At 36.8% G+C, this 41,778-nt stretch carries 45 protein-coding genes; 44 read left to right on the top strand and 1 reads right to left on the bottom strand.

Going from position 1 to position 41,778, the window contains the following annotated elements:
- Positions 1-643 precede the first annotated feature (643 nt).
- The 31 genes from COA65_08795 (at position 644) to COA65_08645 (ending at position 33,235) form a co-directional block, all read left to right on the top strand.
- Positions 644-1,054 carry a hypothetical protein gene (locus COA65_08795; protein PCJ57948.1) on the top strand — a complete coding sequence of 137 codons (411 nt, stop codon included), beginning with the start codon at positions 644-646 and terminating at the stop codon, positions 1,052-1,054.
- Positions 1,055-1,836: 782 nt separating this feature from the next.
- On the top strand, positions 1,837-2,061 hold the full coding sequence (locus tag COA65_08790) for a hypothetical protein (GenBank protein PCJ57947.1): 225 nt from the start codon (positions 1,837-1,839) through the stop codon (positions 2,059-2,061).
- Positions 2,062-2,870: 809 nt separating this feature from the next.
- Positions 2,871-4,181 carry a PBSX family phage terminase large subunit gene (locus COA65_08785; protein PCJ57946.1) on the top strand — a complete coding sequence of 437 codons (1,311 nt, stop codon included), beginning with the start codon at positions 2,871-2,873 and terminating at the stop codon, positions 4,179-4,181.
- A gap of 707 nt (positions 4,182-4,888) precedes the next feature.
- On the top strand, positions 4,889-5,071 hold the full coding sequence (locus COA65_08780) for a hypothetical protein (GenBank protein PCJ57945.1): 183 nt from the start codon (positions 4,889-4,891) through the stop codon (positions 5,069-5,071).
- Entirely contained in the window at positions 5,068-5,688 is a 621-nt protein-coding gene (locus COA65_08775) for a hypothetical protein (GenBank protein ID PCJ57944.1), read from the top strand. The genes COA65_08780 and COA65_08775 overlap by 4 nt, the downstream gene beginning before the upstream one ends.
- Positions 5,689-5,792: 104 nt before the next feature.
- Complete coding sequence (locus COA65_08770) at positions 5,793-7,856, top strand: hypothetical protein (protein PCJ57943.1); 2,064 nt, start codon at positions 5,793-5,795, stop codon at positions 7,854-7,856.
- A complete protein-coding gene (locus COA65_08765) occupies positions 7,856-9,829 on the top strand; it encodes a hypothetical protein (GenBank protein PCJ57942.1) in 1,974 nt (657 codons plus the stop codon). Before COA65_08770 ends, COA65_08765 begins: the two co-directional genes overlap by 1 nt.
- 1 nt (position 9,830) lies before the next feature.
- The gene (locus COA65_08760) at positions 9,831-10,274 is read left to right on the top strand and encodes a hypothetical protein (GenBank protein PCJ57941.1); all 444 of its coding nucleotides are present in this window, start codon (positions 9,831-9,833) and stop codon (positions 10,272-10,274) included.
- 704 nt (positions 10,275-10,978) lie between these two features.
- Positions 10,979-11,866 (top strand): hypothetical protein, encoded by an 888-nt coding sequence (locus COA65_08755; protein PCJ57940.1) that lies wholly within the window; start codon positions 10,979-10,981, stop codon positions 11,864-11,866.
- 1,978 nt (positions 11,867-13,844) lie between these two features.
- The gene (locus tag COA65_08750; protein ID PCJ57939.1) at positions 13,845-14,738 is read left to right on the top strand and encodes a hypothetical protein; all 894 of its coding nucleotides are present in this window, start codon (positions 13,845-13,847) and stop codon (positions 14,736-14,738) included.
- On the top strand, positions 14,735-16,570 hold the full coding sequence (locus COA65_08745; protein ID PCJ57938.1) for a hypothetical protein: 1,836 nt from the start codon (positions 14,735-14,737) through the stop codon (positions 16,568-16,570). Before COA65_08750 ends, COA65_08745 begins: the two co-directional genes overlap by 4 nt.
- Positions 16,527-17,414 carry a hypothetical protein gene (locus COA65_08740; protein PCJ57937.1) on the top strand — a complete coding sequence of 296 codons (888 nt, stop codon included), beginning with the start codon at positions 16,527-16,529 and terminating at the stop codon, positions 17,412-17,414. Before COA65_08745 ends, COA65_08740 begins: the two co-directional genes overlap by 44 nt.
- 218 nt (positions 17,415-17,632) lie before the next feature.
- On the top strand, positions 17,633-17,935 hold the full coding sequence (locus COA65_08735; GenBank protein ID PCJ57936.1) for a hypothetical protein: 303 nt from the start codon (positions 17,633-17,635) through the stop codon (positions 17,933-17,935).
- Positions 17,936-18,075: 140 nt separating this feature from the next.
- Entirely contained in the window at positions 18,076-18,603 is a 528-nt protein-coding gene (locus COA65_08730) for a hypothetical protein (GenBank protein ID PCJ57935.1), read from the top strand.
- 198 nt (positions 18,604-18,801) lie between these two features.
- Positions 18,802-19,479: a hypothetical protein gene (locus tag COA65_08725; GenBank protein ID PCJ57934.1), complete on the top strand. Its 678-nt coding sequence runs from the start codon at positions 18,802-18,804 to the stop codon at positions 19,477-19,479.
- Complete coding sequence (locus tag COA65_08720; protein PCJ57933.1) at positions 19,476-20,063, top strand: hypothetical protein; 588 nt, start codon at positions 19,476-19,478, stop codon at positions 20,061-20,063. Before COA65_08725 ends, COA65_08720 begins: the two co-directional genes overlap by 4 nt.
- A gap of 360 nt (positions 20,064-20,423) precedes the next feature.
- Complete coding sequence (locus tag COA65_08715) at positions 20,424-21,152, top strand: hypothetical protein (GenBank protein ID PCJ57932.1); 729 nt, start codon at positions 20,424-20,426, stop codon at positions 21,150-21,152.
- A 44-nt stretch (positions 21,153-21,196) separates the two neighbouring features.
- A complete protein-coding gene (locus tag COA65_08710) occupies positions 21,197-21,691 on the top strand; it encodes a hypothetical protein (protein ID PCJ57931.1) in 495 nt (164 codons plus the stop codon).
- Positions 21,684-22,265, top strand: coding sequence for a hypothetical protein (locus COA65_08705; protein ID PCJ57930.1), 582 nt, complete (start codon positions 21,684-21,686; stop codon positions 22,263-22,265). The genes COA65_08710 and COA65_08705 overlap by 8 nt, the downstream gene beginning before the upstream one ends.
- Complete coding sequence (locus tag COA65_08700) at positions 22,256-22,813, top strand: hypothetical protein (protein PCJ57929.1); 558 nt, start codon at positions 22,256-22,258, stop codon at positions 22,811-22,813. Before COA65_08705 ends, COA65_08700 begins: the two co-directional genes overlap by 10 nt.
- The gene (locus COA65_08695) at positions 22,810-23,358 is read left to right on the top strand and encodes a hypothetical protein (protein ID PCJ57928.1); all 549 of its coding nucleotides are present in this window, start codon (positions 22,810-22,812) and stop codon (positions 23,356-23,358) included. Before COA65_08700 ends, COA65_08695 begins: the two co-directional genes overlap by 4 nt.
- A gap of 396 nt (positions 23,359-23,754) precedes the next feature.
- Positions 23,755-24,117, top strand: coding sequence for a hypothetical protein (locus COA65_08690; protein PCJ57927.1), 363 nt, complete (start codon positions 23,755-23,757; stop codon positions 24,115-24,117).
- 217 nt (positions 24,118-24,334) lie between these two features.
- Complete coding sequence (locus COA65_08685) at positions 24,335-25,264, top strand: hypothetical protein (GenBank protein PCJ57926.1); 930 nt, start codon at positions 24,335-24,337, stop codon at positions 25,262-25,264.
- A gap of 291 nt (positions 25,265-25,555) precedes the next feature.
- The gene (locus COA65_08680) at positions 25,556-26,383 is read left to right on the top strand and encodes a hypothetical protein (GenBank protein ID PCJ57925.1); all 828 of its coding nucleotides are present in this window, start codon (positions 25,556-25,558) and stop codon (positions 26,381-26,383) included.
- A gap of 79 nt (positions 26,384-26,462) precedes the next feature.
- Entirely contained in the window at positions 26,463-27,536 is a 1,074-nt protein-coding gene (locus tag COA65_08675; protein ID PCJ57924.1) for a hypothetical protein, read from the top strand.
- A complete protein-coding gene (locus tag COA65_08670) occupies positions 27,533-27,970 on the top strand; it encodes a hypothetical protein (protein PCJ57923.1) in 438 nt (145 codons plus the stop codon). The genes COA65_08675 and COA65_08670 overlap by 4 nt, the downstream gene beginning before the upstream one ends.
- Before the next feature lie 110 nt (positions 27,971-28,080).
- Complete coding sequence (locus COA65_08665; GenBank protein PCJ57922.1) at positions 28,081-28,662, top strand: hypothetical protein; 582 nt, start codon at positions 28,081-28,083, stop codon at positions 28,660-28,662.
- Between the two features lie 2,770 nt (positions 28,663-31,432).
- Positions 31,433-31,678 carry a hypothetical protein gene (locus COA65_08660; GenBank protein ID PCJ57921.1) on the top strand — a complete coding sequence of 82 codons (246 nt, stop codon included), beginning with the start codon at positions 31,433-31,435 and terminating at the stop codon, positions 31,676-31,678.
- Positions 31,675-32,028: a peptidase M15 gene (locus tag COA65_08655; GenBank protein PCJ57920.1), complete on the top strand. Its 354-nt coding sequence runs from the start codon at positions 31,675-31,677 to the stop codon at positions 32,026-32,028. The genes COA65_08660 and COA65_08655 overlap by 4 nt, the downstream gene beginning before the upstream one ends.
- Positions 32,029-32,042: 14 nt before the next feature.
- Positions 32,043-32,303: a hypothetical protein gene (locus tag COA65_08650; GenBank protein ID PCJ57919.1), complete on the top strand. Its 261-nt coding sequence runs from the start codon at positions 32,043-32,045 to the stop codon at positions 32,301-32,303.
- A gap of 392 nt (positions 32,304-32,695) precedes the next feature.
- The gene (locus COA65_08645) at positions 32,696-33,235 is read left to right on the top strand and encodes a hypothetical protein (GenBank protein ID PCJ57918.1); all 540 of its coding nucleotides are present in this window, start codon (positions 32,696-32,698) and stop codon (positions 33,233-33,235) included.
- Between the two features lies 1 nt (position 33,236).
- Here the strand turns inward: COA65_08645 and COA65_08640 are convergent, their stop codons facing one another.
- Positions 33,237-34,487 (bottom strand): hypothetical protein, encoded by a 1,251-nt coding sequence (locus tag COA65_08640; GenBank protein PCJ57917.1) that lies wholly within the window; start codon positions 34,485-34,487, stop codon positions 33,237-33,239.
- 345 nt (positions 34,488-34,832) lie between these two features.
- On the opposite strand from COA65_08640, the gene COA65_08635 reads away from it, so the two are divergent.
- The 13 genes from COA65_08635 (at position 34,833) to COA65_08575 (ending at position 41,453) form a co-directional block, all read left to right on the top strand.
- Complete coding sequence (locus COA65_08635) at positions 34,833-35,036, top strand: hypothetical protein (protein PCJ57916.1); 204 nt, start codon at positions 34,833-34,835, stop codon at positions 35,034-35,036.
- A 94-nt stretch (positions 35,037-35,130) separates the two neighbouring features.
- Entirely contained in the window at positions 35,131-35,412 is a 282-nt protein-coding gene (locus COA65_08630; GenBank protein ID PCJ57915.1) for a hypothetical protein, read from the top strand.
- Between the two features lie 617 nt (positions 35,413-36,029).
- Positions 36,030-36,368, top strand: coding sequence for a hypothetical protein (locus tag COA65_08625; protein PCJ57914.1), 339 nt, complete (start codon positions 36,030-36,032; stop codon positions 36,366-36,368).
- A 191-nt stretch (positions 36,369-36,559) separates the two neighbouring features.
- Positions 36,560-36,895 carry a hypothetical protein gene (locus COA65_08620; GenBank protein ID PCJ57913.1) on the top strand — a complete coding sequence of 112 codons (336 nt, stop codon included), beginning with the start codon at positions 36,560-36,562 and terminating at the stop codon, positions 36,893-36,895.
- Complete coding sequence (locus COA65_08615; protein PCJ57912.1) at positions 36,892-37,140, top strand: hypothetical protein; 249 nt, start codon at positions 36,892-36,894, stop codon at positions 37,138-37,140. Before COA65_08620 ends, COA65_08615 begins: the two co-directional genes overlap by 4 nt.
- A 13-nt stretch (positions 37,141-37,153) precedes the next feature.
- Positions 37,154-37,345: a hypothetical protein gene (locus COA65_08610; GenBank protein ID PCJ57911.1), complete on the top strand. Its 192-nt coding sequence runs from the start codon at positions 37,154-37,156 to the stop codon at positions 37,343-37,345.
- A gap of 11 nt (positions 37,346-37,356) precedes the next feature.
- Entirely contained in the window at positions 37,357-37,761 is a 405-nt protein-coding gene (locus COA65_08605) for a hypothetical protein (protein ID PCJ57910.1), read from the top strand.
- Complete coding sequence (locus COA65_08600) at positions 37,758-38,363, top strand: exonuclease (GenBank protein PCJ57909.1); 606 nt, start codon at positions 37,758-37,760, stop codon at positions 38,361-38,363. The genes COA65_08605 and COA65_08600 overlap by 4 nt, the downstream gene beginning before the upstream one ends.
- A gap of 265 nt (positions 38,364-38,628) precedes the next feature.
- Positions 38,629-38,901, top strand: a complete 273-nt coding sequence (locus COA65_08595; GenBank protein ID PCJ57908.1) for a hypothetical protein — start codon at positions 38,629-38,631, stop codon at positions 38,899-38,901.
- A gap of 492 nt (positions 38,902-39,393) precedes the next feature.
- Entirely contained in the window at positions 39,394-39,579 is a 186-nt protein-coding gene (locus COA65_08590) for a transcriptional regulator (GenBank protein PCJ57907.1), read from the top strand.
- A 38-nt stretch (positions 39,580-39,617) separates the two neighbouring features.
- Entirely contained in the window at positions 39,618-40,325 is a 708-nt protein-coding gene (locus COA65_08585) for a hypothetical protein (protein ID PCJ57906.1), read from the top strand.
- A gap of 170 nt (positions 40,326-40,495) precedes the next feature.
- Complete coding sequence (locus COA65_08580; GenBank protein ID PCJ57905.1) at positions 40,496-41,227, top strand: hypothetical protein; 732 nt, start codon at positions 40,496-40,498, stop codon at positions 41,225-41,227.
- Positions 41,214-41,453 (top strand): hypothetical protein, encoded by a 240-nt coding sequence (locus tag COA65_08575; protein ID PCJ57904.1) that lies wholly within the window; start codon positions 41,214-41,216, stop codon positions 41,451-41,453. Before COA65_08580 ends, COA65_08575 begins: the two co-directional genes overlap by 14 nt.
- The last annotated feature ends 325 nt before the right edge of the window (positions 41,454-41,778 follow it).

Raw genomic sequence — 41,778 nt, 5'->3', positions numbered from 1 at the left:
AAAATGACTAAAGTTTACGCCACTAAAAAGAACAAAGAAGGCGCAATAGTATTTAAATCAGACCTACCCGAAAAGAGGCTATAGAAAGTGCTAAAAACTGGGTAAGAAATTTCATAAAAAAGCGATTAACTAATTGGAAATTTAAAATCAAATGACAGCCCGACAAACAGCCGTAAAAGCAATTCACGAAGATAAATTGGACGTTAGAAATCCGTCTATATTAGCTAAGTTGCTTGAAAATTACGCAAACGAGGGGTGTAAATGCAACCCCGATATATATACTGCAACAAGAAAATGGATTTGTGATAATTGCGGCAAAATCTTTAAACCATGACAGCTAACACAAAGACAATTTTAATACATTACGGATTGTTATTAATCTATGGATTGTTTATATTTGTAAGATAGTTCTTTGAATAGGCAGATGGCGGAATAGGTAGACGCTAATTCTATTTGAGATGTCGCAAGATGCTCTTTTGAAATTTAATAGAAGTGGACTCATGTTTAGGGCTTATGTTTGCGAATCATGCAGGGTGACTATACGAGTATGTAAATAGCGGGACTAACATGATGGTTAGCAGCTACTCGTCAAATCCCTGCCCTGCCTTTTTATCGAACTAATTAACACCGACACTAATTTAATATGGAAGCAAACGAATTAAGAATTGGAAACTGGTATAACTCAATAAGGTTTAATACACCAATAAGATTACATCTTGAAGACTTTGCAGAGGCAAGCATACACGCAGATGGGGCAGATAGTTTAGAATGGTTTGACACGCATATAGAACCCATCCCATTAACCAATGAATGGCTAAAGGATTTTGGGATTGAAAAATTACATGTTTCTGGGCTTGTTGTCTCTGGAGTAACATATTGGAGAAAAGGTGGAATTGTATTTTATAAAAATAGAGGTAAATATTATGTCCCCATTGGTGAAAAAATGGACAAACCCGGACATACTGTAATTGAATTTGACAAAGTTCACGAACTACAAAACATATTCGCCCTAACCGGCAAAGAGCTAACCCTAAAATACAATGAAAACCATTAGATATATTTTTCTTACACTTGCTATTATTGGAACAATTACCGTTACTGTAATAATATTAAGTTGTATGCTGGGGGGCTGCCAATCAAAATCATGGAGCGATAGATACAACTGTCCTTGTACTATAACAAACAAAAGAGAGACTCCCAGAGGGAAGACAGTAACCTTAACCGAGAAGGACGGCAAAGAACATAACATCTTATCTAAGGAATTATATCTCAGGATAGATACGATAATTGAATAATAATGACAGTAAATCAAATAGAAGAGATTGTGATGAAGCATTATTCTCAATTAGGTCATACACCTATTACAACAAGATTTACTGGTATGGGCATTGGTGAGGCAGATGTTATTTCAATTACAAAAGCAGGCTTCATTTCCGAATTTGAGATTAAATGTTCACGTAATGATTATTTAGCAGATTTTCGTAACAAGGGTTATAAGCATAAAGCTATGTTGAAACGAGCAGGCGTAAAGGTATATCCATCAGGTGAAGTCTGGTATAAATCAGCAAATAAATTTTGGTTTGTTGTTCCTGAGAATTTAATAATGTTACATGAAATTCCTGAATATGCAGGATTGATTTACATAAGCGAAAATCATTTATCAATTATAAAAAACGCTCCAAGATTACATAAACACAAAGCAACAGAGAGCTTGTATAAGAAAATTGCTCACAATTTAATGAATAAACTTATCTATGGATGTTCTTATATGAATTATCGAAGAAAAGAAAACCAAAAAATATTAGAAGTAATTGAACCACCCAACACCAACTAACTATGACTGAAAAAGAAAAGGCAAAAGAACTTTACTTTGCATTCGATAAATATACGTATCATGGAAGAGTTTCTTTAGAAGAAAATAAAGAATCAGCCAAGCAATGCGCCCTTATAGCAGTTGAAGAGATAATAAAAGTAGTACCTATGTACACCGGAAACCTTAACCCTAATTGGAAATATTGGGAAAAAGTAAAAGACGAAATCAACAAATACGAAAAACAATGATTATGGCTGAATACACAGAATTTCAAAAAGAACTTGAACACTTAATTAATAAGCATAGTAAGGAAAATGAATCGGATACTCCTGATTTTATCTTGGCGCAATATATTCAAAATTGCCTTTATGCCTTTACTACAGCAATTACACAAAGAGAACAATGGTATAATAAAGGGAAATCAACCCCCAAACCCTAAAGTAATTAAATAACTATGAAAAAAGTAATAAAATATATCTATCCTTTAGCCATTGTAATACTTATTGGATTTACAGTTTATTGGACAAACAGTGCATGGTCATTGTGGGCGTTATTAATATTGGGACATTTAGATTTTGATTAAATAACACTATCTTTGCAATATGGAAGAAGAACTAATATGTAATAACTGTGGATGGACAGGCGGTTCAACTATGTTGGAATGTTCGGAAGAGGATTTTGAAAATCCTGAAATATCAGGACAAGATGCTAAATTTAATCTTTGCCCTGATTGTCAAAGCGATGATATTGAAGATATAGATGATGATTAATAACTTTTCCAACAAAGGAGACGTATAAAAATCTAAAGTAGAAAAAACAGAAAATTTGACACGGAAAAAAACAGGAGGAAGGGGAAAGGGCACTCCAAACAAAGATAAGCAAGAATTAATTGAGATGATACAAGAAGATTATCCCGATTATCATCCTTTATTAGCTTTGGCAGAGATAGCAAATGGAAAGGGCAAAGAAGACCTTAAACTACAAGCCCATAAAGAAATATGTAAATATATCGTACCTCAATTAAAATCAATAGATATTTCAGGAACATTAAAACAAGATGTTATCATCGACTACCCAACAACCGAAGATTGATTTAAAAACCAATAAAAAAAGGCTATTTAATCCTTTATTTTACAAATTACAACACGCAAAAACCCGCTTTATAGTTAATTATGGTGGAGCTGCAAGCGGGAAAAGTGTTGCCCAGCATCAATTAGAATTATTAAGGTTACCTTCGGCAGACTATGATGTCCTTTTCCTTAGAAAATATGCAGCAGACCTCTATGATTCATGTTATTCCCTTTTTAAAAATCTTGCTTTAAATTATGAGATGTATGATTTGTTTAATTGGGCTTTTGGTGGATCAAAACGGCAAATCTTATATAGTAAAACGCAACATCGTATAATATTCAGGGGATTAGATGACCCGGAAAAGATAAAATCAATAGTTGGTGTTAAAAGAATAGTCATGGAGGAAGCCCACCAATTTGAATGGGAAGATTTTTTAGAGCTAAATAGACGTGTAAGGGGAATGAATGATATACAGATTATTTTGTTGCTTAATCCCGTAAGTAAATTACATTGGATTAAAACAAAGTTAATAGATGGTAAGGCTTTTGAAGGAAACGTAACAGTCATAAAAACAACCGTTGATGATAATCAGTTTGCTACAAAAGAAGATATAGAAAATTTAGACCTTCTCAAAGACATCGGAGAAGAAAATCAATGGAGAATATATCGACACGCAGAATGGGGAGTCGAAGAAGTTGTAAGCCCTTTTGCATTTGCTTTTAATAATAACCATATTGGAGAAACAACGTATGATGTTAATTTAGAGACATATCTTAGTTTTGATTTCAATAACGAACCTTTGACTTGCTTAATTGCCCAAAAGCCTGAATTTAATAAATTGCGATTAATTGAAAATATATTTGTAAATAAATTAGATATTGACGAACTTTGTGAGCGAATATTAACTAAATATCCAAGTGCTTTGTTTATTATAACAGGAGATCAAACAGGAGAGCAAGCAACGGCATTAAAGGTGGGATTAACTTATTACCGAAAGATAAAAGAGAAATTAGAATTAACAGATGGGCAAATAAGATTACCCGGCAAAAACCCACGACATAGAATTTCACGCATTGAGACAAATTTAATATTAAATAAATGCGATGTATTGTTTGATGAAAAAAATTGTGATGAAACGATCTATGACATGAGGCACGTTGAATACGACCCAGAGAAACTTAAAATAATAAAGGAAGATCGTGGTAAATTAGAACAAAAGGCAGATTTCTTAGATTGTTTTCGTTATCTTTGCCATGCATTTATGAGAGATGAACTTAAATATTTGGGGATTAATTAAAGGGCTGTTTAAGGACAAGCCTATTGTTCAAAAAGAAATTGTTAAATCAACTGAAACATGGCAAGCAGTTGTATATAAGCATATCAGAGTTAAGAAAGGCAAACGAAGATATGTGCTTAAATTCGCCCAAACTACCAAGAAAGTACCTGAATGGGTGAGACGTAATAACTTAGGACGACTAACAACTAAAGAAATGTCATGCTTGAACTAATTACCCTACTCATAGCCAACTCCCTGTTTATCATAGGTATTTACAATGTTGTCGATTATGAATTAGATGTAAACCTAAAACCAACAAACAAGAAGATACTTTGGTGGGCAGCGTGGTACACTCGTAAGCTACCTTCATGGTTTACCAACCCTGTCTATGGGTGTATTGCCTGTATGGCATCTGTTCATGGGTTTTATATATTCTGGTCATTCAATGCAGCAACTTTTGACAACATTCCTATTTATATTTTTTATACATTTGCATTGTCAGGTCTTAATAGTTTAATTTATGGCAGCTTTTTTAAGTGAACCGCCACAGGTATTAGCAGAGAAAGGATTTTGGAGGTATAAGAGATGCGATTGTGATGGCGGAACAGACAAGTACAAGAACGGAACAGGACTGGAGGTATGGATAGTAAAAGCAAACACCGTAGCTTTAAAACGCGCAGGCATGACGATAGTAAGAACTCATATAGATAACCTAACACATCAACTCAATGAAATACTCAATAACGGTACTGAAAGCTGAGATAAAACGGTTTGAAAATCATAATGACTTAATTCATACAATACTTAAAGAATGTAAAAACGACAAAAAAGAAATCAAACAATATAAGGAGCAATTAATAACCAATGATAAGCAAATCAAAGAACTCAAAGCAGATATAGCGAAACTATGAACCCATTGGCATTTCTTCATAAACGCAACGGTAGTATTAAGTCAGAGCATCCGGTAGACTTTCTGTTTAGCCTACAAGGCATTAAACACTACCGCTATAAAGACATCTCTAAAACTAACTGCCAAAGAATGTTCGCTGCTAATGATTACTACAATGAACTCTCAATGAGATGTTCGAGAGAATACCTAAAGGAGCACACTAAAGCGATGGACGCTATACTAAGCTCAAAGGGTATCAACATACAGGAAGTATCACAACTCAATCTCCAGTTAAAGGAGAGAATAGACATGATACATGAAAGTGACATGATCTACAAGATAGCTTCTGTGATAATCTTTGACACCACCGAAAACCCCCACGACTATGACTATAAATACGGACAAGAGAAGATAGCAAGATTCAAGAAGGCAAGCGAAAAGAACGCTTTTTTTTTGATAAAGCTATTCAAGATTACAGTTGGCTTACCGGGTATATCAGACAGCGATTTGCTAATGTATATGGAGGTGGGGAGCAAGATAAATCAGGAGCATTTGGATGTCATTTCTACCATAATATCCAAGAATACAAAGACAACCGACTCCAGCAAAACGTCAGAATCGCAGAGTCCAACGGTATAAGTTTAAAAGAGTTACATTTACTTAGTTATTATGATTATCATGTACTTTTCGAGAACTATTTACGGGCTAACAGCCATCAGCCAACCTTCAATGAATTTGGTTAGATGGCACTGGAAACCGTAGTAATAAAGATTAAGGGCGACACTAAGGAACTTGACCCTACTATTAAGAAACTTCAAAAGATAGGTGTTGTCGATAAGGACAATGCCAAGACCTTCAAGAAAACTTCACAACAGTTTAGAAAATCCAATAAAGAGTCTGAAAAATCTGTAGGTAAGTTAGAAAAATCTATTGGCAGGATAGGCGTTGCTATTGCTGCTTCATTTACAATAGGTGCATTAATTTCTTTTGGTAAGGAATTAGCACGGACAGCAGTACAAATGGAGGCGTTTAGAAAAAGGGCAGAGGTTGTATTTGGAGATAGTATTAAGTTCGTAGAGGAGTTTGCCCGAAAGAATGCCATATCATTAGGATTAACACAAAATCAATTTCTCGGAGCAGCAGCAGCCATTGGAGACCTTTTAGTTCCTTTGGGGCTTTCCCGTAAACGGGCAGCCGAAATGAGTACACAATTAGTAAAATTAGGTGGAGTATTAAAAGAGTTTACAGGAGATCAAAGAGACGCATCCGAAATATCGGGTATTGTTGCAAGGGCATTGACAGGAGAGACAGAAGGACTAAAAGCATTAGGTGTTACAATTTCACAATCAAGCAAAGAGTTTCAAAATGCCGTTAAAGTCAAGATTCGAGACGAAGGATTGACCCAAGACCAAGCAAAGGCAGTAGTTATCTATGAAACAGCATTAGCACGCTCTACAGATGCGTTAACTGCATTTGAGACCAACACAGAGAGCGTGGCGCGTCAAACAGCAGAACTAAATGCTCAAACGCAAGAAGTTACAGAGACAATGGCAACTCTTTTTACTCCTGTATTGTTGGCAGTTACCACTTCACTCAACAAAGTCACAAAAGCACAAAAACTGTTAACTGAAGCGGATGTAAGCTATTTCACAAAACTGAAGGCATCATTTGGAATTAAATCAGCACAAATAGAAATAGGACGCGCAACGGCTAAAGCTAATCTTGAAGCTGCCGAAGCATTAGAAAAGATTCAAGAAGAAATAACAAAAACCGAAGGTATAGAAAAGAAAAGAGCCACTACAATAGGTGATTTACAAGAAAAAATAACAAAACTTAAAAAAGAACAAAAGGAATTATCAGCAAGCGGTGTGGGGTTGGCTGGAAATTTAATAAAGATAAGGGATATTGAAGAGAAGCTAAAAAAGATATTTGACGAAGCTACAGAATCTATAAAAAGGCAGGGGTTTGAATTTAAAAGATTAGAGCCTATCCTTGCAGAGAACTTAGAATTAATGAAAGAACTTGACCCCGAACTTGTAGTCTTTGATGATGACGACCTGAACAGAGTACAGAAGTTTTGGAAGGATTACGGTGATGGGATACAAGCTGCCGGAGATATAGCTATTAGCGTTGCTGAGATAAGAACAGGGCTTTTAGAAAGAGAATTACAGGAGGAACAAGTTGTGCTTGATAAAGGCTTAGAGAGATTAGAAACACAACTGGATAAGCGGATAATCAACGAGGAGAAGTTCAACGATGAAAAAAAGAAATTAGAAGATTCCTTTGACAAAAAAAGAGCAGAGTTCCAAACAAAACAAGCCAAAGCCGATAAGGCAGCGGCTATATTTAGCTCTTTAATCAACACTGCTGCTGCTGTGATCGCAGCACTTGTCTCGATCCCGCCTAATATTCCGTTATCTGTTATAGTAGGGGTAGTTGGAGCAGCACAAACAGCAGCTATTGCAGCCCAACCCATACCAAAGTTCCACAAAGGGCGAAAAGGCGAATTCTCAGACGAGGAAATCCCTGCCCTTATAAGAAAGAGCGAGTATGTGATACCTCCTGAACAGAGTAGAAAACACCGTGAGGACTTAGATGCTATGCTAACGAATAAGTTCGATCATTTCGTGTTTCATAAATACCAGATGCCTATTATTAAGCAATACTCTAAAATGGAACAGACCGGATTCAGTGATTTTAACATAACACGACATCAACGCAAACAAAACACTTTACTTGAACAAAATAATCAATTACTCAGACAAATGCTGCCCTCAATGAAAAGGGCAAGTCAAGGCTGGAACTAATGGAGAAATACAGATTCATATTAGATGGTACTATTTTAACTCGTAATCCTGAAAACTGGAAGGACATAAAGGTAACTTTAGAACGCCAAAAGGACATCGAAGGGTTACTACTTATCTTTACGTCTAAACTTACCTTTGTAGAGGATGGATATGATCTGTTAAGGACACAATTCGATCTTAATTACAACAACAAGATAACAGCCAATATCGACATACTAAACAGTAGTGATGTTTATGACAGGTTGTTCACAGGAACTATACTACTGAGTGATATTAAGTTTAATATCAATAAAAGCACTGCAATAGTATCAATAGAAGATACAAGTTTCTTTGGAGCTATTGACAGCAACAAAAACATAAAGACATTTTTAAATTCAGAGTTTACTAAAAACGGCACTCAAATAACAACACCAACAACATTCCAACTTGACTATTTTACTCCTTCTACAGGTGTGTTTTTTGGCTTTGTGAATAGAGACCATTATCTACTCAGTGATGCGCTGGACTTTTTGGTTAGGTTTATGACAGATGATGAAGTAAAAGGTATTGTTTCCACCTACTTGACCACCGCCTCAAACTTTGAGGGTGGGCTACTTTATATAACCACAGGAGAAGAGATACGCACTGGGATAGGGCTGCATCCTAATATTAGTTTTAAAGAATTGTTCCAGTTTCTAAAAAGAACCCATAATATAAGTTTTGTCATCGAAACAGACTCTAATGGTGATCCGGTTATGAGAATAGAAGAAAAGGCGTTTTTCTTTCAGTCTACCATCTCTTTTACTGCCAGGGACATCAAAGACTTAGAACTGGAGGTAGATAAAAATAATTTGTTTTCTCATCTTGAGGTAGGGAATAAAACTTTTGAAAAGTCGGGAAATTTCTCATCTACTACACGCTTCTTTTCATTCAGAGATGAAGATTACCTAATAGAAGGCAAATCCAACATAGACAAGGTATTAGACTTTAAAACAGACTTCATTACTGATAATAATGTCATAGAGCAGATCGTAGTAACAAATATAGGATCAGGAGAAGATGAGTTTGACGAAAACAACATAATAGTAACAGGAAATACCGCAGGAACTCAAACCATTGCTTTTACATCTCCTAATTTCCACTATAACAGAGGGCTTACTAATGACAAGATAATATTAAGACAAATCAACTCAGTACCTAATTCAGTCTCTAAGTATTTATCAGCACAAAATACGCCTTGTCTTGCATTTAAAACAAACACAAGTAGTTTTAATCTTGTAGGGCCGATACCCGCTATTGTTATATTGTTGACAACTGTTGATTTTGATGACGACTCTACATTCCCCGCTTTTGATTTGGGGAGCAATTATAATTCAACCGTGCCGAACCATTTTTATGAAATCCCGTTTAACGGGGTATTTACATTCAGATCAAGAATTAGAGTGGGTGTTTTATTGCCTGGTGGTGTAACCTCAAGAACACTTACATTTAGAGGTAGAGTTGAAATTCAACGATTTAATTCTGCATTGACCGTTATACAGGAGACACAAGAAATATTTGGCACGCAAGTCTCATTATCAGCTACCACTTTAGATGTACAAGGGTTTAGCGTGCCGGATTTAACAACTTCAATGACCTGTTCTGTAGGGGAGAGAATAAGGGCGAGGGCTGCTATACAAATTATATCAGAAAACTTATCAACTACTGACGCTATTACTATTACAGTAGTTGGGCAGTCTACAATATTCAGATGTCTCGGTGCTGACAATGATGCGGGCGTTTACCAGACATTTGATCCGGCAGATTTCAGAGCTTTAGTATATAAGTTTAAAAAAAATACTAACTTTACAGACTTTAATACGTTACAAAGTCAGTCACTAAGAAGAATAAAATTTAACGAAGGTAGCAACCCTACATTAGATAAATTTGCTTGGATTGACAAAATAAATTATAAAGTCGAAACAAGCGAAACGGATTATCAATTAATAAAATAGAATGGCAACAACAGTAGTGGCTGCAAACGCAGCAATAACAGCAACAATAACAGGACTTACAGCATTAAGGCTCTCCGATGTGAGTGAGTCTGTTACCGTGTCTGCTAACACCGAAGGATACGGAGATACTATTAATGTCGGCACAGCAGTGGAAGTAACTCTACTGGATTCAGGAGCGATAGGCGATGGAGCGGGGTTAGACTTTGATGGGGTGTTTATCATCAACAAAGACGACACTAACTTCATAAGATTAAGATTAGCCGATACAGCAGCGCATACAGTAGATTTTCGTCTTAACGCAGGCAGGTTTATGTTATTTTGGACAAGAGACATCAATGTCTCTACAACAGAAGCGGCTTTTGCAGCATTTACCAACATTGATACTATCGTAGCACAAGCAGACACATTAGCTTGTGATGTACAGATAGTAGCATTTAGAATCTAATGGCACAATTTACAGGCAGGCAAACACAATATCTACCCTATGGGAGTGTTAAGTTATTCAGCCCCCCCAGAGGGTCGGACTGTGGTATTAACCAGAGATTTTGCCAACCAACAGAACAGACTGATAATATATCTTTTCAGTTTTTGGCTGCTGAGACAGATAATCTTATAACTGACGGGACATTCCCTGATGGTTCACATGATTCTATTTGTGGGATTCAGAGTTGGTGTGGTGCGGGGTGGGGGATTGTTAATAATACTGCCGTTCATGTGACACCTACGATTTCAAACGGTTTACGACAATCGGGAATCTTTACAATTAATGATTTTTTTAAAATTACTTTTACAATGACCTCGCGAACGGTAGGTAGTATTTCGGTCTTAAATATATCAAGTACAGGTGCGATAGATACTATTATCAGTTCTATTGATAAAGACGGAACTTATATCTTCTATCATATAGCAGCACATACAGGAGATTTTAGGTTTGCCCCTGCTTCCAATTTTGAAGGAGCTATAAGTAATGTAGAAGTAGTGCAGGTAGCAACAGCTTCGGATTATACTATAGATATATTTAACACTGAAACAAGCACATTGATAGATAATGTCCCTTCGACATCTATCACGGGAAGCACAAATAATAATGTAATAACAGTTGATTTTAACTGGGCTGATGATGTAACTGTAACCAACGGATGCAGAGAGATGAGAATATTCTTACAAGGTGGTGGCATAGGCGATCCCGGTAATCTTTTTGAGGACACTTTTGAGACCGATCAAGGGTGGACACTATTTGGGGGGGTTACTATCGCAGGTGCAGGTGGGCCGACTATGAGATACACTCATGCGGGGGCAGCAGGTAATGCTGCTTTTATTGATGTGTTAGAAGTGGGTACAGAGTATACGGTGACTTATGATATTCTTAATTATGTCTCAGGGACGGTAAGGGTTAGGTTGGGAGCTACAGACGGGATAACACGGTCTGCTAATGGGACGTTTACAGAGACTTTAACGTGTACTAACGTAGGTCGTATCTTGTTTCTGTTCTTTCCAACCGCAGGCGCTGGAGTTATGGATATTGACAATGTAATAGTGTCAAAAGCCGTCACCGCAGGAGTGGCGTTTGACGGTCAAAGTGAATGTTTTGATCTTCAAACTTCACATGATTGTTCTTTCCTTTGGGTATGGAGCAACGATAACAGGTGGGGTAATTTTGATTACAGCGTGATAACGGGTGGTAGTATTACAAATTTTGAACATAAATTACGAATTATATGTGCGTTTAGAGGTACTAAATACCCCACTGAGAGAAATATAGGTGAAGATTCAGCAGGTGTTAAGAGTGTAGATTATATGAGTCTACGTAAAACAAAACTTATGGATATTGATTTTGCACCTGACTATATACACGATGCCATTGCAGCATTTTTTGCACACGACACACGAACTATAAACGGTACTTCTTTTGTCATGGATGATGAATATGAACCATCATCACCTAATGAGTCTAAAGTCTTGTTTAAGGACTTAATGAACAGCACAATAGAAATACAAGAGACGACACAAGCTAATTTGATTAACCGTAACGAATAACTTAAATCATGGTAAGAAAAGTAAAACATCAAGTTTCTGTTGAAACAATAGGAACTCAGGTAACAACAAACATCAAAAAATTCTTAACTGAATATCCTGTTTTTATGGATGCTGACAGGTTGATTCAGCTAAAATTGCAATCAGGGGTATTAACTGGCGTTGAGATAGATCAAGACGATCTTGATAATATTGCCGGGCCTCAAACTATAGGATTGCCCATAGTGCTTACCGGTCAATCGTTAGGAGCATCCGACTCGCCCACTTTTGCAGGATTAACAGTTGAAGGTGACGTTACAATCACAGGAACTACAACAAGATTCGAGTCTACCGTTATCACAGTGAAAGACCCTGTATTTACTTTAGGCGGCTCTACACCTCCGGCAGCAGACGACAACAAGGATAGGGGTATAGAATTCAGATACCGTGATGGGGCAGGGGCAAAAATTGGGTTTTTTGGTTTTGATGACTCAACAGGGAGGTTTACTTTTATCCCCAATGCCACAAACACCGCTGAGGTGTTTAGTGGTACTGTGGGTGACGTAGAAGTAAATGAGATATTTGTTGATACCGTCTCTGAGAGAACATTAGACAATGGAGTAGCAATCGATGGAGTGTCATTAAAAAATGGGGGAATCTTTGGCACTAATGTATCTGTAGGAACACCATCAGGGGGATCAGATAGTGCTTTTTTTGCACAACAGTCAAATTTTAATGTAAATGATTTTGCCATAGGTCAAACAGCACTGGGAATAGTTACAATAAATGCCATGACAGGGAAAGACATAAGTTTCGCAATTAATAATGTATCTCAAGGTCACTGGAATGCGACAGGTTTAACTGTTGGCGATAATGTTTTTGCTACAGATGTATTAGATGTATATGTGGGTACTGTTGCCGGTGATGCAACAATAAGAGCAACAGCAAGGGCAGGGACAGGAACAGGCGTAAGAGCAGCATTGGGCAGAGAAACTACAGGCGAAGGGATATTAAAATTATTCGATGATGCTTCAGCTTTTACAGCTTTAATGACCAGTGCCGGAGATTCTTTTTTAAAGGGGGGTAATTTCGCAGTAGGTTTCTCTACTCCTATAAGCGCGCGTATTCATATAAGAGGCGTAGATGCTACAAGTACTAACTTTGCATTAAAAGTACAGGATAATGTGGGAACTGAATTGTTTAATGTGAGGAATGATGGAAATATAAGCATTGGAACAATACCAACTACAACAAGATTTACAGTAAGGGGTTCCGGTAGTAATAATACTACTATATCATTGGATGTTGGAAACTCGACAACAAGTGTTTTAAAGATATTTGATGGTGGTGATTTATTGATAGGACAAGCCCCTACGGCAGGAGCTATTATGATGGGTGATGTAGCAGTAACAAGTTACAGATTATCTATAAGAAGTATCAATAATACTGCTAATGCTTTACAGTTGTATCGAAGCATAAGTACAAATGAAGCTGGAGTTATTCATGCTTTTGCTATGAATGATAGTGCAAGTGCAAAAACAGAAATAGCCTATGCAGTAGGTACAATGGTCGATAATACAGCGGGTTCAGTGAAGGGAGCTTTCGCTGTTTATACAAGAGATGGAGCCTCTATCCTTGAAAAATTTAGAATTGATGAGGCCGGTAGGGTAGGGATAGGAACAATAGCTCCCGCAACAAGTGCTAAACTTGAAATATCAAGTACAACAGGAGCAGTTTTGTTTCCAAGAATGACAACAACTCAACGGGATGCTTTGACGGCAGTTGATGGAATGGTAATATATAATTCAACTTTAGATAAATTACAAGTTCGTGCGGCAGCAGCATGGGTGAGTTTACATTAACATTATGAAAGAAATAAATTTAAAATTAACGGTTGATGATACCAATATGGTTTTAAACGCTTTGGGTAAATTGCCTTTTATACAAGTACAAGAATTAATCGTTAAGGTACAAACTCAAGCTCAAAAACAAATCAAAGAAGATGAAAAAAAAGACCTTAAAGCCACTTGATAAAGGAGTGGTGATCTTAGCAATGGGCAATGCCTATTGGGGGCGTTGGGCATATAATTTAGCAATGAGTTTAAAATACAGTTCCCCCGAAGTTAAAATCTCTTTACTTTACTCAGGAGATGGGCTAAACCACATAGTAGATAAGTCATTATTTGACAAGTTGATTCCTGTGCCTCCTGAGCACTATACCACCGATGGGAGGGTACAATACTTAAAAGCTAAAACAGCTATCTATAAGTTAAGCCCTTATAAAGAGACGATCTCTTTAGATGCTGATATGGTATGGCTGCCGAAAAAATCCATAAACGACCTGTTCCATGAGCTTAAAGATGTAGAGTTCACAATGGCAAACCGCAGTTGGATGGCACTGGAGTCTGACTTGCTAACAGATGCTTTTGGAGTGTGGGCTTCGCCTAAACACATAAAAGAAGTGTTTAACTTTAAAAAAGGAAGATTCTACAACCTGAGTAGCGAGATGATTTATTTTAAAAAATCAAAACAGATAAGTAAATTATTTTCAGATGCTTCTAAGCTGTTTGATAATGAGAGCTTTAACTACACTTATTTCAACAACGGTATGCCTGATGAGCTACCTTTTACTATCTCGATGATTAAAAATGAAATCTATCCCCATAAGGATAACTATAAACCCTTCTACTGGGAGTCAGCAGAACATCTACGCTTACAAGGGGCTGACCTTAATAACGGGTTTTACGCTTATTCTATGGGTGGACACATCTCTCATCCTATGATGAAAAGAACCTATGATAATTATGTGCGATTCTACTGCAATCAGTTTAATCAAAGGTTTCCGTTCTTTTGGAAAGACAAAAGAGGGTGGATGCCGGGACGACAAAACCTATGATAAAAGTCAACCACGACCTTGTAAAAAAATACATCAAAAACGGTGCGAGGCACGCTGCCTATGATGACGCTGTGGACGTAATGGATCATCTCTCTTTTCATATAGACGGGTTCAAATATCACACACCGAACGAGAAATTTGATCCTATGAAGCATTTAAGGTTGATGCACCTTGAGCACACAAGGAGTAATCCTTACTTTAATAAGCTCATTGATGATCGCAGACCTTCGGAGAGTGACACTATACAAAAATATCGCAGGGTGATATACGCCTCTATAACCAAAGAGCCTTGTTTTAAGGTTATCAACTCCATTAATAAGATAGTACGAAGCGAGGACTGGAAGATTGACTATTCTAAATCTATCACACCCAACAAGATCAAGGATGGCGAACAACTGGAAGACTACGCTGAGAAAAACTATCCTACTTTTGGGTCGCTGACTAATTGGCTGTTTGTATTTGGGATTAAGAAGATTCTCGGTGATCCTAACGGGTATATGGTGATAATACCGTTTGAACAGGTCGAGGATAACGAATTTAAAAGACCTTTTGTTCACTACGTACCTGCTATTAATATGTTATTCTATAAGCCCGATGAGATTGCCATATACAGGTCTAATGAGACAGGGGAATTTATCAGCAAGGAAAAGGTAGTAAGAGTGCCTATATTTAAGATTATAACTAAACATGGAATATGGAACGTCCAGCAGATAGACGATGAGAACAATTTTGAACTGATACAAATAGAAGTCTTAGAGCTTAAAGAGTTACCGGTTTTGCTTAACGGTGGGGTGATAAAGTCTCTTATAGACAACATCCCTCTTTATGATTCTTTTCTTACTCCCATGTTACCGAGAATGGACGAGGCAGCCCGTGAATACTCRGACCTACAAGCAGAGGTAGTACAGCATATTCATTCTACCCTATGGGCTTTTCAGGGGTTGGATTGTCAAACGTGTAAGGGCACAGGATTGAAGGTTGTAAAGGGTGGTAAGCCTGTTGCTTGTGGTGACTGTAAAGGTAGTGGGGCGATGCCTGTTAGCCCTTTTAAGCAGATGACTCTCCGCCAGCAGGGAGTAGACAAACAACCTTTACCTACCCCGCCAGCAGGATACATCACTAAGGACACAGAGATAGTAAAGATTCAAGATGAGAGAATAGACAACCACATCTTTAGGGCTTTAGCGTCTCTTAATATGGAGTTTCTCGCGGATACTCCTTTAAACCAGTCAGGTAAAGCCAAAGAAGTAGACAAGGAAGAACTTAATAACTTTGTTTTCGGGGTGGCTTTTCATATTGTTAATAACATCTTAAAAAAGATTTATAAACTTGTGGTAGAATACAGGTACGGTTCGGATTCTTTTGAAGTGCCGGAGTCAGAAAGGGAAAAGATGCTACCTACCATCCAAGTGCCTGAACATTTCGACCTGTTGACGGAAAACTCTCTAATAGAACAACTGAGTAAAGCAAAAGAAGCCAACATCGACCCTACTATTATAAACGAGATGCAGACCGACCTTATTAATAAAAAGTTCAGAGATATGCCGGAGGTAAGAGACAGACTTAGGATTTCCAACGAGATGAACCCCTTTAACACCGCTACGATAGAAGAGGTAGCTGATATGGAAATGTCAGGGCTTATCACTAAAGAGGATGCTGTTACTTCCCTTTATGCTGATTACTTCGTAACCAAAGCCATACAAAAAGATGACAAGTTCCTTGAGATGGACTTTAATAAACAGTTAGAGACTATACGCAAGATGACAGAAGAAAAAATAACACAGTTAGATGTCCTTCCAAAAGAGCCAGAGGTTACTCCGCCAACTGAATGAGTTAATAGACGGTTCAGTTGACAATTTTAATGAGAGCATCCCTAAACTTCAAACGGGGATTTTCAGACGTATTCAGTTACTCTTAAAAGACCTTGACATCCGAAGAGGTAATATACGCTCTACAGTGAAGAACCTGCGTAAGATCAGTAAGTTAAAAAGAGAAATACAGAGAGCTGTTCTTAATAAGAAATACCTCAAACAAGTAAGTACGTTTAGTAAGTCCTTTGAGAAGGTAGCCGAACTACAGACACAATACTTTGCTACCTTAGAGGCGGGGTTTGAGCTACCCGCCTTAGTTAAGGAGTTAAAAAAGACTTCTATTACAGCTATGACCGAAGGACTCACTAAGGCGGGTATAAGGGCTAACGTAGCTGAGAAGGCAGCGGAACTCGTCAAGCGAAACATCACAGAAGGAGCGAGCTTTGGCGATCTCTTAGACGAGATGAGAACCTTCTTAACTAAGACCGACACGGGTGCAGGTGCTTTAACCAGACATGCCCATGTGTTGACTACTGATGCCTTAAATGGGTTCGCAAGAGAGTATAACCAAATAGTAAGTGATGATTTGGATTTTAAGTGGTTTATCTATACAGGGTCTTTAGTTGATGAGAGTAGGGACTTTTGTAGAGCTTTAGTTAAGAAAAAATGGATACATATATCAGAGTTCGGTGAGGTCACTAAAGGTAATATAAGCGGTAAGAAAATCAGCTTACAAGGGCTAAAACCCAATACCGATGCGGGAAATTTCCGCTCATTAGCCGGAGGATTTCAGTGTAACCACATAGTAAGCCCTGTAAATGAGGAATTTGTACCAGAAGAAATCAGAGAAAAGTTTGCAGATTAAAAATAATGATTATCTTTGAACATGTTTTAGAGGTTACAATTATCCCTCATTTCTTTGAAAAAAGATTGGGGGATTTTTGTTTTTAATAAATTAGTAGTATCTTTGTCCAGCGTTCCCTATGAAATCTCAAACAACGTCCCTGAAAGTGATTAACGACCTACTCTGTGGGAACGCTCGTTAGTTGCTGATGGGGCGACCTATTAACTAACCTTACTATTATGAAATCAAATGCAGATTATAAGCCGATTTTAGAATCATTAAAAACTCTAAAAGAATCAGGCAAGGTAGATATTATGTGGAACGAGAATAGCATGATCTCTGAAGATGATAAACCTTTGGTATCATTTGATAAATGGCGCTGTAAAATAGTATTACATATTTTAAAAGATGATACCTTAGAAAGTTTGGCAGAAAAAGTAATAAAAGCAGAAGAATTAATGGATGAACTTGAGATGTACCTTGTCTATAAGCAACAAAATCCTGATATGTATGACTTTATTTATGCTAATTTGGAACTATGAAACCATACCGCATTTTAATTAAACTCCCAACCCGTTCACGTCCTGAACAATTCCTAAACGTCTTACGGCTTCTACATGAGAAAGCCACAGATAGGAAGAATGTTGATTATCTTGTTTCAGTAGACCATGATGATCCTACAATGACATTAGAAGTAAAACAAGCAGGTTGTGTTAATGGTACTACTATAATAGGTGGGACATCAAACAATAAAATCCACGCCTGTAATAGAGATATTGAAAAGGGGAAAGATTGGGACATCATTGTACTCATATCTGACGACATGATACCCCAAATAGACGGATGGGACGAAATCATACGTCAAGCAATGACTAAATACTACCCCGACACTGATGGTACATTGTGGTTTAATGACGGCTATCAAGACAGGATTTGCACTCTTTGTATAATAGGCAGAAAGTATTTTGACAGATTTGGATTTATATACCATCCCGATTACAATAGTTTATTTTGCGATAACGAATTTACCGAAGTAGCCAAAGGATTAGATAAGATGACTTACTTTACCGCTTGTATATTTAGACATGAACATTTTGCCAACAATCCTCAAATCAAAAGAGACAAACTCTACGATAGAAACGAGGCATTTTTTAACATAGACAAAGCAACTTATGAACGAAGAAAAGCAGAAGGATTCCCGAATAAATAGTATATGGCTTTTATCTAATGGATATGTTGTAGTATTTGATAAGCAGGATAAAAACATTAGAAAGTGGTGCGAGGCTTATTCTATATCATTCCATAATAAATTAAAGGATATTGCCCCTAAAACAACAAATTGGAATGGGTTCTCTACTTCACATATAGCATTTGCCATTGATAATATGAAAAAATACGGAATTCCAAAATGAAAGCAATAATTAACGTAGCTACAGGCAGGTATATAAAAGGTCAGGACAGACTTAGTAGGTCTCTTTTAGAAGTTGGATTTGATGGTACTTTTTTAAGTTGGACAAAAGAAGTCTCAATAGGCGCACCACTACATAAAGACAATCCTTACGCTTTTAAGATTTATGCCTTTGACCAAGCGTTAAAAGCAGGATACACTAAGATACTTTGGGTAGATGCTTCTATATATGCCATAAAACCTCTCGATCCTATATGGGAACATCTTGATAAACACGGACACATGAAGCAGTACGCAGGACATCTGTGTGGAACTTGGTCGAGTGACAGCCAATTAGAATGCTTTGGAATCACCAGAGATGAGGCTATGGATATGGAGATGCACGGCAATGGTGGATTTTTTGCACTTGATTTTGAAACAGAAATCGCCAATGAGTTTTTTACACGCTGGAAACAAGCAATGTTAGATGGTCAATTTAAAGGCTCGTGGAACAATGATAACAATTGTGAATCCGCAGACCCACGTTGTAAAGGTTGTCGGCATGATATGACTTGCGGAAGTATAATAGCAAATCAATTAAAGATGTCTGCTTTACCTGAGAATCTATTAATGGCTTATGTGGGAGAACAATATGAAACTCCGCCAGAAACAGTTGTAATGTTAGCACAAGGAATATGAGTTTTAATATGTTTCCCGACTACCAGTCTTTAGAAACAAACACTAAAGGCGAACCAGCCAAAGCCAACCGCTCTATTCCTGACAGGGTTAAAGACTACGGGCTGTTAGATTACGTCACAAAAGATTCGATAGTACTGGACTTAGGTTGCAATCGGGGATTCTTTGGGGTTTTCCTCTCTCCTCACATTCAACACTACTTAGGAATAGACAGCGACAAAAATCAGATTGATTACGGAGTAAGGGAGATACAATCCTGCAGTATCACTAATTGTAATCTCGCACATCAAAACTTCAAATGCCTTAATCAAAAGTTTGACATCATTCTTTGTTTGGCTTTTCATATTTATGTAGATATGCCTATGGAAGAGTTTGGAAAGTGTCTTATAAGTATGCTCAATCCTAATGGACACTTATTTTTAGAAGGACATCCCAAAGGTTATCATCTGCCCAACTCCACACTTAACGAGCCTGAGAGCTACTGGAAACCTCTGACAAAGACTTTATTTGAACAGCTTACCCTTATATCGGTAAAAAAAATAAAAGACAGGGAACTTATAAGACCATTTATACACTACAGGAAATGAGAGGGATGGTATCAAATGTATACTTGGAGAATGGGATAATAAAAAAAGTTTACTTACCCGATGAACAAAAATACAAACTAAGAAATATAAGCGATCATTGGGCTAAAGAAATTGACGCACTGGAGAGATTAAACGGTAAAAAACATTTCCCGCAAGTCATAAAGATCGGTAACAGAGTTATTTGGATGACCTATTGCGGTGAACGACTTACCAAAGATAACCTTCCTAAAAATTGGGAACAACAATGTAAAGAAATTGAAACAGTCTTTAATGAAAAAAAGGTTTTTCATACAGACTTTACTAAGATAGTAAATGGTAAAAAGGCTCACAAGAACCTATGCGTAAATAAGGGGATTATTAATGTTATTGACTGGGGGTTGTGGACAAACGACAAAAAAGAATATACGGCAAAAAATGAAACTATCACCGGAATTATTGGTCAGATTACGAACAATAGGTAAGCGGGCAGCATCTACTTTTGAAACACTCCGTAATACTTATGAGTTAGCAGAGAAATGTATCGATGTACAAGGCGACTTTATAGAGTGTGGAGTAGGCAGAGGTTCACAAATAGGAGCAATGGCACTGGCTTGCCAAGCTAAAGAGGATAACCGTACTATATGGGCTTATGACTCTTACCAGGGTATACCTTTAGCAGGTAAGCACGACACTCTACAACCGGGTATAGGTAAGATTAATCACAATGTTAATGTCCCTGAAAAAGAACTCCTAAAAACAAGCGGTGCAGCAGTTTTTACAGTCAAACAGGTAAAAGACCACATCAAAGAATGGGGGTTGGGAACGATGGATATAAGGTATATAGAGGGATGGTTTGAGAACACCTTGCCTATGAACAAGATAAAAAAAATAGCCCTTCTTAGATTGGACGGTGATCTTTATTCAAGTACTAAGGTTTGTTTAGAATATCTTTATCCTAAGTTAGTAAAAGGCGGTTATCTTATTATTGATGATTATGCCCTAACAGGGTGTCGTAAAGCAGTGGTAGATTATGCGAAAACAATATACCCCAGATTATTGAATTTCCATTCTGTCGAAGGAGGAATGGGCGTAGTATATGTAAAGAAATGATAATCTGTTCTACTAAGCGTACCGGGTCATCCTTACTTTACTATATGTTTGAAAAAGACGGGGTAGGATATGAACCATATAACTCAGAGCATAGTAGAGAAGGATATAAGGATAGACCACAAGGTAGTTTAGAATACCTTAAATGGTTGTTTAAAAGGGTAAAGTGTATTAAGCTACAGATGGAATTTGTGCCAGAGAAGGACCTTAAAGAGATTTTAAGCTCAGATTATCCGAAGATTTTACTTTACAGGGAAGATGTTAAACAACAATACCTCTCAGAGAAAAGAGCGTCACTTACTGGCCAATGGCATCTATTTAAAGGAGAAAAAAAGGAATGTGATGTAGTTTATGATGAATCGGAGTACCAAAAGTATAAGGATAAGGTTGATAAAATATACCACCTTGCCCGATCTCAGATTAAAAACTATATGGAACTGGAATATCTTGATCTTATGAACGATGAAAAACTACAAAGAGTGTTTGATTATTTTGGTATTAAGATTAAGATAAAACGAATAACAAAAAAAATAAATGTTTAGTCAAAGAGAAGAAGAGCAGTATATACTTAATTACTTCGGTGATACAGGAGTCTTTTTAGATATAGGCGCTTATCATCCCGAGAAGTTCTCAAACGTCAGGGCGTTATACGAGAGAGGATGGGTGGGTATGTGTGTTGAGCCGTCACCTAATTGTTATCCCGTCTTAGAGGAGTTCTATAAGGATACAGATGTAGAAGTGTATGGATGTGCCATTACAGGGCATACAGGAGAAATAGAGCTATACGATAGCAATGGTGATGCACTCTCCTCAATTGACAAGAACCATGTAGACAAATGGACAAAAGACTACGGAAGTAAATTTGATAAGATAACAGTACCTTGTTTTACCCTCAGTGACTTATTAGAGAAGTCAAAATACAAACAGTTTAACTTTGTTAGTATTGACGTAGAGAACGATAGGTTAGGAATAGACATCTTAAAACAAGTAGACCTGTATAGTGTAGGGATGATCTGTTTAGAGTGTAGTTATGAACACAGAAAAGAAGTTAAAAGCTATATGGCAGGATGGAAGGAAGTCTATAGTAATGCCGAGAATATTATACTATGCCGATAAGACTCTCAATCTTAATCCCCGCTATACCTTCAAGATGGGACAGGTTTCAAAAGATATACACTAAACTGGAGAGACAAGCTACTAATGAAGTAGAGGTGTTGGGATTTATCGACAACAAAAAACGAACCATAGGAGCTAAAAGAGAAGCTCTAAAAGGACTTGTACAGGGAGAATATATATGTTATGTGGACGATGACGACTGGGTAAGTGATGATTATATAGATAGTATTCTAAAGGGAATAAAAGAAAAGCCGGATGTGATTGTATTCAAACAGAGAGCAGTCATAGGCGAGATGAAAGGCACTATTGACTTCGACCTCAATAACAAGAATGAACAGTTCAAGCCCAACGAAGTGACAAAAAGAAAACCATATCATATTTGTGTGTGGAGAACCGATCTTGTAAAAAGACACAAATTCCCTGATCTGATGTATGGCGAGGATTGGGGATGGGTGAAGAAATTCATACACAAGGCAAAAACTCAATACAAGATAGATAAGATTATCCATACTTATATATTCGACCCTAAAGTAACAGAGGCGATATGAAATTAAGCGTGCTTATTTGTACATTAGAAAAGCGCAAAACTTTATTCAAGATTCTAAAGGCTGAGCTTGATAGACAGGTATATGAATGCGATGTTGAAATATTATATGAATGCGATGAGGGGCAAATGTCTATCGGAGCTAAAAGAAACAAACTCCTTAATAGAGCTAAAGGTGAGTATGTTTGTTTTGTAGATGATGATGACTGGGTGGATGCAGAGTATATAAGAATCATCCTAAAAGCCCTTGAAAGTGACCCCGATTGTGTTCATATAATAGGTATAATGAATACAGACGGCTTCTATCATAAGAGATTTGAACACTCTATGAGACATGGAAGTTATTTTGAACAGTTTGGAATTTTTTACCGACCACCTAATCATCTTAACCCTATCCGCTCAAGTATAGCCAAACAATTTAGATTTCCCGAACTTAATCATGGAGAAGATACCGACTGGGCTTTGCAGATTAGAAATTCAGGGCTTATTATAACTGAGGAAACAACAGATAAACCTATTTATCATTATCGGTATTCGAGTGTGAAGTGATTTTTCCAATTCCAATCCCAATTAAAAACCCGCCCAACCATAAACAAATACCTGTGACATAGATTAATATTCCATTTACCATTTTTAAAATTTATTTATAACTTTAATAGCATCTTCTTGTGCTTGCGATAATGCTTTTAATTGTTTCCATTCTCTAATGATTTTTTTAATTGCTCTGGGAATGGTTAAATATCTGCCTGTTTCCCCTCGGTGTTCATCTTGTTTTTGTTTAATTGCGTCTTTCTCTGCTTTACAAAGTTGTGCAGTATATTCAGAACATTCATCTACGCTTGCTCGTTGCATAATTAACAGTAATTACTGCAAATATAACCAATATATCGTAAAAACAAACAACTTTAAATATATTTTTGACGTAAATAATCAAAACCTATTCTTATGAGCGATCAACTTTTAGCACCAGACGAAGTGCGAATATACTTAAAAGAGGGGCTTCCTTATATTATGCCCCGCATAAATCTCGATAACACTTTAAGACTTTTACAAGATAAGATTCAGAAAGTTGAATATCCTAAACCTCCCGCACCAGTAATTCCAGTAGCAGCTCCAATAGCAACCGTTGAAAAAACTAAGGCAAGTTTACTTGGAGAGCTTTTTAAAGACAACAAAATATTAGCAGGCGAACTTATTGACTGGATTGAGAAATCTGAATCATGGGAAGATATTGGTATTGTTCTTAAAGGCGAGACCCGTAAAACGGTAAAAGATGCAGCTAAACAGCGAATCAGCGAACTTATATAATGCCATCACATACACCGGCAGAAAGGCGTAAACCAAACAACCCTCCCTTTAAAGGCAAGTTAGGGACTGGAGAAAGATTTAGAAAGTGTGTTGCAAAAATGAGAGCAAAAGGTGCAAAAGACCCGGAAGCCCTTTGTGCTAAAATAGGAAGACAAAAATTTGGAACTAAACGCTTTGCACAATTAAGTGCAAGGGGAAGATAATTAAAACATAAATTATGATATTAGGAGATTTATTAAACTCATTAGCAAAGACAGCAGGCATTGACGAGAAGGACGAAAACCTCGTTAAATTAATGGCTATTAAAGAAGTAGCCACCGCAGAAATAGCAGACGATCTCGGAAGTAAAATACAAAGCTCCCTTATGACAATGGACGCAGCTTTAAACAACCCTGAGATAGTAAATAAACTAAAAGCGGAATCGCTCAATCCGGTGGACGACAAGCTCAATACTTTAGCTAAAGATACCTTCGGGATGGATGATACTTTTATTGAGACACTAAAAAACACTAAGGGAACTTATAATAGGATGGACTTGTTTGCAAGTAGTGTTTTAAAGGCACATCAAACAGCTATTAAGGTCTTAGAAGAAACAAAAGCCGGAACTACTAACCCAGAAGTAAAATCAGAACTTCAAGGCGAGATAGATCGATTAAATGGCGAGCTTTCAGGTATTAAAGACAGTACTGTATCTTCTGCTGAACATAAAGAAATGATTGACGGTTACGAAAGTTTAATGCAGGAGCTTCAACTTAAAAATATGTTCTCTAATTATAATTATGCTATGGATGTGAGTAAAGATGTAAATATCGGAGTTGCATCAAGCATATTTCAAAACGAACTTCATAAACGGGGAGTAGAACTTGTTAACGAAAATGGGAATTTAGTATTAAAAACCAAACTCGACAATGGTGAATATACTAAATATTTTGTTGATAATAAAGAGATAACTCCAAAAGACATGGCTGACAGGCTTTTTGCCGAGCATAAGTTACTCAAAGTGAATGGCACTCCAGAACCTACCACTACTCCTGTAAATATTCCAGTAGCTACGCCTACTGGAAGTGGAGCAGACCCAGAAGCGGTTGCGATTGCCACAGGACACGTTGGGTCAATACAAACGCTGGGAGAAGCACAGCCAGCATAATACTATAAAATCATGGCACGAGGATTAGGTTTTGCAGATAGCTTAACAAAACATATCGCAAAAATAACAGCAGAAAACACCCCCCAATTTAAACTTAACTGGCAGGGGTATCTTAATATGCTTTTGTCTAATAAAAATGCAAACGTTGTAAGGTTAAACGATCCCGGCAACGAAGGGCATAGACGAGAAGTAATCATAAAAGCAAGGCAGCGTTTTAATGTTGCACACACCGACACAACACGTAGTTGTGACCAGACTAATGTACCCGCTTATTTTGAGCGCACCGTAGGGTTGGGCATTTTCAGACAGATAGGGCTTCATATCGAAGATGAGACTATCGCCCAATATCCAGTGGAAGCATCGGCAGCGGCTAACGTAGGTACTCCGTCATCTTCTTTAATGAACGACTTTTTACTCGCCATTAAAGAAAGTGCTGACGCTTTACTCACTGGTATCAATCAGGATTTATGGGTAAATCAAGCAGCAGGTATTGGGATAAACCAAAGGAGTGGTAATAACTTGGCACAAGGGATAAACCTTGTCTTAAACACCACTAACAACCCTTTGAATCAAGGTTTAACTCAGGTTCTAACTGATTACCAGTTAAATGAATCCACCGGGATGCCTAAAATGGTAGGTACTGGGCTTATTCATAACCACATGCTCCAACAAAGAGCAAAGGTCGCTGATCAGTCAGGAATAAACACACCTATACTGGCTAATGGATTTGAATTCTTTCAAGACCCTCATGTAGCTACTTCGCTGGGAGCTAACCAAGCACTTGTATTAGAGCCGGAAGCTGCACAGATCGTAGAGTACATGAACTACAAAGGATTCAAAGGCGGACAGAAAGGATCAGACTTCTTCTTTACTTTCTTCTTGCCTATGCAGGTATCGGACAGGGTAAGGATGGTTGAGTTTGACGCTCAATTAATTTATCGTCCATGTCCTACTACTGAAACGGATGCTTATTATGGTACTTCCACCACAGTAAATAAAGGATGGACGCTTATAATCTCTAAGGAGCTTGGTTTGTTCTTGATAGATCAAGCCTATAGAGCGACAGATAGATTGACAGGTAACAGAGGTACTTACAGGTACACCTTTACTAATACCTAATATTACCTAACATAATGAACCCTTGCTCTCCTTACAGTCAGTATGGCAGGGCAAGGGTTTTTTATAAATAATTGGATATATGTCGCTTAATTGTTTAAAGTCGCACATTTTGGTACAGGGTTGCACCACGACAACCCCTAATAGTGGTATATTTATTAACCAGCTTCCCGGTATAGAGCTGGAGATGATTGATAAGATCGCAGACGAACAACAAGTGGATTTTAACGGGGTATATGACGATATAGAAGAAAGAGCCGTCAGGAGGCTAAAAACCGACATAAACGCTGAGTTTAAGAAAAAGTACAAACTAAAGAACATCACCCAGAGTATTGATCTTGAAAGGGAGGTAGATTCGACCACCACCACAGCAGCAGCAGCCCAATTCAGGGGATTTACTTTGGAGTTAGACCGAACAGACAACAACTTCGCTTACTCTAACTTAGAGACAATACACATACAGACACTCTCCTTATTTTTTACTTCGTTAAACTCCACTACTATAAGGATTTTTGACATAGTAACAGGAACAGAGCTTTTTAATCAGGCGGTGGCTGCTCCTGCCTCGACAGGGTTTACGACTATTGATATTTACCAGACTTTTTCAGAGAGAAGGATTTTTGTAGCCTATGACGCTACTAATTTAGCGGGGGTGAACTTTGATGTGGTTGACCTTAGAAACGCCATTAACAGGTCTCAGGACGGCTGTACGGTAGCGTGCTTCTCATGTGGAACTAACAAGAACGCAGAGTTAAGGGCTGGTTCAGCGACTATAGCCACCACCATAACAGAGAGTGACATTACTTTCGGTGATGATCTTTTCGGTCTTAGCGGTATATGGTCAGTTACTTGTTCGTTTGACTCTTTCGTGTGTAACAACAAAGAGCCTTTCACTACTTCCTTATGGTACTTATTAGGGATAGAGTTAATGAATGAGCGACTTTACACCTCAAGATTGAATGAGTTTACTGCTTTTGACCGCAACAAGGCCAAAGAGTTAAGAAATATGTATGAGGTCAAGTACAGGGGTGGCAAGATAGACGAGATAGAACATGAAGGTGAGTTGTTTTTAGCTGTGGCTGGGGTTAATCTTAACCTTAATGATTATTGTTTAGAGTGTTATGACCATGTAAGATATGAGGAGCCAATAATATGAGCTATTCATCAAATATAGAAAGTGTGATAGGGAAATTAAGTGCTAATCTAAAGGGGTTAAAACAAACCGATCCTGTAGTCAGGGAGATAGCGGCGAGTTTGGCTACTTCTAATGTAGAGAGAATACACAATCAAGGCAAGAATCTGGCGGATAGGAACATAGGAACTTACGCAGAATCCACCCGAAGAATAAGAAGAAAAGAAGGCAGACAAGTTAGTAGGGTGGATTTGAGTTTTACCGGTAAGTTAAGTAAGGAGTTCCAAGCAGAACAAATATCAGATGGATGGGGGGCGGGGTTTATTTCAAGTTATGGAGGTGGGTTGTTTAAGACTTTAACTATACAATACGGTGATCTGTGGGGTATTAGTGCGAGTGACAAAAAAGCCATTAAGAGAATTATAAGCAAGGAAATAGATAAGAAACTTGGAGATTAGGTTAACACATTGGTTTTATATACTAAAGGATTTATCTGAGACACATCCTGAACTTTTAAATATGTTTTATGGATTTACGGTAGGGACGATGGGAAATGAAAAGATAAAATATGGCAAAGTTACACCAGATAGTTACTGAGATTAACACCCGATTAACGGCAGGGCAGTTTGACAGTAAGAGGTTTCAAAAGGGCAGAGTATCGGGGATAGCGGAACTTATCACGAAGTTAGACGATGAGAAAAGACAGACAGTTCCAGCAGTAGTGGACAACACAGGAGATACCACTATATTAATGATAGATGATAGTTACCCGTTTGAGATATACCATAGGCACTTAAGTAGCACTGTACCAGAGGTAGAACAGGATTTTGGAGATAGGGACGTAAGGGAAGAGACAGCAAATATGCTACTCGTAGTAATGGGTGACAGGAACAGGTTAAAACTAAATAAAGAAGAGATTATAACAGGAATTAGTTTGGGGATGCCCAATGAACTGGGGCAGACATTTCTTATATCTAATTCATTAGTAGGCATAAATATAATACAAGGAGAGTTCAACCTCAACAAGGAGGAAGTCTGGACTTCGGAGTTTAACACCGAAGTTATGGTAAAGCCGAGTGATATTTTACTTAGTTTTAATTACCAAATAGTCACAAAGACATGGACATCCTGTATTGAGATTTGTGAATAGTAACTTAAAATAAAAAATTATGTCAGTTTATTATCCGGGATGTACAACATCCCAAGCAGACCCAATTTGTACTGATTGTCCTACTAAAGAGTTAGGTGATATTCGTAGTTTTTTCTTTGTCAGAGATACCTTTACTTTTACTGACATAACATCTACCGCTGAATGGACAACAGGACTTAACGCAAAAGATATATTTGTGTTTCCATTTGCAAGGGGATCAATCGAAATGGCTGAAAATCTACAGCCGGGTTTTGGTGATACCTTAGAGACGTTAGATGGATACGAATTTACTTCGACTATCTTTGAGCCAAACTATAAAGCTAATTGTAACTTTTGGAATGACATCAAAAGAAGCAAGGAGTGGAAATTTGGCTATAGGACAGAAACACAAGTACATTTATCAGATTCTATTGCCACTATAATACCCAAAGCACCCATTGTTGATGACAAAAAACAAGCGGTGATCTGGAATGCTATAGTGAAATTCACACAAGAAGATATACCATGTCCATCAGACCAACCAACTGGTGTGTTTGACAGGTGTATAGGTATTAACTAATGGGCTTTTGTAACGACATAACGCCTAATTGCGATAGTTGTTATGAAGCGATTTATGGTAGGTGTAATGATGTTATTACTTTATCGTTGGGCTTAAATGCATTAACGACATTTTTTCTAAACTTAATAGACAAGTATGACATCATTACACAACTTACCATAACAACCGACTCCGATGGGGATTTTACTATCACCCAGACATGGACAGAGTTTTTCGGTGCAATAGAGATAGAAATTTATCCCAGTTCAGTCAGGGATAATAAGGTAAGTTTTACAATAGGTTCAACGAGTTTTGATTGTGTGGTTTTAGGCGATCCCTCTCTTTGTGATAATGAGCTGGATTTCTCACAATCTTGTAACTCACAATACATAATACTCTAATGAATAACATAAACATAAAAGACGGCAACAAAAACTCAAAGATTATATCCACGCAAGACGATGCGGGTATACACACTCCCTCAACTATAGCTTTTGGGTATAAAAAAATCCATGAGGGCATAGCGTATATGACTCATGTAAGGGACGCTGCTTTGGGTAATGGGGCGAGTATTAGTATTTATTTCAAGACTCCTGATACAACAAAAACGATTCACGTGGTTGTGTTAGCTTATTCATCATCAGCAGCAGTATTAGAAGTCTTGGAAGCTCCTACGGTAACAGCAGGAACAGGATCAGATTTAGGGATTTTTAACAGAAACAGAACAAGTAGTCAGACAACTACTGTTCTAAACAACGCTGTTCCACCGGTAGCAGGGGGCGCATCAAAAACAGTCATCACCACAAACGATGGAACGATTTTTCACTTTCAGACTTTAGGTACTGGTCAAAAAGAATCAGGAGAAACCAGAGACGTAAATGAATTTATTTTAGCCACAAACACAGAATACATATTTAGAATTACATCCAGTTCGGCAGGTAATTCTGTATATGTATCCGCTAATTATTATGAACTATGAGCAATTCAATGATAATAGAAGGCGGTCAGGGTTCGGACAGAATCAACGACCTCGCTTTACACGACTTTTCCACAACCCCAGTGGGTCAGGTGGAGATACTTGAAGATGGTACTGGATTTACCACCGTCAATATGCAGACAAAGGATGTGAATACTTTAGAGTATGGAGTATCCGCCCAGATAGCAGGAAGCGGTAACGCTCCTAATTTTGGTACTTCTCATCAAAAAGGAGAATACATTTCTTTACAGTATGATCGTCAGAGGATAACTGCTATCCGGTTAAGTGCGGGTAGTGTAAGGGTTTATTTCACATGATAGGGATAGGAGTACATGGGAGAAAGTTTACAGATTTCCTCCCTACCAATGTTAGTAATCTTGCTGTGTGGTTAAGGGCGGACAAAGGTGTGACTTTTGACGGAGGTGGCAGGGTGTCTCAATGGGATTTTGAAAACGGTACTTTCAGAGGAGTGAGTAATGTCTCTCAGGGCACAGCAGCTAACCAGCCACTACTTATAGTCGCAGATTCTAATTATAACAATCAATCAGTAATTGATTTCGATGGGAATGATCATTTGGATAGCGGGGTTTTTTCTTCGGTGATAACCCAACCAAATACGATGTTTGTTGTTGGGAATTTTGGCGGGGCTGGAAACGAGGCATTTTTAGATGCTGTTGCTGCGGGAAACAGAGAAGTTGTATTTCAAACTGGAGGTGCAACTACACTTTTTGCAGGTGCGAGTTTATCAGGGAGTGCAAGCGATACAAGTGTTCATATTTACGAATCAACATTTAATGGTGTATCATCTGAGATTATAATTGATGGGAGTTCTGATGCGACTGGCGATTCAGGAGCTGAGGGGTTGGCTTCTTTAAGGATTGGAGCAAACATAACACCGGGATTTTTTTTAACAGGAAAAGAGGCGGAAATCATTATATATAATGCGAATGTTTCATCCTCAGACAGGGTCAAAATACGAAACTATTTAAAAACAAGATACGCAACTCCATGAAAGGAATAAAATGTACCCAGTCTAAGTTCAACGCTTTAAATTTAAAAGTATTTGACTACTTGGAAAATAAAGTGTCTGGGTTTAAAGCTGAAAGATGGTGTAATCCTGTTATTCATCCAACAACAGGAGACATAGTCTTTACTGTAGAGGACAGAATTTTACCAGCACTAACACAGTCAGAAAGAGACTCTGTTTTTGAATTAACAGATGATTGGTTTAAAGACGAAATTTAATATCTTTGCAAATGGGCATGGAAGAAAAAATAGACAGATTAATTGAATGTCAGGGGAAAATGCGAAAGGATGTGCATTCTATTAAGGTAGTGTTGGCGGGGGATGAATTTGGTAATAACGGACTTGTAAAAGACCACACCGGTTTAAAAGAAAAATTCTATTTACTAAGGGATAAGGTGTCAAAAATTATGGTCATAGGTACTGTTTTAATCACCCTTATAGGGCTTTTTGTTACATTATTAAATATATTCGCATGAATTTTTTTAAAATATCAGAGTTTGACAGTCCCGATGAAAAAGGTAGCGGTAAGAAGATGCAACAAAGCACATTAGAAATGCTCGATAAGGCACGTGGGATCGCTGGTATTTCATTTGTTATCACTTCGGGATACAGGACTAAGGAGCACAACAAAAAGGTAGGAGGTGTAGACTCTTCTGCTCACACATCAGGATATGCAGCAGATATAAGAGTAAAGGACGGACGACAGAGATACCTAATAACAAGGGCTTGTATGAATGCAGGATTTAACCGCATAGGAATAGCAGGGACATTTATCCATATAGACAATGATCCTACAAAAGCAGAAAATGTAATCTGGAAATACTAATTAAATTAATTATTATGAAAAAACCATTTAAAGACACCAAGTTTGCAAAACTATTAGGCGGGCTTGTAAGGGAGAGCTTACAGACAGTTCCCGTAGTAGGTACGATTGTAACTGTATTTAAAAAGGACACCCCAAAAAGCCCGAAAGGTAAAATCAACTTACAAGGATGGGAATGGTATCGCCTCGTTTTGGGTTTAGGAATTGGTTACGCCCTTATTAAAGGATTACTCACTCAGGAGCAGATCACATTTATACTGAGTTTTATTGGTTTCTAAAATACGCAAGTCTTATTATTTCAATTCCCTTTTAATCATTTTCCTTATTATTATTGGCGTATCGAAGATATTTATTTTCCCTCCGGCTATTAATCGCTCTATTTGTAGAACTTTTTGGATTATTTTTTTTCGTTTCATTTAATAAAGAACAATAAAAGCATTATATTTGTTTTATCGTTCTTTGAATCAAACTTACCGAGGTAAGTAAAAGCGTTAATCTGTTCTGAATTAAAATCGCCAATGTTTATTATAGCAACCGATAACGGAAAGTTCTGCGTGGACTGTTTCTGTTTGGTTGCGGGTGTTTGGCGATACCTTATTCAGGTGGATTCAGCTCCACGCTTTATTTATATAACGCACTACTGGAGCTTTTAGTGCATAATCTAAAAGCCATGAAAAAATTACTTATCATATTATTATGTATATCATCTCTCGCACAAGCACAAGTAAAAGGAGTGTTATCCAGAGATTGTGTTTTTAAGGAATCTATAGACTTTGCATCGCCTGTTATAAAGACGATATATAAAGGTCAAAGTGTAATTTTATTTAAACTCGAAGATGTATTTTTCTCAGCAGAATATGAAGGGCGAAAAGGATATATAGTTGATGCTTGCTTTAAATTTACTGATGAGTTTTTGTCTTTTTATGAAAGGGAGTTAGAACGTGTTAAAAGCGAAGAAGATGAACAAAAGAGAATGGAAAGGCAACAATGGAATATTAGTATAGTTGAAACCTTCGGTAAAATTGATGGAAATAAAATATTAAAACATGAATATTGGTTAGGAATGACATCAGCAATGGCATCAAACAGCTTGGGTTATCCAAAAGACATTAATAAATCAGTAGGTTCTTGGGGGATACATGAACAATGGGTTTATAATGATTTATATTTGTATTTTGAAAACGGAACATTAACAAGCTATCAAGATTAATTTATTCCAAAAGCGGAGTATAATCCCTGTTCGTAAATAGTTTTATGTTGTGGTTTACCCACTCACCGGATACCATAATAAACTGAAAAATAAATCTTTTTAATCGGAATCTACGCCCTACGAAGTCTATCTTATTACTGAAATTTCTTATCAGGTATTGATAGATAATAGACCCTATGGCTTCGATAATCATAAACACCGTATTCTCGTTTAAAAAGCTAAACGGTAATCGTTTCCAGTTAAAATCATTACCAAGCATATCGAAGTTTCTCTCTATAGCCCCCCTTTGGTTGTAGAAGTTAATCACCTGCTGGTCGGTTAAGCTCCGGTTGTTTGTGGCTATACCCCTGTAGTTGTATCCTCCTTCATTTAAAGACCTCACCACAACAACCCTGCAAGGGTTTTCTTTTCTGTTGAAAGGATAGTATTCTAAAGAAGTAGATTCAAGTTTTTGTTCTCGTATAAATATCTCGTCCCATTTTAAACATGGTATCTCAGCTTCGCTTATAAGAGCCTTAGAGTTTCTGCATCTTATAAAATATTCTATTCCTTTTTTCTCCATCATTACTATTATCTTTTCTTGATAAGCTGCTGCATCGCTTCTGAATCTTTTTATCCTGATGTTTTTTTCTTTTAAAATCTCAAACGCCCTTCCGATTGTTTCATCCATCTTGTGCATTGCACTGCTGTTGCCGTTTCGCCCTTCTATATATACGGGAACTTTTCCTATAAATCCAACTCCCGGTTGGTAGCCTTTCACTTTATACTTTTCACCATCTTTATATGTCCGGTTACTATCGTATTTCTCACACTCAAGTATTACGTTATCATAGTCTAAAGTATCACCTCTTATTAGGTTTAACTTATCAGATATAGATAACATTAACTTATTCATTGTGAGGTTGATGTTAAACTGGTGTGTCGCCCTTTGGGTGTTAAATGTTTCTGTCTTAGTGGATAGTTTTCGGAATATTCTAAGTATCATATCGGGAGAGGGCATCCTTATCTCAGGAATGTTGTCGAGGTAGTATTTCATTTTTACTGAGTCTTCTATGCGTTGTGCGCCACATAGGTTGCAAAATATCCAGTTCAGTATAATATCTGAATAAGAATACTTGGTTTGTTTCACTCTCTTGCCTAAGTGTCTGAGGATTAATTTGGCAATCTTTTTTTTCTTTATTGACTTGATGGCGAAAAAAATACCACTAAAAGGATTGATTTTTTGAGAAGAATATGTTATCTTTGTTTTCATGGTACGAGTTATTAAGGTAACTTGTACTTAGAGGCCGTAAGGTGTTAGCGCACTTTGCGGCTTCGTCTTTATACCTTCAAATAGTATGCCAAATTTTAGACTTGCGTATTTTAGAATTATTTGTATCTTTGCAAACAAGAAACCCCGCCAAATGTTGGCAGGGCTCTTGTCTGTATGGGGACGGGTTTGTGCGCTTCTAACCCTCTATAAGAAATTATAGGGGGTTTTTTCATTTTAACTTTCCTTTAATATCAGTGTTTCCCTCACATTGTTGAAAAATAAATCATTTTTATTGCAAATAAATTTGGATGCTATTGTAACCTTTCGTTACTTTGTTGCGTTAAAATGATTGAAATGAAAAAAGTACTTATAAAACCCATGACAATAGAGAGGGCTTTCGAGAATATGCTTAATGATTTTGACGATATGGGTGTGGATTTACGTAAGGAATGGAGGCATAGATTGCCTAAGGGCAAATTATCAGACCGTCTAATGACATTTGAGCTTATTAACAGGGGATATAAGAAGATAAAAGGGGGTTGGGTGTAATTTTTTTTGAAATCAAATGTAACCCTTTGTTACCAAATACGTATAAGGAACAGGAACACTGGCTCGGCAAACCGAGAAACCAAAACTTAGCACCATGAAAACAAAACACACAGAAGGAAAATGGGGAATCGTAGACAGAAGCGGAAAAATAATTATTGCCACCAATGCAGACGACCCTGCAAAACAAAATAATATAACTTCTCTATATGGCTATGCCGAAGACGAAGAAGTAAAAGCCAACGCCAAGCTAATGGCAGCAGCACCGGAAATGTTGAAAACGCTTATTGATATGGTCGAAATGGAATCAACGCCAGACCATATTAAAAAATATGCAAAGGAAGCAATCAAAGAAGCAACCCCGCAAGGGTTCTGCTAAGTCCCAAGCGGGGTCGGCTGTAAAGACGTAGCGAATATTCTTTGCAGCCACAAATTAACACTAACAAAATGAAACTAAAAAAACCATATATAATAGTTGATCCCACTTTTACTATACCCATTTACGAGGATGAAAAAGTCTGCGGTGTAGTAATAGAAATTTGTTTAAATTAAAAGCTATGAAAGAATGGGTAATATATTCAGATCGTCTCAAAAGCTATTTTAACCGCATTACACGCATTGGGATAGAATATGGTACATTAGATAAAGCAGCTACTTACCCAACAAAATATAAAGCAAAGCAAATGGCTAAATTCTTAGGAATGAACAGTGTTGAAATAACTGAAACAAGCGTTTTAAAATCAGCTAAAGAAATAATAAAATGAAAAAACAAATTACAAGTAGTTGGATTTATTGTTTCAAAACAGATAATGGATATATATTTCTAAACAGATGGGATGAAGTCATAAAGGATTTCAAAACCTATGAAGAAGCTGAGATTTATGCAGATAAAAATATACACTTAATAAATAAAAAAACTAACCCTTAGAAATCATGGAAAATAACTCGGTAATTTTTTCAAATAATTTTAATAGTAAATTAATACATAAAGAAATCATGGGGAAAAAAAAAGATAGTCAAGGATTAAGTTTACCAACAGATACTTCGCCTACGTATGAAGGACTGGATAAACATCCTTCCACCCTTATCGAACTCGGCAAACTATACCCAAAGGTTAAGGAGCAATATGAATCAACTCTCAAACTTTTAAAAGAAGCTGTTAAGGAACGATTTATGTTTGGGAAAAAACTTAAAGAGGTTAAGAAGGAGAGGGATGAATTGTTGGAAGCGTGTCAAATGGTTATGGATTATATTAAATACCCATATACTCATAAAGGAACAACAAGAATAAGAAAAGCTGTTGAAAAAGCAATCAAATCCATAGAAAATGACTGATAACTGGCAAGAGGGAGAAGATTCGAGGGAGTGTGACGATTGCGGGCGCACAGCATATAGCTGTAGATGTGGAGATGTAATATGCCACCATTGCGGAGAAGTTATCCCTATAGTTTGTGCAGAGAAATTCAATGAGGACTATTTTTGTATTGAAAACTGTATCAATCTTTTTTTAAACGAAACATGAAACTATGAAAACACTAAAATTTAGAGCTTGGGATGGAAACGAGTTTGATTATAACCCTACCATCTGGGATGGGGCGGAATGGAACTGTAAAATGGACTGTAGGATTGAAGGTACTATCATAAATCAATTCACCGGACTACTCGATAAAAACGGCAAAGAGATTTATGAGGGCGATTTAATTAATTCATTTCAAAATGATTATATGCCAACAGAAGTATTTTGGGATAATGAATTGGCACAATATTCAACAACAAATTATCATTCAACTTTATCTTTAGTAGATTCAATGCAAAAAGATATTGAAATCGTAGGTAATATTTACGAAAACCCTATCAWATGAAAACAAAATACTACAAAGACAACTGCCATCATTGGAAAATGATAGATGAATACACTGTGATTATTGTAACATATATGAAAGCGTTTCTTGATGTAAAAGAAAACGCTGGAATTGAATTACAAAATCACGGTACAATCAAGCATCATTTAATTAAAAATATAAAAGAGAAATCAGTAAAAGAATGCACCAAAGAAGAATTTGATAACGCATTTAACAAAGCCGAAGAGACAATTAAAAATAAATAAACTAATCAAAATCATGGAAAACACAGAAACAAAACCTGAATTAAACATCATTGGAGAAGATGGCAATGCTTTTTTTATCTTAGCGAGGGCTTCAAAAGTAGCAAAAGAAAATAATATGGATTGGGATGCAATTCAAAAAGAAGCACAGTCAGGTGATTACGATAATCTATTAAGAGTAATGATGAAATATTTTGATGTTAATTAAAACCTAAACCAATGAAAGAAGTAATAAAAAAAGTAACCTATAAAGATGAACGGGACGGAAAATTCGGTAAGACGTACAGCTTTGAAATAAAGTATCTTGACAAAACAGCTTACTATACCTCAAAGTCAAAAGATCAAAAGAAGTTCATCGAAGGACAGGAATGCGAATTTACCGAAGAAACCCGAACATCAAAGAAAGGTAACGATTACTTAGTTGTGAAACCCATCTATCAGCAATCTTTTAAATCCAGCTACGGTAAAGCGTTACAAAGGGAGCAGAGTAAATATGTATCAATGGGAACTTCATATTGTAAGGATTTGATAGTTGCCGATAAACTAAAGATAGAAGATTGGCAAACTGCAAGTGAAAAGATAATTAAATTTATGTTTAATCTTGATAACGAATTATCTAAATGACGACAATAGACATCCAACAAGGTAGCGAGAGTTGGTTTGCGATACGAGCAGGCAAGATCACAGGTACACGTTTCGCAAAAGTAATGGCAGGTGATAGTACAACTACCTATAAAGACTTAATAACCGACCTTGCAGGCGAAATAATCACAGGTGAAATCGAAGATGCCTACTCGAACGCTATTATGGAGAAGGGCAAAGAACTTGAACCCGAAGCCCGAAAAGCCTATGAACATGAAGTCGGAAACGTAAAAGAAACCGGGATTTGTTTACTGGATGATTACGAAGATTGGGTTGCATATTCACCTGACGGATTAATGAAGAATGGATTGCTTGAAATTAAATGCCCTCTCCGTAAAACTCATTTGAATTATATTAGCAGAAACGAACTGCCCAATGAGTATAAATGGCAGGTTCAGGGTGGATTAATGGTCACAGGGGCAAAATACTGCGATTTTATGAGCTATTATCCATTTATGAAGTCTTTTATACTCAGGATTCAACCCGACTTAGATATGCACGTACAACTCATCTCAGAGATCGACAAGACTATTAAACTGGTAAAAGATAAAATCAAAACTTATAACCAATATGATTATCAATAATATTAAATTCAAATAACCCAAAAATAACTGTTATGAAAACTCCAGTAACAATATATCTTATTAGAAATGGAACTACCGTAGCTTTTGATGCTAATGGAGAGCAAATAGGCGAACTACAACAATCATGGATTTTATTATTCATTGATTTTTTAAAAGAAAAGGGATTAACAGGACAGCAAATAGAACAAATAGAAATTAAAATGCCAGATCAAAGGTCAATAAAATATATTTCTAAATATGATAACTGGAGCTTTAAACCTAAACCATGAAAACATCCGACACATCAACAAATCGTTACAAAGAAAACCCATCACAGACTACTCAGATACTTTGGTATCTTAAAGAAGGTAATACATTAAACCCTTTACAAGCCCTTGATATGTTTGGATGTTTCCGGTTGGGGGCGAGAATATGGGATATAAGGGATATGGGAATAAACGTAAAAACAACCCTTATAACTACATCTACAGGAAAAGTAGTAGCTGAGTATCAATTACAAAAAAGTTACATACAAACCAAAATGGACTTTAATAACTAAACTTAATTAATTATGGAAAACCCAGAAGCATTTCCCAGACCAATGTATGACAATGAAGTTACTGGCACTCAAAGGCGAAGCAATTCAGCACAAGAAGGCATGACCTTATTAGATTATTTCGCAGCTAAAGCGATGCAAGTAATAGCATCACATAAAAATTATGATTTTGATAATTCTAAAGAAGAACATAGTGCCCAAATGGTATCAAGAAAATCATATCAATTAGCTCAAGCCATGTTAAAAGAAAGAACTAAACGCTTATAAGCACCACCGGGAGATACGTGAGCCAAATGGAGATAAGGTTCTCGCTACGAGAAAGCTCCGAACCCGTCCGATTAGTTGCGTAGCACAATTCGGTGTAGTGGTGCTTTTAAAATTAAATGATTTTTTTCTTGTTTATTAAAAACTAATAATTATTTTAATGTTAATAAGTATATCAGATTGTTAGTAAAATGAATTAGGTTATATTAAACTAATGTTTATATTTGTGCCATGAATGAAAAGAAAGTCAAATCAATTTTAGATGCAAGGGGCGTAAAGTACGTTTGGCTTGCTGATAAATTAGGCATAACTCGGTCATTAGTTACTCAATGGTTTAATAATGGTATAGAAATACCCGAAAAGCACCATATAAGGATTGCCGAAATTTTAAATATGCCATTGGTTGAATTAAGATAATTGCCTTTTTTTATTATAAAAAGTAAACAATAGTTAATATGGCACTTAGAGATCAACCATATATACCATTATATGTGCAAGATATTATGACAGATGAAAAGCTGAATGAATGTAGTGCCTCAACTCATGGTATTTATATAAAAGGAATTATGTGTTTAATGCATAAATCAGAAAATTATGGTACTATTTTGCTAAGGCAAAAGTACAAGCAAACAGATAAGCAAAGTAAAAATTTTGCTTATCAACTTGTTAAACATTTGCCTTATACTGTTGATGAAATTAGCAATGCAATAGATGAGTTAATAGATGAAAACGTGTGTTCTTTTGATGGTGATCAATTATGCCAAAAACGCATGATAAATGACAATAGGATTAGTATTTTACGCTCAAAATCAGGTAAAAAAGGCGGTGATCAAACAGGTAAAATATTTGCTTTAGCAAAACCACAAGCAAACTCTGAATATGAAAGTGAATATGTAATTGAAATTGTAAATTACTTAAATAAAAAGGTAAGTAGTAATTATTCTTACCATGCAAGAAATATTCAACAATTAGTAATGGACAGGTTAGAAGAAAAATTTACCGTTAAAGACTTTAAAAAAGTAATTGACAATAAATGCAGGGATTGGCTAAATACACAATATGCTAAATATTTAAGACCAGAAACACTATTTAGTGTAGAACATTTTGATAGTTACTTAAATGAAAAACAGGAAAAGGTAAAATCAGAAATAACAATAATATGAACTGGCAGACAACACATACCGTTAAGGATCAATTAGAGTATATCTACGACAATGGATTACCGAGAGGGGTAAGTGTCGGTTGGGCTGGTTGGGATGAATATTACACCGTCTTAAAGGGCACTACTACATACTGGGGAGGGCTTAGTTCACATGGTAAGTCTTATCTTTTAATGAACGTCCTTAGAAACTTAACTGACTTATATGGGTGGAAGCATATTATCTTCTCTCCTGAGACGGGTAATGCACCGAGAGTACTAAATAAACTGATTAAAATTCATTCGGGTAAGGAAATGGAAAAAAAGTCTATGACTAAAGATGAATTCTACAAATGGACAGCAGAACTTGAAGATAAATACCTGATCTTAGAACTTAAAGACGAAGAACTTTATTTAGACACCTTTATAAAAGAAGTTAAAACCATATTAAGAAATGAACAAATTGACACCGTAACGCTCGACCCTTTCAATGAGCTAAGGCATAGCTTTGAGAAACACGGGGGCAGAGAAGATAAATACTTAGAGGACAGACTAACAGAGATACGAAGGATTGCAATGGATTATAATGTACATATAAACATCGCTGCACATGCCCGTAGTGATCGTAGCGGTCAAAGAGGCACACATCCTAAAGCACCGAGTATGTATGAATTTTCAGGTGGTGAGGCGTTCGCTAACAAAGCTATGAATGTAATAATAGTACATCGACCACTAACAGAAATAGACGAACACGGCAACCCTACAGGTCGATTATTCCCTCACCATAATCAATCAGAGATAGGGTTCTTAAAGATCAAGCCCGAAGAGGTGGGCAAAAGAGGAAGCGTGAATATGTGGTACAACTCAGAGTCAAGCCGATTCTATGAGAAAAAATTAGGACAGGAGGTATATTGTGAAACACTATAAAGACAAGGTAATTGTAACAAGTTATTTGGAGGGTGTACAGGGCGACCTGGAATTAAGATTAGAGGTATTTAACGGTAAATTCGTAATGAATGAAACCAAAGATGTGCGAAAGCAGACAATAGAAAAACACATTAGGGCTATAAATGCATCAAAGAATTTTTTACATGAACTTTGGGATGATTATTCTAAACTATTACAAGAGGACATCAAAAGAAGAACGATATGAAAAAATGCCAATATTTATACTGCACTAAAAAAGTTATAGGGAGGCAACCACACGCAAAATATTGTAGCAATCGTTGTTTAAGAAAGTATCATGCTTTACGAAAGGAAGATGAAATAATAGAACAACTCCCCGGCAGTATTGATGCTGAAAAATGGGTTAGAACATACTTAAATTCATCATTTAATGCAATGGAAGAACTTATTGGGCTAAACACCCAATCCCAAAAACATGCAGTAAATTTTAAACAACCAACTCAATCGGTAACAATAATGTCTAAACTTTAAATGAAATGAAAGACCAAAGACCATATTGGTTATTCCCTGAA

It is taken from the genome of Rhodospirillaceae bacterium, from assembly GCA_002746255.1.
Lineage (GTDB): Bacteria > Pseudomonadota > Alphaproteobacteria.
Note: the sequence above shows the minus strand (reverse complement) of the source record. Positions and strands in the feature narration are given on the sequence as shown.

Excerpts from the sequence above, each read along its gene's own strand:
- COA65_08795 (PCJ57948.1), top strand. The coding sequence starts at position 644 with ATGGAAGCAAACGAATTAAGAATTGGAAACTGGTATAACTCAATAAGG.
- COA65_08790 (PCJ57947.1), top strand. The coding sequence starts at position 1,837 with ATGACTGAAAAAGAAAAGGCAAAAGAACTTTACTTTGCATTCGATAAA.
- COA65_08785 (PCJ57946.1), top strand. The coding sequence starts at position 2,871 with ATGTTATCATCGACTACCCAACAACCGAAGATTGATTTAAAAACCAAT.
- COA65_08780 (PCJ57945.1), top strand. The coding sequence starts at position 4,889 with ATGAAATACTCAATAACGGTACTGAAAGCTGAGATAAAACGGTTTGAA.
- COA65_08775 (PCJ57944.1), top strand. The coding sequence starts at position 5,068 with ATGAACCCATTGGCATTTCTTCATAAACGCAACGGTAGTATTAAGTCA.
- COA65_08770 (PCJ57943.1), top strand. The coding sequence starts at position 5,793 with ATGGCACTGGAAACCGTAGTAATAAAGATTAAGGGCGACACTAAGGAA.
- COA65_08765 (PCJ57942.1), top strand. The coding sequence starts at position 7,856 with ATGGAGAAATACAGATTCATATTAGATGGTACTATTTTAACTCGTAAT.
- COA65_08760 (PCJ57941.1), top strand. The coding sequence starts at position 9,831 with ATGGCAACAACAGTAGTGGCTGCAAACGCAGCAATAACAGCAACAATA.
- COA65_08755 (PCJ57940.1), top strand. The coding sequence starts at position 10,979 with ATGAGAATATTCTTACAAGGTGGTGGCATAGGCGATCCCGGTAATCTT.
- COA65_08750 (PCJ57939.1), top strand. The coding sequence starts at position 13,845 with ATGAAAAAAAAGACCTTAAAGCCACTTGATAAAGGAGTGGTGATCTTA.
- COA65_08740 (PCJ57937.1), top strand. The coding sequence starts at position 16,527 with ATGTCCTTCCAAAAGAGCCAGAGGTTACTCCGCCAACTGAATGAGTTA.
- COA65_08735 (PCJ57936.1), top strand. The coding sequence starts at position 17,633 with ATGAAATCAAATGCAGATTATAAGCCGATTTTAGAATCATTAAAAACT.
- COA65_08730 (PCJ57935.1), top strand. The coding sequence starts at position 18,076 with ATGACATTAGAAGTAAAACAAGCAGGTTGTGTTAATGGTACTACTATA.
- COA65_08725 (PCJ57934.1), top strand. The coding sequence starts at position 18,802 with ATGAAAGCAATAATTAACGTAGCTACAGGCAGGTATATAAAAGGTCAG.
- COA65_08720 (PCJ57933.1), top strand. The coding sequence starts at position 19,476 with ATGAGTTTTAATATGTTTCCCGACTACCAGTCTTTAGAAACAAACACT.
- COA65_08715 (PCJ57932.1), top strand. The coding sequence starts at position 20,424 with ATGTTATTGACTGGGGGTTGTGGACAAACGACAAAAAAGAATATACGG.
- COA65_08710 (PCJ57931.1), top strand. The coding sequence starts at position 21,197 with ATGTTTGAAAAAGACGGGGTAGGATATGAACCATATAACTCAGAGCAT.
- COA65_08705 (PCJ57930.1), top strand. The coding sequence starts at position 21,684 with ATGTTTAGTCAAAGAGAAGAAGAGCAGTATATACTTAATTACTTCGGT.
- COA65_08700 (PCJ57929.1), top strand. The coding sequence starts at position 22,256 with ATGCCGATAAGACTCTCAATCTTAATCCCCGCTATACCTTCAAGATGG.
- COA65_08695 (PCJ57928.1), top strand. The coding sequence starts at position 22,810 with ATGAAATTAAGCGTGCTTATTTGTACATTAGAAAAGCGCAAAACTTTA.
- COA65_08690 (PCJ57927.1), top strand. The coding sequence starts at position 23,755 with ATGAGCGATCAACTTTTAGCACCAGACGAAGTGCGAATATACTTAAAA.
- COA65_08685 (PCJ57926.1), top strand. The coding sequence starts at position 24,335 with ATGATATTAGGAGATTTATTAAACTCATTAGCAAAGACAGCAGGCATT.
- COA65_08675 (PCJ57924.1), top strand. The coding sequence starts at position 26,463 with ATGTCGCTTAATTGTTTAAAGTCGCACATTTTGGTACAGGGTTGCACC.
- COA65_08670 (PCJ57923.1), top strand. The coding sequence starts at position 27,533 with ATGAGCTATTCATCAAATATAGAAAGTGTGATAGGGAAATTAAGTGCT.
- COA65_08665 (PCJ57922.1), top strand. The coding sequence starts at position 28,081 with ATGGCAAAGTTACACCAGATAGTTACTGAGATTAACACCCGATTAACG.
- COA65_08660 (PCJ57921.1), top strand. The coding sequence starts at position 31,433 with ATGGGCATGGAAGAAAAAATAGACAGATTAATTGAATGTCAGGGGAAA.
- COA65_08655 (PCJ57920.1), top strand. The coding sequence starts at position 31,675 with ATGAATTTTTTTAAAATATCAGAGTTTGACAGTCCCGATGAAAAAGGT.
- COA65_08650 (PCJ57919.1), top strand. The coding sequence starts at position 32,043 with ATGAAAAAACCATTTAAAGACACCAAGTTTGCAAAACTATTAGGCGGG.
- COA65_08645 (PCJ57918.1), top strand. The coding sequence starts at position 32,696 with ATGAAAAAATTACTTATCATATTATTATGTATATCATCTCTCGCACAA.
- COA65_08640 (PCJ57917.1), bottom strand. The coding sequence starts at position 34,487 with ATGAAAACAAAGATAACATATTCTTCTCAAAAAATCAATCCTTTTAGT.
- COA65_08635 (PCJ57916.1), top strand. The coding sequence starts at position 34,833 with ATGATTGAAATGAAAAAAGTACTTATAAAACCCATGACAATAGAGAGG.
- COA65_08630 (PCJ57915.1), top strand. The coding sequence starts at position 35,131 with ATGAAAACAAAACACACAGAAGGAAAATGGGGAATCGTAGACAGAAGC.
- COA65_08625 (PCJ57914.1), top strand. The coding sequence starts at position 36,030 with ATGGGGAAAAAAAAAGATAGTCAAGGATTAAGTTTACCAACAGATACT.
- COA65_08615 (PCJ57912.1), top strand. The coding sequence starts at position 36,892 with ATGAAAACAAAATACTACAAAGACAACTGCCATCATTGGAAAATGATA.
- COA65_08610 (PCJ57911.1), top strand. The coding sequence starts at position 37,154 with ATGGAAAACACAGAAACAAAACCTGAATTAAACATCATTGGAGAAGAT.
- COA65_08605 (PCJ57910.1), top strand. The coding sequence starts at position 37,357 with ATGAAAGAAGTAATAAAAAAAGTAACCTATAAAGATGAACGGGACGGA.
- COA65_08600 (PCJ57909.1), top strand. The coding sequence starts at position 37,758 with ATGACGACAATAGACATCCAACAAGGTAGCGAGAGTTGGTTTGCGATA.
- COA65_08595 (PCJ57908.1), top strand. The coding sequence starts at position 38,629 with ATGAAAACATCCGACACATCAACAAATCGTTACAAAGAAAACCCATCA.
- COA65_08590 (PCJ57907.1), top strand. The coding sequence starts at position 39,394 with ATGAATGAAAAGAAAGTCAAATCAATTTTAGATGCAAGGGGCGTAAAG.
- COA65_08585 (PCJ57906.1), top strand. The coding sequence starts at position 39,618 with ATGGCACTTAGAGATCAACCATATATACCATTATATGTGCAAGATATT.
- COA65_08580 (PCJ57905.1), top strand. The coding sequence starts at position 40,496 with ATGAACGTCCTTAGAAACTTAACTGACTTATATGGGTGGAAGCATATT.